Consider the following 55,806-nt stretch of genomic DNA (forward strand, 5'->3'; position numbering starts at 1 on the left):
AGAAAAAGGCCGCATGAAAGAGCAAAGAAACCGGCACCTTTTCGAGACAAGTCCAATCGGGGACCGTGACATGGCTGCGCCGCCCGGGATTGCGGGCGTGGCTGGCCACGCGCTTGCCGCGATGGAAGACTTCCACAGCCGTCTGAGTGATCCGAAGATCGACCAATTGGCGGATCAGGCCAAAGGGGACCGAGTACCAGCACCCGTCCGCCTCTATATGATAGTCTGGCGCGACACGGGCCCGTCTCCAGCGGGCGAAGACATAAGGCTCGGCAGGTAGCGGCAGCAGGTTCGGGCGGTCCAGCGTGGCAAAGAGATCGGCGCGGCTGGCCCCGTAATCGCGCATGATCCGCGTGTTCAGATCGTCGAGCAAGGGCCGGATCGCCGCGTTCAGCTCGGCCAGCGAGAAGAACCGCCGGTTCCGCAACCGTGCGAGTATCCAGCGCTGCGACACCTGCACAGCGACTTCCACCTTCGCCTTATCGCGCGGCTTGCGCACGCGCGCGGGCAGGATCGCCGTGCCATAGTGCTCTGCCATCTCGGCATAGGTCCGGTTCAGCCCGGGATCGTGGCGGTCAGGCTTGATCACAGCGGACTTCAGGTTGTCAGGAACCACCGCCTTGGGCACGCCGCCGAGATAGCGGAACATACGGGTATGCGCGCCGATCCAGTCTTCCAGCCCTTCGGAGGCGACGGCTTCGGCGTAGGTGTAGCTCGAGGCACCCATCGCCGCGACGAACAGCTTCGCGGCATGCACCTCACCGGTATCGGGATCGACGACGTCGACCGTGTCGCCGGCAAAATCCACGAAAACTTTCTCGCCCCCGACATGCGTCTGCCGCATGCCTGGCCGCACGCGCCCCTTCCAGGCGTCGAAATGCGTACAGTACCAAGTATAGCCGAAACCGTCAGGGTGCTGCGCACGGTATTCCTGCCACAGCAGCATTCGGGTCACCCCGCGCCTGCGCAACTCCTTGTCGATCAACGACCAGTCGGGAACAGGCCGGTCCGGGTCCGGCACGGTCGGGGACGCCGGAAACAGCAACAACTCAAGACTGTCGTCGTCCAGGTCATCCGGCAGCGGCCAGCTCAGCCCCGCCTCCCGGGCACGTCTCAAATACGCCCCGACGCTCCCCTTCCCAAGCCCCAGAGAGGTGGCAATCGCCCGCTCGCTCAGCCCTTGGGCAAACTTCAATCGCAATACGTCCCGTATACGGCGCATGGTCAGACGTCCTGTCGGCATTCGGCCCCTCCTGTTGATCAGGAGGGGGAGTATCCTCAGTTCGTCGACCAGTTCTGCCCATGATCCCGCGAAATCACTGCCCGTCATGGCGTGAAATCGGTGCCCGACTTCCCGTGAAACGGGTGCCCACGATCAGATGAAATCAGTGCCCTCGATCACGCGAAACGCGCACCTTGATGCCGGTGCTGTCGATCAGCATGTGCAGTGGCCCCTTGGACCCGCGATAGGGGATGTTGACGGCCAGGGTCTTCTGACGACGGGACAGCGTGCTGAAGTTGGGCGCCGTCCAGTCGAGCCCAACCAGCCGCAGCAGGCTTTCGACGAACCCGGTTGTCTGCCGGAGCGCCATCCCGAACAGCACATTCATCGTCAGGCACGTCTGGATGGCGGCATCACTGTAGCTCTGTTGGCGGCCACGCCTGCCTGTTGGCGCGCCATCCCAGCTCATCTCTTGGTCGAACCAGATCGTCAGCGAGCCCCGGCGCTTGAGCGCTTGGTTATAAGCTGGCCAGTACTTGGTCCTGTAGGTTGGTGGTGTCGGTCTGCTCATGCATCCCAGCTACCACGCTGGATTCACACAATGAACCCCTCACCCGATTTGTGCAACATGTATAACCGCCCCATGCGCAAGAGGGTTTGTGAACTAATTTGGCGCGTCACCGGGTGCTGACATGTATCCGGCCTCAGTTGCGGCCATCTTCATGCCGCGGGCCCGCATGGTGTTCGAAGATCGGATCCAGATCAAAGCCGCGTGCTCGGAGGCACTCTGTTGCACCCTGGTTCTTCCGATCCCGTCTCACGACTATTGCGCCAAGCTGCTCCTTGCCCTCTTACGCTCCGACGTCCTCGCGACTGACGGACGGCTTACGCCGCCGCAGCCGGAGCCTTGTAGACGCCACCCCGAACCATCAAAGCCCAGACGATCCGCGCCATCTTGTTCGCCAGCGCGACCCGCACCAGCATCGGCGGCTTGCGCGTCAACATCCCGCCCAGCCAGGTTCCCGGCCGGGCCGCGGCATGGACATGGCGTTTGATGATGACGCTGTTGGCGCCAATGATCAGGAGGCGCCGCAAAGACCGTTCGCCCATCCTTGTCGTGGCTCCAAGGCGCTGCTTGCCGCCTGTGGAATGCTGACGGGGTGTGAGGCCGAGCCAAGCGGCAAAATCGCGCGCCTTGCGGAACGCCTCGGGGGGCGGAGCCAGGACTGCGATGGCCATGGCAATCAGGGGACCTATCCCCGGGACTGTCATCAGCCGCTGCGCCACCTCATTCTCCTGGGAACACCGGGCGATCTCGGCATCGAGCTTGCCGATCTCCGTCTCAGATGGGCGGGGGTCGCGACCAGCACCTTGAGCGTGGGGATGGCATCGGCAGGCAGACCGCCTTCCGGATCTTCCACAATGGCAATCAGCTTCGACACATTAGCCGCGCCCTGCGGCACGATCTTTCCGAACTCGCCCAAATGCCCGCGCAGGGCATTGATGGCCTGGGTTCTCTGCCGGATCAGCAACTCGCGGATGCGAAAGACCATTGCAGCGCCCTGGGTCTCCTCGCTCTTCACCGGCACGAAGCGCATCGTCGGGCGCTGCGCCGCCTCGCAGATTGCTTCGGCATCGGCCATGTCATTCTTCTGGCGCTTCACGAATGGCTTCACGTAGGCGGGTGGGATCAGCCGCACCTCATGCCCGATCTTTCCGATCTCACGCCCCCAGAAATGGGCGCCGCCAAAGGCTTCCATCGCGACTACGCAGGCCGGAAGCTGTCCGAAGAATGCCAGGACCTGGTCTCTTCTCAGCTTCTTGCGCAGCACCGCCCGGCCCGCAGCGTCGGCCCCGTGGACCTGAAACACATTCTTCGCCAGATCAAGCCCAACCGTGATAATCTCCGACATGACCGTCCTCCTATGTGGATCAATGCAGACCCACCTTGGCACATCGATGCCGTCGGGGGGCGGTCACATCATCAAAAACAATATGATATGAAGGTGTAGTGGCGGAGGGAATGGGCCTGAAAGACAACCTCCTCCAATTTTAATGCATTGATTGTATTATATTTTGTTGAACACGATCTCAGATCGTGCTTGGAAAGCATTGGTTTGGCGCATTCTTATGCCGTCAGGTGTCAGCGGAGGTTGACGTCCACACCGTCCCTGGGGCCCGAATGCGCTCGGCGTTGTCGTCTATGATGAGGGACGATCAGTCTGCCGTTCTGTACGCAAAAATTGATCTGCTGCGCGGTTATGTGCGTAAAGCAAAGAAAATGGCCCGAATAGCAGAAGGTTCGCCCTATCTGCGGCGGCTGGACGACAACTGGCAGCTCACTAATTTCGAGGGACTCCCCATGCTTCAAGTCGCGCTTCTCTATACTGCAACCGCCGCGGTGTTTATCGCTCTGGATGCGATAGGAATCCGGCTTCTCATCCGGCCGGTGTTCGAGCGCAATGTCGGCCATCTTCTTGCCGATCCGCTGCGGCTTGGTCCGGCAGCGCTGTTCTATCTGGGATATATCGCCGGGCTTGTGTGGCTGGTTTCCTGGCCCGCGCTGAAGGGCAACGATCCCCTACAGGCGTTGATCGGAGGCATGGTCATCGGGCTAATGTGTTATGGTACCTATGAGATGACCAATTACGCCACGCTCGCCGACTGGTCGTGGGAGCAGGTCATCATCGATGGATTGTGGGGCATGCTCCTGACCGGATTTTCAGCCTGGATTGGCGTTCTGGCACTTTCGGGGCGATTTAACTGAACGATCAGCCCAAGCGTCGCAACAGGCGCAGCGAGAGCGCATAAGGCAAGGCACGCACCAGCTTCATCACCCAGGTGAAGCGGCGCGGGAAATGGATCTCGAATCCCCGCCGCTGCATCCCGCGCAGCACCGCCTCTGCCGCCTGCTCGGGGGTGATGCTTGCGGGCATGGCAAAGTCGTTTCTTGCTGTCAATCTGGTCTGGACGAAGCCAGGGCAGACCAGCCGCACGTCCACGCGCGGTGCCAGTTCGACCGCAAGCGTTTCGGCCAGGTTGTTCACCGCAGCCTTGGTCGCTGAATAGGGCTGCCCCCCCGGCAGACCGATATAGCCCGCAACCGAGCCGAACAGCACCAACTGTCCACCGTCGCGCAGCAGCGGGGGGCATTGGCGGGCGACCTCGATCATGCCCAGGATATTGACCCGCACCATCGCCTCGGCTTGGGCTGGGTCGATGTCGGCGACGCGACCGGGATCATAAAGCGCGGCGGTGCAGATGATCGCATCGAGCGGCGCCTCAAGCGCAAGCCGCTTCACCACCGCTGCCAGCGTTTCGGGTTGTCCCAGATCCAGCGGCAGGGCCTGCGCACCGCCGCATTCCGTGGCCACCACCCCCAGCGCGTCACCATCGCGGGCGGAAAGGATCAGCTGCGCCCCTTGCCCAGCCAGCGCCCGGGCAAGTGCAGCACCGATCCCGGCGCTGGCACCAATGATCCAGATGCGGCGGCCTGCATGACCCATCCTTCAAATCCGGAAGATCGGCTGCAACAGCCGCGGGATCAGCGCGCGAAAGCGCAGGGGCGCATCGGTTGCCGCCAGGCAGATGCAAGGCTCGCCTGGGCCGGCCACGGGTTGGTGGTCGATCTCGTCATGCGCCACTTCTACGTCGCCGCGATGAAATGCGCCCGCACTGTCGGAAAAGCTGCCTTGCAGCACCAGCGTCAGTTCCTGCCCGCTATGCCCGTGTTCGGGCACGGCCTTGCCCGGCGGGATATACAACAACCGCAGCGAGCCTTCACGATCGGTGGTCAGGATCTGCTGGCGGATGCCACCGCCCAACATGCGCCAGTGCGGCGGCCTTCCGCCCAATTCGTTCATCACAGCCGAGGGAAACGGGCCAGAGGCGCGAGGGGGCGGTTTCGGCGCCGGTGCTTCCAGTGACGCCATCATACGGTCTCGTGCATCGGCGCGCAGGTTTGCACCCTCTGCACCCAGCAAAAACGCACCGCCGATCATGTCTGCCGCCTCGTGGCGGGCGCGGCATTGGTCGCAAAGTGACAGATGCGCAGCCACGACCACGCCGAAGGCATGTGGCAAGGTTCCGGCGCGATACGCGTCAAGCATGTCGTCGGGGATGTGGTGGCGGATGGCGGTCATGGTGCTATCTTCTTCAGCTCGTGCCGGAGGCGTTCAAGGCCAAGGCGGATGCGGGACTTGATGGTGCCAAGCGGCAAGCCCGTCATTTCACTGATACGGCTATGGGGAACGTCGTCGAAATAGGCGGCGCGCAGCGCCTCGACCTGTTCGGGAGCGAGTCGCGCAAGTGCCTCGGCCAGGTGGCGCGCCTCCTGCTGCAGAGCGATGATCTGGTCTGCGTCGGGTTCCTGGCTCTCAAGCTCGGGCATCTCGTCGGGTTGTGCCAGCGGGCGGCGGCGCGCCATGTCGATGCGCCGGTTCCGGGCAATGCCATAGATCCAACCGGCCGCGTCGGCGCGATGCGGGTCAAACTGCCCTGCCTTGTGCCAGACCGCAAGCATCACATCCTGCACCACATCCTCGGCAGTGCCGTCGCGCAGCCCGCCGCGCAGCATCATCGCCTTGATCCTTGGGGCAAAATGGTCAAAGAGCCGTCCGAACGCCGCGCGGTCACGGCTGTCGCGGACAGCGATCAAATCTCGACTCAATTCGGAAAGATCACCCATCGGCTGTTGACTCACAACTGTGGCAACCACGGCACCTCTATCGACCAGTGGCGGTGCCATCGGACTGAGCTTTCTATAAGTGCAAGGCTCGACAGGTGCAAATGCAGTGTTCATGCCATGCAATACGGGTAACAAGGCGTAGCAGATCATTCTTACGGCAATTTTTCGGTTTGATTGATCCAAGGCCAGGTTCCACGCGTAAGCTTGTCAAAGAGTTAGTGGAGTCCAGATGCCTTTTGACATCACCAACGGCGCGCCGCAGCGAATTGCCATCGTCGGCGGGGGCATATCGGGCCTGGCTTGCGCATGGGTTCTGTCGCGCCACCATCATGTTACGTTATACGAAGAAGCGATCCGGTTTGGCGGCCATGCGCGCACGGTTCTTGCCGGCAAGCGGGGCGATCAGCCGGTCGATACCGGGTTCATCGTGTTCAACCATGTCAATTACCCGCATCTGACGGCGATGTTTCGCGACCTTGACGTGCCAATCGCCAAAAGCGACATGAGCTTTGGCGTCTCGCTGGACGCTGGCGGGGTGGAATATGCGCTGCGGTCCGGCAATGCGCTGTTCGGCCAGCGCCGCAATATCGTGGACCCGCGCTTTCACCTGATGATCCGCGACATCCTGCGCTTCAATGCCGGGGCCGAGGCCAAAGTGGCGGCAGCGCCCGAGATGACCATCGCCGCCCTGATCGCGCGGATGCGTCTGGGTGCACGATTTCGCGACCATTACCTTTATCCGTTCTGCGGGGCGATCTGGTCCACGCCCGATCATGACATCGGGGCCTTCCCGGCCCGTGCGATGGTGCGGTTCATGCGCAACCACGGGCTATTGTCGCGCGGCCAGCATCACCCGTGGTGGACGGTGGACGGTGGCTCGATCTCCTATGTCGAGCGCCTGTTGGCGGCGCTGGTGCAGGCCGGAGTCGATCTGCGCCCCGGCACTTCCGTGGGGGCGGTCACGCGCAGCGGCGAGACCGTCACCCTGCGCGCCAAAGGGGCAGAGGCCGAAAGTTTCGATCATGTCATCCTTGCAACCCATGCCGATCAGGCGCTCGCGATGCTGAGTGATGCTGACGGGACCGAACAGGCCGCCCTTTCGGCAATCCGGTTCCAGCCCAACCACGCTGTCCTTCACGCAGACCCATCCGTGATGCCGCGCCGCCGCAGATGTTGGAGTTCATGGGTCAGCCGGGGCGATACCGGGCGAGCGGGTGTGGCCGTCACCTATTGGATGAACAGGCTGCAGAATATCGCGGACGACGATCCGCTGTTTGTCACGCTGAACGCGGGTGACGGGATTGACCCGCGTTTGATCTACGATCAGGTAACCTTCCGTCATCCGGTCTTTGATCTTACGGCGTTGGACGCTCAGGCGCGGATTGCCGCGATGCAGGGCAATCGCAACACCTGGTTTGCTGGAGCATGGCTGCGCAACGGCTTTCACGAAGACGGCTTTGCCAGCGCCATGCGCATCGCGCGGCGGTTGCTGCCTGTGGCGGTGCTGCCATGACCCTCGCCGCGCGGCTTGAGGCGGGTGAGGTGCTGGCGATGCCCGCGCTGGTGACCCATGCCCGGCGCGGAGCCCTGCGCCACACATTCCGTACCCATGCCGATCATCTGCTGCTGGCGCCTGAACATTTTCACCCGCCCCGGCTGATGGGGCATAACAGGTTTGGCCTGATCGCCTTTTACGACTCTGACCACGGCGGCCCGCGTGGCGCGGGCACCGGCGCCCACTGGGCCTGGGCGCAGTTCGGCGCGGCCGGGATCGACCGCCGTCCGGGGCTGGTGCTGGTGCTGCTGACGCAGCCACGTTTCTTGGGCTACTGGTTCAACCCAGTCAGCTTCTGGATGCTGATCCAGGGCGACGCGCTGATCGCCGCGATTGCCGAGGTCAACAACACCTTCGGCCAACGCCACAGTTATCTGCTGGCCCGCCCCGACCTTGCGCCGATTACCGCAGAAACGGAACTGACCGCGCGCAAGGTGTTTCATGTCTCGCCCTTTCAGGACGTGGCGGGGGAGTATCATTTCCGCTTTGCTCTGCACCCCGACCGCATCGCCATCCGCATCGCACAACAGGACGGCGCGGGCGGCATCGACACCGCCATGACAGGGTGCCTGGTGCCGCTGACCACCCTCGGGGTTATTGCAACAAGTTTTCGCCGGCCGGGCGGTGCGCTGCGGGTGATTGCCCAGATCTATTGGCACGCGCTGCGCCTGAAACTCAAAGGCGCTGCCTATCGCCGCGTTCCCACCCCACCCGATCAGGAAATCTGTCGATGAGCCTTGCGACACGCTCCCTCAAGTCCCGCTTTCTTTCCGCCCTTGAAGGGATCGGCGATGGCATCCTGACCCTTACCACGCCCGAGGGCACGCGCCACCGCTTTGGCAGCGCCGGCCCCGAGGCGGACTTGCAGATCCGCGACTGGCGGCTACTTCCGCGTCTGGCGCTTCGCGGCGATGTGGGCTTGGGCGAAGGCTGGATCGCCGGCGAGTGGCACAGCGAGACGCTGGAGGGGACGCTGTCGCTGGCCCTGCGCAACCTTGGCCTTAGGGCCGGTTGGGGAAAGCCGGGGCGGCTTCAGGCCATGCGAATGCGGCTGGTCGACCGGCTGATGCGGTCAAACAGCCTGCGCGGATCGCGGCGCAATATCCGCGCGCATTACGATGTGGGAAACGAGTTCTACCAGTTGTGGCTTGATCCCGGCATGACCTATTCCTCGGCACTGTTTGGTGAAGGCGATGATCTGCCGCGCGCGCAGGCCCGCAAGAACGCGCGCATCCTGGCGCAACTGACACCGGGCGAAAGCCTGCTGGAAATCGGCTGCGGCTGGGGCGGGTTCGCCGAAGCTGCTGCGGATCACGGCCATGACGTGACCGCGATCACGCTGTCGCCCTCGCAAAAGGGCTATGCCGATGCCCGGCTGGATGGCCGCGCCGAGGTGCGGCTTCAGGATTACCGTCAGGTGACGGGCAGCTTTGACAACATCGTGTCGATCGAGATGATCGAGGCAGTGGGAGAACGCTATTGGCCGACATATTTCGCCACCCTCAAGGCGCGGCTGGCACCGGGTGGGCGGGCGGTCTTGCAGGCGATCACCGTGCCGGATGCCGAGTTTTCGGTTTATCGCCGCCGCTCGGATTTCATCCGTCAGCATGTCTTTCCCGGCGGCATGCTGCCCTGTTCCGCCATCATCGTCCATGAGGCCGCAAAGGCCGGGCTGCGCGTCCAAGACAGCCGCGCTTTCGGCCCGGATTATGCCCGCACCTGCCGGATCTGGTGCGAGAGGATGATGCAACAGCGCCCGCGCATCGAGCGGCTTGGCTATGGTGACGCGTTCCTGCGCGGCTGGCAGTTCTATCTGGAGGGCTGCGCCGCTGCCTTTGCCACGGGGCGCTGCGATGTGGTGCAGGTGACGCTTGACCACGCGGATGCGGCGGCTTGAATGACGGCGCCCGGCATCTTCTGGCTGACCCGTGATTTTCGTCTGCATGACAACCCCGCGCTTCAGGCCGCCATTGCCGATGGTCCACTGCTGCCGGTTTTCATCATCGACCGGCTGACCATGACGCAGGGCGCGGCCAGCCGCTGGCGGCTGATGCGCGCGCTGCAATCGCTGGATGCGACACTTCGGCAACGCACCGGCGGCAAGGGCATCACGATCCTGCGCGGCGAGGCGGATGAGATCCTGCCACCGTTGATGAAGCGGCTGGGAGTGCGCAGGCTGCACCAGTCCGACTGGCCCACATCCGAAATGCGGACGCTGCAAGGCCGCATGCGGGCAGCCCTGCGGCCTGCGGGTGCCGAGCTGGTCCTGCATCCGGGCCATCTTCTGGTGCACCCCCGGGCGATCCGAACAGGCAATGGGGGCGCCTATCGGGTCTATTCCCCCTTTGCGCGGGCAGTGCGGCAGCTCGGCCCCGATCGGCCCGCCGCTGACGCGCCGCGGCGGATCACAGCTTGCACCGAGCCGCTTCAGGGGCTTGATCCACTGAAATTGGATCTCGCTCCGGACCTGCACCGTGGCCGCGCCGCCTTGGAGCAGTTTGCCCCGCCTGCGGGCGAAGGCGCCGCGCTTGCCCGGCTGGACGACTTTCTCGACCGAGCCTCTGCCTATCCCGGCGGGCGTGATCGCCCCGATCTCGACGCGACATCCGGCCTCTCCGATCATCTTGCGGTGGGAGAAGTCAGTCCACGCGTGGTCTGGGCTAGAGCCATGCTGAAGGCCGAGGTGTCGCCCGAACACGCAGCCGGCATCGGCAAGTTCCTGTCCGAAGTGATCTGGCGCGACTTTTCCTGGCATCTGCTGATCGAGTTCCCGCAGATGCCGGTTGCCTGCTGCCGCCCCGAATGGGAGGGCTTTCCCTGGCGCAAAGACGCCCCCGAGCTGATCGGCTGGCAGCGGGCGGAAACCGGGGTGGCGCTGGTCGATGCCGGATTGCGCCAGATGTGGTTGACGGGCCGGATGCACAACCGCCTGGACGACGTCCGGTACTGACCCGGGCGATCTTCCCAGCAACAATTTTTTCGACCACCACCCGGCAGCATGGAAAACCAGCACTCGGCCACCCCCGGGATGGGTGGCAAGCCCACAGACGCGCTCAGCGGGCCGTAAGCGGGCGTGTCGGTCGTCGGCGGACTGTGGGGGCGACGGAAAGGGGCGGTAGGCGGCCTGCGGGCCGCTCCGGGCCTCCCAGCCCCTTCCCCCTTGGGTCCCTTCCGGGGGATCGGGTCTCTGCGGGGCCGCCGCCGCGCGAAATCTCAGTATTTTTTCAGAGTTCAAAACGCCACTGGACTAGACTCTCGCAGCCCATCCGCCCGGCTGCGTGAAAGAGGGTAAATGGCTGATCTTGTTTACAAATGGTCCGAAACGCAGGCGCGAGATGCGCGCCGTAAATACGCTGATTTAGTCCGCTCGCAATGCACACAAGCATCCCGAAAAGTAGATCGAACAGATCGCTGCGTCGATGGAGCGGTTTGGCCGGGCATCGAGGTGCTGACGATGGCCGAGCTTCTTTCAACCCCGGATACAACGCCGGATATCTCTGTCAGCTTCAGGGATCTTTCGACTATTCTCTACACCTCTGGCACCACCGGCAGGTCGAAGGGCGTGATGATAGCACATTTGAACGGGACGGTGATCGCGGCAGGCAAGGACAAGCGCGTCTGGGTCGGCAAGCACCCCGACAAGCCCGACGCGATCAAGGCGAAACCCCTGCCCGAGGCCTTCACCGCCGGCTTCTTCACCGCCGACTGAGGCATTGACGCGCCCCACCTTTCGGGGCGCGCGCCCTCCCTTTCAAGGACAAGACCATGACCCGCCTTCTCGACCTGTCCGTTTCCCTGCGCGCCGGTATCCCGTCCGACCCGCCGCATATGCTGCCTCAGATCGACTATTCCGGCCATGACAAGGGGGCCGAGGAATTCATGATGCTCTTCCCCGGCCTGAAGGCCGAGGATCTGCCCGGCGCCGCCGGGGCCGCGATCGAGAAGGTCAGCATGACCACCCATAACGGCACCCATCTGGATGCGCCCTGGCATTTCCACCCGACGATGGACGGCGGCGCGCGCGCGATCACCATCGACGAGGTGCCGCTGGAATGGTGTTTCAGCGACGCGGTGAAGCTGGATTTTCGCGGCAAGCCGGACGGATATGTCTGCACGGCTGACGACGTCCGGTCGGAACTCGACCGCATTGGATACCACCTGAAGCCATTTGACATCGTTCTGATGAACACCGCTGCCGGGGCTGCTTATGGCCAGTCAGATTACCTTGACAAGGGCTGCGGTTTCGGGCGCGAGGCGACCCTTTTCCTGACCGAACAGGGCGTGAAGATCACCGGCACTGACGCCTGGAGTTGGGACGCGCCCTTCCGCTACACCCGCGAGCGTTTCGAGGAAAGCCGCGATGCGTCGATGATATGGGAAGGCCACAAGGCTGGGATGATCCGTGGCTACTGCCATATCGAGAAGCTCGCCAACCTCGATCTGCTTCCCGATCACGGCTTCAAGATCAGCTGCTTCCCCGTGAAAGTCGAAAAAGCTTCCGCCGGCTGGGTCCGTGCGGTCGCACATCTTGACTGACATTGATCGGCCTCACGACGACGGCCGTAAATTCCGCAAAGTCAGAGCGTTATCGGGCCAAGTTGAGCTTTACCCCGCGTGATCAATCCATAGCGGAGCGACCCCATATCCGCCAGGCGACCGCCAAGCTGATCGCCATACCAATCAACCGACGGTCGGCCAATCGCGATAAGGTCAAGTGACCTGCCGCGATCAGTCGCCGATCCGCACCGGCTGGCCGTTCGAAGCCGCCATGGCGTGGATGACCCGCTCGATCTGCAGACCTGCGGCGAAATCCGGGCCGGTCGGGGCGCCGCCGGCAATCGCCTGCACGAGGTCGCGGCATTCGACCACCTTCTGTTCGTTGAAGCCGAAATTATGACCCGGCGCCGGGCAGAAATCGGCAAAATCGGGCTGATCGGGGCCGGTCAGGTGACGGGTGAAGCCGGCATCGCCCGTGCGGTGAAGCCAAAGCTCGTTCATGTTTTCCTGATCGAAGACCAGGCTGCCCTCGGTGCCATGGACTTCCCATTGCAGCCGGCATTTGCGGCCACGCGCCACGCGCGAGGTGGCGAAGGACCCCTGCGCGCCCGAGGCGAAGCGGATCAGCGCCAGGGCGCTGTCTTCGTTCTCGACCGGGCGCGGGCCTTCGGGCGAGGGGCGCTCGGGCACCGCGATCTGGGTCATGGCGGTGACCTCGGCCACCGGACCCATCAGCGCGGTCATCTGACTCACGAGGTGGCAGCCCAGATCGCCCAGGACGCCCAGCCCACCGCCTTCGTGAGTCATCCGCCATGACCAGGGGAGGTTCGGGTCGGCGGAATAGTCTTCGTCATAGACACCCCGGAAGGCCAGAGGTCGACCGATCACGCCATTGGCGACCATATCCCGCGCTGCCTGAAAGGCGGGGCTGCGCAGGTAGTTATAGCCCAGCATGGTGACCTGACCGGGATGCGCGGCGGCCAGATCGGCCATGGATTGCGCATCCTCCAGCGTCAGTGCCATCGGCTTTTCCAGCCAGACATGCTTGCCGACGCGCAAGGCGGCCTCGGCCATGGGGCGGTGCATGCCGTTAGGCGTGGTGATCGAGACCACGTCGACCGCCGGATCGGCAACCGCCGCCTGCCAGTCCTCGCTGCCACGGGCAAAGCCGAATTGCGCGGCGAAATCCCGCGCCTTCTCGGCCGGCATGTCGCAGAGGATTTCCAGCCGTGGATGGGCACCGACGAAGACCGTGGCGACATTGCGCCAGGCCATGGCATGGCATTTGCCCATGAAACCGGTGCCGATCAGCGCGACACCCAGAGGCCGGGTCGGCATGTGATGAGCCATGTCATCTTCCTTCCTGTTACAGCTGCGGTTCTGCATGACCGGCGGGAATGCCCGCCGATCTCTCGATCACTTGCGCATGTCAGCGCCCCGCCACATCCCAGCCGGGGCGGTCGAAGCCGGTCAGTTCCGCCAGCCGGTCGAAATCCGCCGCCGTCGCCGCGATCACGCCGAAGGGCTGGCTGTCCAATGCGGCCTCGTCATAGGAGCCAACCTTGCCGCCGGCGGCCTCGATCAGGGCATAGCCGGCCAGGCAATCCCAAAGCGACATACGCGGCTCGCAATAGCCGACCAGCCGGCCGGCGGCGACGAAGGCCAGCATCAGCGCGCCGGAGCCATAACGGACATGAGAGACCCCCTCGCGGGCGAAATCCTCGTAGAGCTTCGCCAGCCGGGCCGGATCGACGCGGTCGTTGACGCCGACGCCGAGCAGCCCGGTGCTGAGATCGAAGCGCCCCGTGACCCGCACCGCGCGCCCGTTCAGCGTTGCGCCAAGCCCGCGCCCGCCCAGATACATCTCGTCCAGAACCGGCGCATAGATGGCACCCAGAAGCGGCCCTTCGGCATCCATCAGCCCGATGCAGATGCACCAGCCGGGCATCCCGTTCAGGAAGGGCGCGGTGCCGTCGATGGGATCGACCACCCAGGTCAGCCCGGTACTGCCCGCCTGCAACCCGTATTCCTCGCCCAGAAGCGCATCGCCGGGAAATTCGGCCTGCAGGCGGGACCGGATCAGTTCCTCGACCTCGCGATCCGCGACCGAGACCATGTCGGTCAACACGCGCTTGGTCTCGATCTCCAGCTCATCGAGGCGGGCGAAATAGCTCAGCGCCAGTTCCCCCGCCGCCCGGGCCACCTTCTCGATCACGGCCAGGCGGCGGCGGCTTTCGTGTTCATCCAATGTCATGGCAGTCCTTCAGGTAATCAGGGCGACGCCGACGCCGCGGAATTGCAGGCGCACCGGCGCGCCCGGGGGAATGATGACGGTGCCGGTATCGTCGACGACAAACAGGCGCCCGGCGGGGCTGTCGATCTCGTATTCGATGTGATCCCCCAGATAGGCGGCGGTGGCAACCTTGCCTTCCAGCCCGTCCCCCTCGCACTCGACCCGGAACGCACCGGGCCGGACGGCCAGCCTGGCCGCGCCGGGCCGTGCGCCACGCGCCGGCAAGCCGATCTCGGCCCCGCCGACGCGCACCCGCGCCTGCTCGCCCTCGACCGAAAGCACCTCGCATTCGATGACATTGGCTTCGCCGATGAAATCCGCGATGAATTCCGAGGCCGGCGATTCATAGAGATCGCGCGGTGCCCCGTCCTGCGCGATCACCCCGTCCTTCATCACCACGATACGGTCCGAGACCGCCAGCGCCTCGTCCTGATCATGGGTGACATAGACGGCGGTAAAGCCCAGACGCTGCTGCAATTCTCGGATCTCGGTGCGCACCCGGCGCCGCAGCCGGGCGTCGAGGTTGGACAGCGGTTCGTCCAGCAGCAGAACCTGCGGTTCCAGCACGAGCGCGCGGGCCACGGCAACGCGCTGCTGCTGACCGCCGGAAAGTTCGGACGGCAACCGCTCGCCCAGCCCGGCAAGACCGACCAGATCCAGCCCCTTCTCGGCCATCCCCCGCGCCTCGGCCTTGGCGATGCCCTCGGATTCCAGCCCATAGGCGATATTGGCCAGTACGCTCATATGCGGGAACAGCGCATAGCTCTGGAAGACCATGGTCACGTCGCGGCGGTTCGGCGGCAGCCGGGTCACGTCCTGACCGCCGATCATGATCGCGCCCTCGGTCGGGGTTTCCAGCCCGGCCAGCATCCTGAGCGTGGTGGTCTTGCCGCAGCCCGACGGGCCGAGCAGGGTCACCAGCTGCCCCGGCTCGATGCTCAGGTTAAGCTGCGGGATCGCCGTGAAAGAGCCATAGTCCTTGCGTATCGCGCGGAATTCGACCGCGCCTCTTTGCGAATTGGTCAAACCTTTATCTCCTTCGCAGCGGGTGGGGTTGGGCGGCGACGCAGCCGGCGTTCGCCGACCAGAAGCTGGAAGCCGCCGATGACGGTGATCATCACCAGGATCAGGACCGAGGAATAGGCGATGGCCACGCCGTATTGGCCGTTCTCGACCAGTCCGACGATATAGGCCGTGGCCATGTTGTATTTCGCCGAGACCAGGAAGATCACCGCCGAGATCGAGGTGATGGCGCGCACGAAGCTATAGACCAGTGCCGCCATGATCGCCGGGCGCAACAGCGGCAGGATCACCCGCCGCAGGGTGCGACCGGATCCGGCGCCAAGCGTCAGCGAGGCCTCGTCCAGACTGCCGTCGAGCTGGGCCATCGCCGCGACGCTGCCGCGCACGCCGACCGGCATGTTGCGGAAGACGAAGCAGACGATCAGGATCAGCGCCGTGCCGGTCATCTGGATCGGCGGCAGGTTGAAGGCCATGATATAGCTGATGCCGATGACCGTGCCGGGGATGGCAAAGCTCATCATCAGGACGAACTCGAAGACGGTCTTGCCGGGGAAGCTCTGGCGCGAGATCAGCCAGCCTGTCAGCAGACCCACCGCCGCGGTCAGCGGTGCCGCGATCAGCGCGATGGTCATGGTGGTCCAGAAGCTGTTCCAGGCGACGCCGGTCCAGCGGATGCCATCCTCGAAGCTGATCCCGAAGGCGCGGGCATAGTGTTCCAGCGTCAGCGTGTGATCGAGACCCCAGAGCGTCACGAAGCCACCGAAGAGGATCATCGTATAGACGACGATGGTGAACAGGCTCCAGGCCGAGACCACCCCGATCACCGGCCAGGCCACCCGGTTCGGCAATTGCGCATGGCTGCCGCCATCGCCCTTGCCGCCGACGGTGGCGAAGTTGCGCCCGGTCAGCCAGAAACGCTGCGCGATGAAGGCCGAAAGCGTGAAGAACAGCAGGATGGCGGCCAGCACCGCAGCGCGCGAGGGATCGTTCTGCGCCCCGACGACCGAGAAGAAAATCTCGGTCGACAGCACCCCGCCCGAGCCGCCCAGAACCAGCGGGTTGCCGAAATCGGCCATGCTTTCGATGAAGCCGATCAGGAAGGCGTTGGCGAGGCCTGGCGCCATCAGCGGCAGCGAGACCTTGCGGAAGGTCCGCCAGCGTCCGGCGCGCAGGGTCTGGGACGCCTCCTCCATCGAGGGGCTCACGCCCTCGACCACGCCGATCAGCACCAGAAACGAGATCGGCGTGAAGCTGAGCACCTGCGCCACCCAGATCCCGGCCAGCCCGTAAAGCCAGCGGCCAAGTTCGAGCCCGGTCACCGAATTGATGACCTGGGTCAGCGTGCCCTGCCGGCCGAGCAGCATGATCAGCGCCAGACCGACCACGAAGGGCGGGGTGATGATCGGCAGCACCGTCAGCAGGCGCAGGCTTTTCTTGAAGGGAAAGCGGGTGCGGGTGGCAACCAGCGCGAAGGCGAGGCCCAGAAGCGTCGTCGAGGTCGCCGTGCAGATCGCCAGAAACAGCGTCCGCCAGGCGACGCCACAGGATCCGCCGGCCAGACAGCCGAGGCTCCAGATCTTCGGGTCGGCGATATTGTTGCGCACGCCTTCGCTGGTGAAGGAGCCGTCGAAATCCTGAAAGGCGCCGATGAAGATCGACAGGATCGGATAGAAGACGAAGATGGACACCAGCAGAATCAGCAGCGAGATCGAGGTCAGCACAAAGGCATCGCCTTTCAGCGCCCCGCGCTCGGCCGCACCGAAGGAGATCAGGCAGGTGAGGAACAGCGCGACGATCACCGCACCGGCGCCGAAGGCCGGTTGTCCCTGAACCGCGCCGAAGACCGATTCCAGGAGGCCCCAGTTCCAGCCCCGCATACCGATCGCCAGCCCCTCGACAGCCATCCAGGCCAGGCCTGCGGCACCGATCCGCACCATCAGCCGCCCGCGCCCGGCGCCCGAGGGCACACGCAGCCGCAGCCACAGCACCGCCGCCGTCAGCAGCAGGATCGGCCAAAGCTGCCAGTGCCCGATCAGCGCCTGAAAGAAGCCGGGCCAGAAGTCGGGTTTCGAGAAGAGGTCTCCAAGCCAGTCGAAGCTGAAGAAGCCTCCCTTGACCTTGTACCATGGCAGGATCAGCAACGACAGCAACGCGCCGCCCAGAATCCAGTCCAGCCGCCTGTTATCAGCGTTCATCCGCATCCGTCCATCCTTTGAGGAATGAGGTGCCGGGGCGGGCCGTCATCCGCCCCTCCCCGGCCTGGCTCAGCCGATCACTCGGCTGCGCGACCACCGATTTCCGCGTCCCAGCGGGCCAGCAATTCCTTGCGGCGCTCGGACGAGCCGTATTCGGCGAAATCGTAATCGATCAGCTTGATCTGGCTGAGATCCGGGACCTTGTCGGAGATGGTCGCGGCCTTGTTGGACGGGATCTGGTACGAACCCGCTTCCGGCATCAGGTTCTGCGCCTCGGGCGTCAGCACCCAGTCATAGAAGACGCGGGCCTCGTCCGGGTTCGGCGCACCTTCGACGATCGACATCGAGCCGACCTCGTAGCCGGTGCCCTCGCAAGGCGCCACGACCTGAACCGGGAAGCCTTCCGCCGCCTGCGACACCGCGTCATGCATGAAGACGATGCCCAGCCCGGTCTCGCCACGCGCCGCCGCCTTTACCGGGGCCGAGCCCGATTTGGTATACTGGCCGACATTGGCATTCAGCTTGCCGAGATAGTCGAAGGCCTCATCCTCGCCCATCAGCTGCACCAGCGTCGCCAGTGCGGTATAGGCGGTGCCCGAGGAATTCGGATCGGCGATCTGGATTTCGCCCTTCAGACCCGGATCGAGCAGATCGGCCCAGCAGGCCGGGGCCTTCAGGCCCTTCTTCTCGAAGATCTGGGTGTTATAGCCCCAGCCGAGCGCGCCGGTATAGACGCCGACGGTGCGGTTGCCCGAGACAGTGGCCTGTTCCACCGCCCAATCCTGCAATTCGCCCAGCATCGGCGATTCGTATTCGGCGGTCAGCCCGTCCGCCGCAGCCTGCAACTGCGGATCGCCGGTGCCGCCCCACCACAGGTCGGTCTGCGGATTGCGCCCCTCGGCCCGGACCTTGGCATAGGCCTCGCCCGAGGACAGGCGCACCATGTTGACGCTGATATCGGAATGTCCGGCCTCGAAAGCGGAGACCAGCTTTTCGCAGATCACCACATCGGCCGAACAGATCAGATTCAGCTCGGCGGCATAGGCTGCGGCGGCCGGAATGGCCATGGCGGTACTGGCCGCGAGTGCGGCGGTCTTGATGTTCATAACTATCCTCCCTTGACCCGGCATCGCGATATACGATGCAAAGCTGTTCACAATGATTCCGTAAAATTAGACGTTGTGTCAATTGATTTTTTAATGGCATTATATCTTGGTGATGAAAATTACTGTTAAATTTGTGTAAACCTGTGCACATCACACAATCGGTGGATGAGAATCATGACGAAAACCTCAACCAGCGCCAAGGATGTTGCCGAACTTGCCGGCGTATCGCGTGCGGCCGTGTCGCGCTGCTTCACCCCCGGCGCCAGCATTTCGCCCGAGACCCGTGCCCGGATCCTGAAAGCGGCCGATACGCTCGGCTATCAGGTCAACCGCTTGGCCAGCGGGCTGATTCGCAACGAATCCGGCATCGTCGCCCTGATCTCCGCCGAACTGGCGACGCCCTTTCGTTCCAAATTGCTCGCCGCGCTGACCGAGGCGCTGCAAAGGGCCGGAAAGGTGGCCTTGGTGATCAACACCGACGGCTCCAACGACAGCGCGCAGGAGGCGCTGCGCCAGGCCATAAGCTATCGCACCGATGCCGCGATCTTCCTGTCGGGGATGCCGGCGCGATCCCTGGCCGAGACCTGCCAGCGCAACGGCATGCGCCTGGTCCTGATCAGCCGCAACGGCCACCATCCCGGTTCGCTGCTGGTGCGCTCGCAGGATGAGGAGGCCGGGCGGCGGGCGCTGGCAATGCTTCGTGCGGCCGGCTGCGAAAGGCCGGCACTGGCAAGCTCGCTGACCGGCACGCCAAGCCTGCTGGCCCGCGAACGCGGCTTCCGCGAGGCCGCCCGCGAAGCCGGGATCGAGCCTGCCGAGGCTCGTCTGGGCGCAACATCCTATGACACAGGGCTGGAGCTTGGCATGAGTCTTCTGACCCGCCCCGACCGGCCGGACGGAATCTTCTGCACCACCGACCTGATGGCCTGCGGGGTGATGGACGCCGCACGCTGGCGTCTGGGCATCCGCATACCCGACCAGTTGTCGCTGATCGGCTTCGACGACATCCCCCAAGCCGGCTGGGAGGGCTATGACCTGACCACCTTTCAGCAGCCGGTCGAGGACATCGCCAGCCGATCCGTCGAATGGCTGATATCCAAGGAGTCCGGGAGCGAGATCGAGGAACTGATCCTCGAACCCCGCCTGAAATCGCGCAGCTCGGTCAAACGCGGAACGGGCGGCAGCGACCAGACGGCGTCTGCATGAGACCCGGCTGAATAGAGCTCGATCTTACCGCAGCCGGACCAGTCTGCCAGACGGCCTTCTGCAGAACCCAGTGCCACGCGTATCGGCAGGCACGATAGCTCTGTTACGTTTTCGATAAAAATTATCAATTGGATTATGTTCCCAAACTCCATTTTGATACATTAAACTTATCGAACGGAGCAGAAATGTCTGAACGCGGTCTTTACCTTACCTTCCTCGAAGCCAATCAGCGCTCCGAGATCACCATGTATTGGGACGTCGCCCCCAAGACCTGCGCCGCGATCTGGGAGGCCTGTGCCACGCCCTTCCAATGGGATGCGAGCCACGCGATGTTTTCCGGCCCGGAGATCATGACCGGGCTGCCGGAAACCCATCGCAACTTCGACCCGCTCTCGATCCCGCCCGAGAACCAGACCATCCAACCCGAGGCGGGGGAATTGCTGTGGTTCTACCAGCCGAAGAACTTCTTCAAGATCGACCCCTCGGAATTCTGGGAAATCGGCATCTTCTACGCCCATGGCGGCCGGACCTTCGGGCCGACCGGCTGGATTCCCTGCAACTATTTCGGAAAGATCACCAAGGGGCTTGACGAATTCGCAGCCCAATGCGCCCGCATCCGGCGCGAGGGCGTGAAGCGGGTCGAGATCGGTCGCGCCTGATCCCGAAGCCAAAGACAAACAACACAGACCACCAACAGAGAGTGAAACCCATGAAAGCCAAGATCCTGCTCGCCGGCACCTCGGTGCTGTTCGCCGCCCCGCTCTGGGCCGACACGCTGACCATCAATTCCTTCGGGGGCGCCTATGAGGAGGCGCATCGCGCCTGTGTCATCGACCCCTTTACCGCAGCGACCGGGGCCGATGTCAGCATCGTCACCGCCTATTCCGCCGATGCCTTCGCCCAGCTTCGCGCCCAGAAGGACGCGCCGCAATTCGACGTGATCCATTTCTCCGGCGGGCAAGAGATCGTCGGCGCCAAAGAAGGCCTGCTGGCCCCGGTGGATCCGGCCAAGCTGGAAAATATCGACCAGCTTTACGACATCGCCAAGCCGAACCTGGCGGCGGGTGAAGGGCCGGCCTATTCCATTGCCCCGGTTGGCATCCTGGCCAATTCCGAGGCCGCCGAGGCGCCGGTCAGCTGGGCCGCGATGATGAAGGATGCTGATGCCAGCCACATGGTGCTGACCGATATCTCGAACGGTTACGGGATGCTCGGCTTCCTGATGATGAACCAGGTCGCCGGCGGCAGCATGGAGGATATCCAGCCCGGTCTGGACGCGGTGACGGACCTGCTGGAACGCGGCACGGTCATCGTCAGCACCTCGCCCGAGATCCAGCAGGAATTCGCCCAGAACGAGGCCTGGGTCGCGCCCTATGCGGCCGATTACGCCTTTACCCTGCAGCAGGCCGGCCTGCCGATCAGCTTCGTCAACCCCGAGGAAGGGCTGCCGGGCAGCTTCATCACCGCCAGCATCGTGGCCGGGCGCGACAATGGCGATCTCGCGCACAGGTTCCTCGACATCGAAATCTCCAAGGCGGCGCAGGAATGCATGGCGCAGGCGCTGCGCTATACACCCACGAACCGCGAGGCCGAGTTGCCCGAGGACGTGGCCAGCACCATGGTCGTGGGCGAAGAGGCCGTCGCCAAGCTGATCCGCTTCGATCCGACCACGATCGAGGCCAAGCGTTCGGAATGGGTGGACGCCTGGAACCGCACCATCGCACGCTAGGACAGCAGGGCCCGGCATGACCGACAGACGCGAAAACCTTCTGCTGCTCGCGCCGGGCCTCGCATTGCTGGCACTGGCCTTCATCCTGCCCATCTTCCGCATGCTGGCGCTGTCGGTGCAGGGCGAGGATGGGCTGACCGGCGCACATTTCGCCCGCTTCCTAGGCGATCCCTTCTATCTCGGCGTCCTCTGGCGAACGGTCCGCCTGTCGCTGCTGATCACGCTGATCTGTGCCGTGCTGGGCTTTCCCTTCGCCTATATCATGGCTCGCGCCAGACCGCGGCTGCGCACGCTTCTGCTGATCATCGTGATCCTGCCATTGATGACCTCTGTCGTGGTGCGCACCTTCGGCTGGATGGTGATCCTGTCGCGCAATGGCATCCTGCCCGAAATGCTCCGCGATCTCGGCCTTGCCGGGCGCAGCTTTCAGCTGATGCGCACCGAGACCGCCATCGTGCTGGGCATGGTGCAGGTGCTGATGCCCTTCATGGTGCTGTCCATCCTCGGTGTGCTGGCGCGGCTGGATCAGCGGTTGGAGGAAGCGGCGCGGACCATGGGTTGCAGCTTCCTTGGCGCGCTCCGTCATGTCGTGCTGCCCCTGTCCATGCCGGGCATCGCGGTCGGGGCGGTCCTGTGCTTCACGCTTTCGGCCAGCTCTTTCGTGACCCCGAACCTGCTCGGGGGCACGCGGGTGCAGATGCTGGCCGCCTCGATCTATCGCGCGGTGACACAGACGCTGGACTGGAACTTTGCCGCCGCCCAATCGGTGATCCTGCTGGTCGGGATCCTGCTGGTGATGGCCCCTTATATCGTCTCGCAGGGGCGCCGGCATGGTTAGGGAGGTTCCGCTCTGGCTCAAGGTCGCAGCCGGCATCTTTCTTGCGGGAATGACGCTGCTGCTTCTGGGGCCGCTCGTCGTGGTGCTGGGCGTCTCGGTCTCGGAAAGCCAGTTCATCGCCTTTCCGCCGCAGGGCCTTTCGCTGAAATGGTATGCGCAGGTCTTCGGGGACGCGCGTTACCTGGTCTCGTTCCGGCAATCGCTGGTGCTGGCGCTGATCGTGACCGGTCTGGCCAGCCTGTTCGGCGGTGCCTCGGCCATCGCCATCCACCGCCGCGCCATTCCCGGTGCCGGCATTCTGGCCACCATTTTCCTGTCGCCCCTGATCCTGCCCACGATCATCTATGCCGTCGGTATGCTGATGTTCTGGTCGGCAACTTTCGGCGCCGTCAGCTTCCTGACGCTGGTCATCGGCCATACCGTGATCTGCATCCCCTATGTGCTGCGCACGACGCTTGCGGTCCTGTCGGAATCCGATCCCTATCTGGAAGAAGCCGCCCGCACCATGGGCGCGGGCCGGTTGGCGCGGCTATGGTTCGTGGTCCTTCCACAATGTCTGCCGGGCCTCGCGGCGGGAATGTTCTTCGCATTCAATATCTCATTCGACGAGGCGGTGCTGTCGCTGTTCCTGCGCCAGCCGGACCTGACCACGCTGCCGGTGCGCGTCTATGGCCAGCTCGAATTTTCGCCCGACCCCTCGGTCGCGGCGGTGTCCTCGATCATGATCGGGGTGACGGTGCTGCTGCTTCTGCTGGCCGACCGGATCCTCGGCCTCAAACGCTTCTCGGAGGGCTGACATGGCCGACCTGACCCTGACCGGCATCCGCAAATCCTTCGGCAGAACCGAGGTCCTGCACGGCATCGACACAGTGATCGAGAAGGGCAGTTTCGTCAGCTTGCTGGGCGCCTCCGGCTGTGGCAAGTCCACCCTTCTGCGCATCGTCGCCGGGCTGGAGACGGCAAGCGCCGGCCGGGTCGAGATTGCCGGGCAGGATGTGACCGCCCTGCCGCCCGAGGCCCGCGACATCTCGATGATGTTCCAGTCCTATGCCCTGCTGCCGCATCTGAGCGTGGCCGAGAATGTCCGCTTCCCGCTGCGCATGCGCGGCATCGGCAATCGCGAGGAACAGGCCGCCAGGGTCGCCGAGGCGCTGGAAACCGTCCAGCTTTCAGCCTTCGCCAATCGCAAGCCCTCGCAGCTGTCCGGCGGCCAGCAGCAGCGCGTGGCCCTGGCCCGCGCCATCGTCTCGACGCCCAAGGTGCTGCTGCTGGATGAAGCCCTGTCGAATCTCGACGCTCGGCTGCGCGAGGACATGCAGCTTGAACTGATCGAGATCCATCGCAAGCTGGGCCTGACCACGCTTTTCGTGACCCATGACCAGGACGAGGCGCTGTCGCTGTCGGATCGGGTCATCCTTCTGGACGGCGGCCGCGTCGCGCAAGCGGGCTCCCCCGAGGAGATCTATGAGGCGCCGCAAACCGCCTTTGCGGCAGAGTTTCTGGGGGCCGCGAACCTGATCCCTGCAGAAATCGGACCGCGCGGAACGGCAACCCTGCCCGGTGGCCAGCATCTGCCTGTGCCGGAGAACATGCCTGAAGGTCCGGCATTGCTGGCGATCAGGCAGGAGGATCTGGTCCTGTCGGCGGGGGGCAAGGGCATCTCGGCCAGGCTGAAGGCACAGGTCTTCATGGGCTCTCGGACCCGGCATGTGCTGGATCTGGACGGACATAGGCTGCGGGCGCTGTCGCTGGGTCGGCCCGGGCTGGTCGCCGGCGAAACGGTGCGCCTGGCGGTCGATCCCGACCGCATCGCCTGGCTGCCCCCTGCCCCGACAGATCGCCCGGAATGAGCGCCGCCCAGCACCCCGCCCCGCTTGGCGTCGAAAGCGTGCGCGTGGCCGATATGCGCACCTTCGTCACCCTCGCCCAGACCCGGCATTTCGGGCAGGCAGCGCGGGCGCTCGGGGTCTCGCAGCCGGTCGTTTCCTCGCGCATCGCCTCGATCGAGAGCCAGTTGGGATTCGCGATCATCGACCGCTCGGCCCGATCCTTTGCGTTGACCACCGAGGGCCGGATGATCCTCAGCAGCTTCCGCGAAATTCTGTCCAAGCTACAGGAGCTGAACGGCGCCCTGCGCGATGCCGCCAGCGATACGCCCGAGATCATCCGCATCGGCGCCATCGACACCGCCGTCTCAAGCTGGCTGCCGGAACTGATCGACCGGCTGCATATCCGCTTTCCCGGCCTGCGCATCGCACTCACCATCCAGGGCACACAGGAATTGCTGGAAAACGTCTGCGCCGGCACATTGGATCTGGTCTTCGGCCTGGCGCCCGCCATCGGTGCCGATATCGGCACCTGGGCCGCCTGCGAATACGAGATGTCCTGGGTCGGTGCGCCCTCGCGCATCCGGCGTGGACATGTCCACAGTGTCGCCGAACTGGCGCAGGAACCGATCATCGCCTTTCCACCGGGCACGCCGCCGGCCGCGTTGTTGGCGCCCTATTTTCAGGACGAAAAGGCACTGGCGGCGAATTTCATCTCCTGCAACTCGCTCTTTGCCATCCTTGCGCTGGCACGTCGCGGCGATGGCATCGCCGCCGTGCCGACGGTAACCGTGGCACAACAACTGGCTACGGGGGAACTGGTCCAACTCGGCGTCGAGAAGCCGCTCTCGTCCATGCCCCTGATCGCATCGTGGCGCACCGATCGCCACAAGCGCCTGCTCGGTCTCATCAGCACCGAGACCCGCCGCGAAATCGCCAGCTATTGCACGAGAGAAGGCACCGTCTGGCCGTAACCTGCCCGCCGCGATCCGAGATCCGATCCAGTAGCGCAGATCGCCCTTTATCAAGGCAGCCCCAAACCTGGGGCTGCCTTTCCGACCATAACCCGGCGGACAAACCTTGGTGGTCGCAGGCTCATTTTCTCAAAGCTGCGGGGCATCGGTGCCTGGAGGCGCACCGAAACGGAAGCTCGACGCGGTGATTCCGCCCATGAAGTCGTTCTGGTGATAGACGGTCGCGCCCGCCTCATCCTCAGCCGCACCAACCACCGCCATCAGCGGGATCAGGTGATCCTCGCGCGGATGCGCCGCCCGTGCCGCCGGGGCAGTTTCCCAGTCGATCAGCCGGGCGCTGCGCACTTCAATCGGCCCGCGCACCAGCACCTCCTGCAGCCACGCGTCGAAACGCCGGGACGGCTCATGGCCGCTCGTGCCGCGGATCTCGGTCAGGTTGTGATAGCTCAGGCCGCTGCCGATGATCAGGACGCCTTCATCGCGCAACGGTGCCAGCGCCCGACCGAGCGCAAGGTGCCGCGCCGGGTCATAACTTATATCCACCGACAGCTGAACCACGGGGATATCCGCCTCTGGATAGAGCGGCTTCATCAGGCTGAACGTGCCATGATCGAACCCGCGCGTGGGGTCCAGTGTGGCGTCGATCCCGCCTGCGATGAGCAGGCTCTGCACCCGTTTGGCGAGTTCGGGCGATCCGGGCGCGCCATAGGTGATATGGTAGAGATGCTGGGGAAAGCCGGAATAGTCATAGACCATACCCGGTCTTGCCCCCGAAGAGATGGCAAAGCCCCTCTCCTCCCAATGGCCCGAGATGACCAGCACCGCCTTTGGCCTGTCGCCAAGCTCGGCGCGCATCTCAAGCAGCGACGCTTCGAGCTTGTCGAAATGACGGCGGAAGGGACCATCCATATAGGGCCATGGGCCGCCGCCATGGCTCAGGAAGTAGGTTGGAAGTCGAAGATTCATCGCATCGCTCCATTTTGTCGTGCGTCATGCGGAAGAATTTGTTCATTTCGCATGGGTGCATCAATATGCGGATGATTGATAAACCATTTCTCATGAGTTGATGATCTATGGATACCTTGACCAGCCTGCGGGTGTTTTGCGAGATCGCCGAGTTGAAGAGCTTCACCGCCGCCGCAAACCGCCTTGGCCTCTCGCCCGCCATGGCAAGCAAGCATGTCATGCATCTGGAAAGCCGCGTTGGCAGCCGGCTTCTGAACCGGACCAGCCGGAGGGTCAGCCTGACCGAACCGGGCGCGCTTTATCTCGCGCAGGCCCGCAGGATGCTGGACGATCTTGACGAGGTCGAGGCGGCGATCGGCACTGTGACCCGCGCGCCGCGCGGCACCCTGCGGCTGAGCGCCCCGGTCTGGGCGGCGAGCAATGGCTTCGTGGCGTTTCTGAAGGACTATAACCAGCGTTACCCGGATGTGAGCGTTGAGCTGGATCTGAGCGGCAGAACCGTCAATCTGGTCGAGGAGGGGTTCGACCTTGCCTTGCGGGCGAAGGCCCCCGCCAGCCTCGATCCGGGACTGATCGCTCGACCGCTCGCGGAGATCGAGTTTCACCTCATGGCGGCACCAGATTATCTGGACCGCGCCGGGCGACCGCGGGAGATCGCGGAACTGAACGGCCATGCGCTGCTGCGTTATCATAATGGCGCAAATCCGGTCGTGCCTCTGCTCGCCGGCGGCCATGAGGGCGGCGAGAAGATCGCCTTTCGCAATGTGCTGGTCAGCGATAACGAAACGCTTTTGCATCTCGCGGCGCGGCGCGGCATGGGGCTGGTCTTGCTGCCGGGGTTTCTGGCTGAAGACGATCTGAAGGCCGGACGGCTGGAACAGGTTCTGCCCGACGTGCTGGGCCTGAAGACCCGCCTTCACGCCGTCTATCCCAGTCGGAAATACCTTTCGGCAAAGGTCCGGACCTTCATCGACCTGTTGATCGAGCGCGCGCCGCCGCTGTTTCAGGGCTGAGTTGGCCGGCAGCGGGTTGTAGTGGATCGGGTAGAAGCGAAGGCCAATTCCTGTTCAGAACAGCCCCGCCTCCTTGGCGATCACAGCGGCCTGGGCGCGATTGCGTGAGCCCAGTTTACGATAGACCGAAGTGACATGCAGTTTGACCGTCGGCTCCTGCAGGCCCAGGACCCGGGCGATTTCCTTGTTCGACTGCCCCTGGGCCAGAAGGCGCAACACCTCGCGCTCTCGCCGTGACAGCTTCTGGACCAGCGGATGGTAGGTCGCAGGCTCCTCGGCAGATGTCATGAACTCAAGCGGCAGGTATTGTTCGCCCATGGCCATGAAACGGACGGCATTGACAAAGGTTCTGGCCGGCAGAGATTTCGGCAGGAACCCCACCGCGCCCAGATCAAGCGCCTGTTGAACCACCTCGCGCGGCGCAAAGCCCGACATCAGCGCAACTTTCGCGCCGCCTGCTGCGTCCAACACCCGCGACAACCCCTCCAGCCCGTTCATACCCGGCATGCCATAGTCGAGCAAGATGACGTCGGGCGGCCCACCCTCGACAAGTGCGGCAAGGGTCGCTTCGATATCGGCGGTCGTGGTTATCTCAACCTTGTCATGCCTGAACCACAGTTCGAGCGTATCCCGCAACAGATGGTGGTCATCGGCAATCAGAACATGCATCTGGACTTCCTTGATCCGATGGGCTGGCCGGCGCGCGCACCGTCGGACAATGACGCGGGCTTGCGCAGCGGTTCGTCAGGCTTGACCATCGTTTCCCCTTGAATTGAGCAAATATCTGCAACTGAAAAATCACTACGGCGGCGCCACCTTGGCGGTGGTCCGGTTGGCAATCCGGTTAATTGTCAATGCAATGCCGGCTGAACGAGGTACATACCCCTGATAAACCTAAGAAAAGGTAAACCGCGACCCACGAACCGCTGAAATCCACCTTAGGTTGTGCCGCGCTATATCGTGCCCTGACCTGCGGCGCAACCGAGAGTCGCAACGCCACGGCCCTGAGCAAGTCACGAAAACGCGTTCTCAGAGAGGTTAATGCGCCGGCATCCCGGCACAGCCCGTGTCCTGACGTTCGACCTCGATGGTGGCATGGGCGATGCCGAAACGCTCGGCCAGCACATGTTTCGCGCTGACGATGACCTTGGTGAAGTCGACCTCCTCGGCGATGACCAGATGCATCTCGGCCGAGCTGCGCTTTTCGTCGATCTGCCACAGGTGCAGGTGATGGGCCTCGATCACGCCGGGCAGTTCCTCCATCGCGTCCTTCACCTTGCCTGCATCGGTGCCGGGCGGCGCGCCGAGCATGAGGATGCGCAGGACCGGGCGGATATCGGCGGCGACATGGATCAGGATCACCACCGAGATCAGGATGGTCAGGATCGGATCGACCCGCATCCAGCCGAAGGCCCAGACAAGCGCGCCGCCGACGATCACCGCGACCGAAACCCCGGCATCGGTCAGGTTATGCAGCAGCGCCGCGCGCAGGTTCAGGCTGTCCTTCGCGCTGCGCCAGACAAGCGCCGCCGTCGCAAGGTCGATCACCACGGCCAGCCCGGCAAGCGCCATGACCACGCCGCCGGCCACGGCAGGCGGATCGGAAAGGCGCATGATCGCCTCATAGCCGAGCCAGACCGAGATCACGACCAGGCTGGTATAATTCACGAATGCCGCAATGATTTCAGAGCGCTGCCAGCCGAAGCTCATACCTGGCGAGGCCCCACGCCGGGCCAGCCGGCGGGCACCGAAGGCCAGCACGAGCGCCATCGCGTCCGAGAAATTATGCACCCCGTCGGCAATCAGCGCGACGGAATCCGCCCACCAGCCACCAATGATCTGTGCGCCGGTCAGCGCCAGATTGACCAGCACCGCCCAAAGGATCGCGCGGTCGCTGTCCAGCCTGTGATGATGGCTGTGACCGTGGTCATGGTCGTCGTGGTGGTGATCATGTGCCATCAGTGTGCCTCGGCCCAGTTCAAGCCGATGCCGGCATCGACCACCAGCGGCACAGACAGTTTCACGGCGGGTTCCGCCGCCCCTTCCATGACCGCGCGCGCGGCGGCGATCAGGCGGTCGGTGGCGTCTTCCCGCACCTCGAAGACCAGTTCGTCATGGACCTGCAACAGCATCTTCGCCGGCAGGCCGTCGATCGCATCCGGCATTCGGATCATGGCGCGGCGGATGATATCGGCCGCCGCCCCCTGGATCGGCGCATTGATCGCCGCGCGCTTGGCGCCACCCGCCGCCGGGCCGCTGGAATTGATGCCGGGCGTCGGGATACGGCGCCCGAAGATGGTGCGCACATAACCGTCGCGCTTCGCATTCTCGACGGTCTGGTCCATATAGGCGCGGATTTCCGGGAAACGCTGGAAATAGGTGTCGATGAAGGCCTGCGCCTCGGCCCGCGGGATGCGCAGGTTGCGGGCAAGGCCGAAGCCCGAAATGCCGTAGATCACCCCGAAATTGATCGCCTTGGCCTGACGGCGGATCATCGGGTCCATGCCTTCGACCGGCACCCCGAACATCTGGCTGGCGGTCATGGCGTGAATGTCGATGCCGTCGCGAAACGCCTGTTTCAGCGCCGGAATATCGGCGACATGGGCCAGCACGCGCAGTTCGATCTGGCTGTAATCGAGGCTGACCAGCCTGTGACCGGGCGTAGCGATGAAGGCCTCGCGGATGCGGCGGCCTTCATCGGTCCGGATCGGGATGTTCTGCAGGTTCGGATCGGTCGAGGCCAGCCGCCCGGTCTGCGCCCCGGCAATCGCGTATGAGGTATGGACGCGCCCGGTTTCCGCATTCACATGGGTCTGGAGCGCATCGGTATAGGTCGATTTCAGCTTCGACATCTGCCGCCAGTCCAGCACCCGGGCCGGCAGGTCATGGCCTTCGGCGGCGAGGTCTTCCAGCACGTCGGCGCTTGTCGAATAGGCCCCGGTCTTGCCCTGTTTGCCGCCCGCAAGGCCCATCTGGTCGAACAAGATCTCGCCCAGTTGCTTGGGCGAGCCGACATTGAATTTCGATCCGGCGATGTCGTGGATCTCGTCTTCCAGCCCGGCCATTTTCTGGGCGAAGACATTCGACATCCGCGCGAGATGTTCGGTATCGACCTTGATCCCGGCCATTTCCATTTCGGCCAGAACCGGCACCATCGGACGTTCCAGCGTCTCGTAAGCCGTGGTCACCGCATTCACCGGCAATTGCGGGCGCAGCATCTGCCACAGCCGCCAGGTCACCTCGGCATCCTCGCCGGCATAGGGCGTGGCACGGTCGAGCGGCACCTGATCGAAGGTGATCTGCGACTTGCCGGAACCGATCAGATCCTTGATCGGCTGGGTCTTGTGGCCCAGCACGCGTTCGGCCAGCCCGTCCATCCCATGGCTGAACAGGTCCGAGCCCATCGCATAGGACATCAGCATGGTGTCCTCGATCGGGGTCATGCGAATGCCGTGCCGGGCGAGGATCTTCCAGTCGTATTTGATGTTCTGCCCGATCTTCAGGATCGAGGCATCCTCCAGCACCGGCTTCAGCCTGCCAAGCACCAGATCCATCGGCAATTGCCCGTCCAGCTTCGCGCCGGAACTGAACAGGTCGCCCCCGCCCGCGACATGGCCGACCGGGATATAGCAGGCCATCCCGGCCGCCGTGCAAAGCGAGATGCCGACCAGATCCGCGACCATCTCGTCAAGGCCGGTGGTCTCGGTGTCGATGGCGACGGCGCCCGCCTCGCGGATGGCGGCGATCCAGCCATCCAGATCGGCCTCGGTGGTGACAGTCTGGTAGTTGGTGATGTCGATTTCCGGCCAGTCGGGGCCGGTGGCGGCCTGCGACGAGCTGGCTGCGGGCTTGTCGGGAATGGTGGGGGCCTCGGCGCCGAATTTTTCGGCCACGCGATTGGACAGCGTGCGGAACTCCATCCCGGTCAGGAAGCCCAGCAGGGTCTCGGGGTCGGGGTCGGCGATTTCGAGACTGTCGAGGGTGAAATCCAGCGGCGTCTCGCAATCAAGCTGCACCAGCCGCTTCGAGATGCGGATCTGGTCGGCGAAGTCGATCAGGGTCTGGCGGCGCTTGGGCTGCTTGATCTCGCCGGCATTGGCCAGCAGGTTTTCCAGATCGCCATATTCGTTGATCAGCAGCGCCGCCGTCTTGATCCCGATTCCCGGCGCGCCGGGGACGTTGTCGACCGCATCGCCCGCCAGTGCCTGAATATCGACGACGCGGTCCGGGCCGACGCCGAATTTCTCCTCGACCTCGTCGGGGCCGATCTCCTTGCCCTTGATCGGGTCGAGCATGACCACGCCGCCACCGACCAGTTGCATCAGGTCCTTGTCCGAACTGATGATCGTCGCCCGCCCGCCGGCCGCGCGCGCATGGCAGGCCAGCGTGGCGATGATGTCGTCGGCCTCGTAGCTTTCGATCTCGATACAGGCGATGTTGAAGGCCCGCGTGGCCTCCCGCGTCAGCGGGAATTGCGGCCTCAATTCCTCGGGCAAGGGCGGGCGGTTAGCCTTGTAGTCCGGGTAGATGTCGTTGCGGAAGGTCTTGGAGCTGTGATCGAAGATCACCGCGACATGGGTCGGCGCATCGCTGCCCTTGGCATCCTGCACATATTTCCACAGCATGTTGCTGAACCCGGCCACCGCACCGATGGGCAGCCCGTCGGATTTGCGGGTCAGGGGCGGCAGCGCGTGGAAGGCGCGGAAGATGAAGGCCGATCCGTCGATCAGGTGAAGATGGTGGCCCTTGCCGAAGGCGGTGGACATGCGCGGCTCCTTTTGGTCACGCAAGTTCTGCCACAGCAAGCCGCCGGGGCAAAGCCCCGGGCGTCACGTCTCAGTGATCGTCGATGACGTGATCGGGGTCGATGACGAAGCGCTTGTCGCAATAGCCGCAATCGACATAGCCCATGGCCGGAGAGATCTGCAGCCAGACCTTCGGATGGCCGAGGCCGCGCGCCGCATCGCCCGCGCAGGCCACTTTCCAGTGGTGCACGGTCTCGGTTTCCAGCGGCGGATGCTGGTCCGGCACGCTTTGACCGGTCGAGAGGGAGTTCTCAGGGGTGACGATTTCAACTTCTGTCATGGCGGACCTTCTTGTCGGTCGGGGCTGGATCGGGTCTAACCCCAAATAGCCGAGAGCCCCCGCAATAGGCAAGGGACAGCCATGACCAGGACCATGAATGCCATCGAGATCACCGGATTGCGCAAGACCTATCGCGCCTCTGGCAATGCCCCGCCGAAGGAGGCGCTGAAGGGAATCGACCTGACGATTCCGGCGGGCTCGATCTTCGGACTGCTGGGACCGAACGGGGCCGGCAAGTCGACGACGATCAATATCCTTGCCGGGCTGGTCAACAAAAGCGCCGGGCAAGTGGTGATCTGGGGCTTCGATCAGGACGTGAACCCGCGCAATTCGCGCGCCGCCATCGGCGTCATGCCGCAGGAATTGAACATCGACCCCTTCCTGTCGCCCCGCGCCAGCCTTGAGGTGCAGGCCGGGCTTTACGGGGTCCCGAAAGCCGAACGCTGGACCGATGAGTTGTTGGCCCTAGTCGGGCTGACCGAGCAGGCCGAAAGCTATACCCGCAACCTCTCGGGCGGGATGAAGCGCCGGCTGCTGTTGGCCAAGGCGCTTGTCCATCGCCCGCAGGTGCTGGTGCTGGACGAGCCCACGGCGGGCGTCGATATCGGGCTGCGCGAGATGCTGTGGCAGAATGTCCGCCGCCTGAACCAGCAGGGCATGACCATCATCCTGACCACCCATTACCTCGAAGAAGCCGAGGCGATGTGCGACCGCATCGCCATCATCGACCGGGGCGAGGTGCTGATCGAGGATACGACCGCGGCGCTGCTGTCGCGCGCCGATGGCAAGACCCTGGTGATCGAGACCGACGACACCCCCCTGCCCGCCCTGCCCGAAGGCGTGACGCCCGAGCGGCGCGAGAACGGGCGGCTGGCGCTGTCCTATCAGCCCTCGCGCGTGCAGCCCGACGCGATCATCGACGCGCTGCGCGGCGGCGGCGTCCCGATCCGCGACATCGCCACCGAGCAGCCCCGGCTGGAAGATGTCTTCGTGGAACTGACCCGGCACTGAGAGGGGCCGGAAGGCGGCACTAGCCCTTCACCACCGGCTCAACCTCCAGCGCCTTGCACAGCGACTGGAAGCGCGCCAGCGCCACCTCGCCGAACAGCGCCCGGCCGGTCCGGGTCAGCGACAGGCTCAGCGTCTTTTTCTTGGCCGAGAGTTTCAGCGCCCCGGCCTCGGACGGGTCGCGGATCGAGAACATGGCGCCGAAGCGCATCGCCTTGCCCAGCACCTCGGCGGCCTGCAATTCCTCGTCCGAGAGCATCGCGAACAGGGGCGCCATGGGCGAGCCGGCGCGTGAATTGCGATAGCGGTGCAGCAGCGCGACCCCCAGAAAGACCCGTTCGGGATGCGAAAGTGCCGCCATATTGGCGCGGGTGACATTGTCGAAACAGGCCTCGGCCCGGTAATCCGGGTGGGTGCGCCAGGCGGTGTCGTGCAGCAGGCAGGCGGCACGGATCAGCCGGTCGCGCCCGGGCGGGACGCCATCGAACAGCGGCAGCAGGAACTGGTAAAGCTTCTTGCCGAAACCGGGGGCGCGGGCCATCTGCTTTTCGGTGAAGCGCGCCGATTCCAGCAGCGGATCGCGGGCCCGCAGGCTGGCGGACATATGTTCGTAAAGCAGCCCCTCGCGGATTCCATAGGAGGACACGGCCAGTTCCTTCGGCTTGAAGGTCTCGACCAGTTCGCGCAGGACCATGCCGGCCAAAGGCACCAGCTCCATCCGCGAATTCGAGATGCCGACACGGGCGCGCAGGGCCTGCAGGTCGTGCTCGCCGATCCATTTCACCGTCTCGGCCACAGCCTCGGGCGGCATCCGGTATTCGTGCAGCACGGTCATCGGATAGTCGCTGCGTTCCATGTCCAGCCGGGCAATGGCCCGCCATGACCCGCCGACCAGATAGATGCGGTCGTGATCGGTGCCCATCTTCGCGGCCAGTTCGGCCATGATCTTGCGGATATGGGCGCGCAGACCCTTTTCGCCGCCCTTGACCTGTTGCAACCGGAACGGCCCCAAAGGCGAGGTCACGCGCCTGCCGACCTTGCCCTTGCCGTCCAGTTCGGCCAGCTCCATCGAGTTGCCGCCGATATCGCAGACCAGCCCCCTGGCATCGGGCCAGCCCAGAAGCACCCCCTGCGCCGAAAGCCGCGCCTCTTCCTCGCCGTCGATGACATTCAGCTTCAGCCCGGTCTCATGCTCGACCCGGCGGCGGAAGTCGGGACCGTCCTCGGCCTCGCGCACGGCGGCGGTGGCGACGACGGTCATCGGTCGCACACGCAGCCCCTGGGCGATGGTGGCGAAGCGGCGCAGCGCATCGAAGCCGCGCTCGACCCCTTCGGGGTTCAGCTTGCCGGTCGCGGCCATGTCCTTGCCAAGGCCGGCCATGACCTTTTCATTGTAGAAATAGGCGGGCGAGCGTGCCGCCCCGTCGAAGATCACCAGACGGATCGAGTTCGAGCCGACATCGACCACCCCCACCCGGGATAGCGCGCGGGCCGAGGCATCCTCGAACAGCCCTTCGAACGGATCCGGGGTTTTCGCCTTGCCGTTCATCGCATCGCTCCTGATTCCGGTCACGCAGCCGTGATAACCCGGTTCTTCCTTAATCGGCGCTATGGGTCAAGGCCGGGACATCCCCGGCCCCGGCCCGGCCACGGCCCGAAAGTGACGGATTTTCCATGAAGAAACGATGACAGCTGAACAGATCCTCGCGCCCTGCGGGCAGATGCCGCAGATAGCGGCCATCGGGACGCAGGATCCAGCTTTGCGCCTCGTCGGCCATATTGGCGGCCATGATCTGGCTGACGATCTGCGCCTTGACGGTATCGTTCAGGCATTCGACCAGGGTTTCCACGCGCCGGTTCAGGTTGCGCCCCATCCAGTCGGCCGAGCTGATGAAGACCCGGGCCTTGCGCGACGGCAGCCCGAAACCCGCGCCGAAACAGACAATGCGCGAATGTTCGAGGAAGCGCCCGACGATGGATTTCACCCGGATATTGTCCGACAGCCCCGCAATCCCCGGACGCAGCCCGCAGATGCCGCGGATCACCAGATCGATCTTCACCCCGGCCTGGCTGGCGGCGTAAAGCGCGTCGATCACATCGGGTTCGATCAGAGAGTTCAGCTTGGCCCAGATCGTTGCCGGGCGGCCGGCGCGGGCATAATCGGCCTCGCGCCCGATCATCTGGATCAGCCGCTCCTTCAAGCCGATGGGCGAGATCGAGAGGTTCTCCAGCCGCTCGGGCTGGACATAGCCGGACAGGAAATTGAACACCTTGGTGGCATCGCGCCCAAGCGCCGCATCGCAGGTGAACAGCGACAGGTCGGTATAGATCCGCGCCGTGATCGGGTGGTAATTGCCGGTGCCGTAATGGGTATAGGTGACAAGCGCCTCGCCCTCGCGCCGGACCACCGTGCTGATCTTGGCATGGGTCTTGTAGTTCACGAAACCATAGACGACATGGGCGCCCGCGCGTTCCAGCCGCCGCGACTGGCGGATATTCGCGGCCTCGTCGAAACGCGCCTTCAGTTCGACCAGGGCGGTCACCGACTTGCCCGATTCCGCCGCCTCGCACAGCGCATCGACGATCGGGCTGTCGCGACTGGTGCGATAGAGCGTCTGCTTGATCGCCAGCACATTCGGATCGCGCGCCGCCTGCTGCAGGAAGCGGATGACCATGTCGAAGGTCTCGTAAGGATGGTGCAGCAGCATGTCCTTCTGGCGGATCGCCTCGAACATATTGCCGTCATGATCCTGCACACGCTCGGGCACGCGCGGGGTGAAGGCCGGCCATTGCAGGTCGCGGCGGTCGTCCAGCACCAGTTCCTTCAGGTCGGCGACACCGAGCAGGCCCGAAACCTCGACCACCTCGTCGGGGGTGACGTGAAGCTCGTCCATGATGATCCGGCGCAGCGCATCGGGCGCGCCCTCGGTGATCTTCAGCCGGATGACAGAGCCGCGCCGGCGGCGTTTCAGCGCGGTTTCGAATTCGCGGACCAGATCCTCGGCCTCCTCCTCGACCTCCAGATCGCTGTCGCGCAGGACCCGGAACGTGCAGGAGCCGGTATCGCGATAGCCGGGGAACAGGCTGGCGAGATTCATCAGCAGCAGGTCTTCCAGCCGCAGGAAGCGCGAGGTGCCCGGCAGGCGGACAAAGCGCGGCAATTGCGCCGGCACCGGCAGCAGCGCCTGCATCCGCCGCCCGTCGGATTCGCGGGCCAGTTCGAGGGCCAGCGAAAAGCCGGCATTGGGGATGAAGGGAAACGGATGCGCCGGGTCGATGGCCAAAGGCGACAGCACCGGAAACACCTGATCGAGGAAGTAATTGCCAAGATATTCCGCCTCGGACCGGGTCACACGGTCGCGCGACAGGATCACGATCCCCTCGGCCTCAAGGTCCCCGCGCAACCTGTTCCAGACCGCCTGCTGGGCCCCCATCAAGCGGCGCGCATCGGCATTGATCAGCTGCAATTGCTCGGTCGGGGTGCGCCCGTCATGCGAGGGCAGCGCATTGCCCTCGCGCACCAGCTCGCGCAGGCCGGCGACCCGAACGGTATAGAATTCGTCCAGATTGGTGGCCGAGATGGCCAGAAAGCGCAGCCGTTCCAGCAGCGGCACGCGGTCGTTGCGGGCCTCGTCCAGCACCCGCCAGTTGAAGCTGAGCCAGCTGAGCTCGCGGTTGAAGAAACGATCCGGCCCGGTGGGGGTGCCGCCGGGCAGGCTGACGGCGGCGGGAATGGGCTGGTCGAGGAAATTGGACTGGGTCATGCTGGCCTGCTGAAATTCGACATCGGTCGAGAGAACTGCTTATGCGCCCTTCCGATTTTTCATTCAATCGCCGCGACTTCAAGCGTCCCGTGACGGTTCCGGCCGGGGCGGATCGGTCTGTGCCACCCTTTCCAGCAGCGCCGCCGCCAGCGGGCGGGTCAACGGGCGGCGTTCGGCCATGGTCTCGGCATCCAGCGCCGCCACCAGCCGCCGCGCCAGACCAAGATCGCGATCCATGCGCGGCACCAGCCAGTCGATCAGCCCCGAAGGCGCGACCATCTGCCGGTCGGCCAGCAGCTTGACCAGAACGGCAGCGAGCAGGCTTTCATCCGGCGGCTCGATCCGGGTCACGGCCATGGCGCCCATACGGCTGAGCAGATCGGGCAGCGTCAGCCCCCACTGCCCCGGCGCCGTCCGCGCTGTCAGCAGCAGCAGGCAATCGCGCTCGGCGCTCAGGTTCCACAGGTGAAACAGCGCCTGCTGCGCGCCGGGATTGCCGGCCATCCGGTCGGCATCCTCGATCAGCAGGGCACCGCCCTCGCGGGCCAGAAGATCGACGCTGTCGACGCGCAGGCCGCGCGCCGGGACCTGCGCCGCCCCCGTCTCGGCGGCCCAGATCGCCGCCAGATGGGTCTTGCCCGACCCGTCCGGCCCGATCAGCAGCATCCGCCCCTGCGGCCAGCCAGCCGGATCGTCCAGCACCGCCATGGCCAGCGCATTGGCCGGGGCGACAAGAAAATCGTCGCGCCCGAGCGCGGGCGCAAGCGCCAGATCGAGGGTCAGTTGCCGGGCCACGGATCAGCTTGTCTCGGCCGGCCCGGCGACAGCTTCGGTATCGCGGCGAGAGGTCAGCGTGCCTTCGGGCGCGATCTCGACCAGCACCGGCTCTGGCAGGGGCGGCGCCGGCTTCTCGCCGGTGTAAAGCGGGCTTTCGGTATAGCGCTCGGCCGCATAGCGGACCAGCACGCCCAGGGATGCCGCCAGCGGCACGGCGATGATCATGCCGACGAAACCGAAGAGCGCGCCGAAGACCGACAGCGCCAGCAGCAGCCAGACCGGATGCAGCCCGACATGGTTGCCGACGATCTTGGGTTGCAGGTAATTGCCCTCGACCACCTGACCGATGACGAAGATCGCGGCCACGGCGGCGATCCAGATCGGATCGCCCCAGAAGGTGAAGATGGCGACGCCGATGGCGGTCGCGCCGCCGATCAGCGTGCCGACATAGGGGATGATGCCCAGCACCGCAGCCCCCATGCCGATGGCCACCGCATAGGGCAGCCCGACCAGCATCAGCGCCATCGAATAGAAGGTGCCCTGGATCAGCATCACCGTGCCCTGCCCGCGGATGAAGCCCGACAGCGTGTCGTCGATCTGCGCGGCCAGACGGCGGATGGTGGGCGCATGATGACGCGGCAGCAGCGCGTCGATGCGGGCCACCAGATTGTCCCAGTCGAGCAGCAGGTAGAAGGCCACCACCGGCACGATCACGAACAGCGCGATGACGCTGACCACGCCCGAGATCGAACTGAGCACCGAGGTCAGCACCCCGCCGCCCTTCTCTCCGATCAGCGAGGCGACATTCTGAAGGCTGGAATCGAGCGGGCCGCCCTCGGCCAGTATATTCGGGAAGCGCGTCATCAGGAATTGCTGCAACCGCGCCAGCATATCGGGCACCGCATCGACCAGTTGCACCGCCTGCCGGATCACGATGGGCGCGAGAAACAGCAGGAAGGCCACGAAGACCAGCACCGCGCCAAGGGTGATCGTCACCACCGCAAGGCTCCGGCTAAGACCCGCGCGTTCCAGCCGGTCGGCCAGCGGGTCCAGCAGATAGGCCACGCCCGCGCCGATTATGAAGGGCAGAATCGCCTGCCCCAACAGCCAGAGCGCCAGCAACAGCGCCATGCCGGCCGTGCCCCACCAGATCACCTGTGCCTTTGCCGACATCGCCAATCACCCTTTGCCCCGCCGCATTCGCGTCCTATATCGGGGCCATGGTCGATTACGTCAATCTCATGAAACTCTGCGTCGGCGCCGAATCCCCGGAAGATCTGGAGGCGTGGCAGAAGCAGCGCTATGGCGGCGGCCCCAGCCAGCACGTCACCCGGATGTGGCCCAAGCGCGAGGCCGAGCTGCTGGCCGGCGGCTCGATCTACTGGGTGTTCAAGGGCACGATGCTGGCACGCCAGAAGCTGATCGCGCTGGAGGAACGGCTGGGCGATGACGGCATCCGCCGCTGCGCGCTGATCCTCGACCCCGAACTGGTCCGCACCGCCGCCGTGCCCCGGCGCCCCTTCCAGGGCTGGCGCTATCTGAACCGCGACGACGCGCCCCCGGACCTGTCGCGCGCCCGCAGCCATGACGACAGCCTGCCCCCGGCACTGGCGGCGCAGCTGGCCGAAATGGGCCTGCGCTGAAGCCGGGACACCGGGCCCCGCTGATTTCAGGCCTGATTGACCTCTGCCCCCGCATTGACCGGCGCAGGCGTGAATTTCGTACCTGTTCTGGAGCAGTCTGACGACAGCCTGCCGCCCCAGTCATTGGCCAACCTGCCGGCGGCGATGTCCGGGATATACAGCAGATGGTCATCCGTCAGGTTGTATGAGAAATAATCCTCCGACCCGAAGCGGCCACATGCGAAAAGCTCCTCCCGGCCATTGCGGATTTTTCTCATGCCATAGAGCTCGTGCAGAGGAAGGCCGGCAAATTGTGAAACGCCGGCGACCTTGCTCTTCGTTCTGGCGATCTGGTCAGGGGAAAGCGACACGATCTCCTGACGGGTGATGCCGTTTCCACATCCGCCCAGCAAAGCAAGCGCAACCACGGCGGCGACATGAAGTCTTTTCATCCGGGTACCTCGATAGAGATCGTGACGGCTTACATGCAGGTCGGGCCCAGGCCCTCTGCAACGACGGCTTCCCATTCGGGGCCGAGAATTCTTCTCGCGGAAAGCGCGTGCGCAGGCGCGGGCTGATCGCTGCCGAGCATTTGAACGGTGCCGATGCGCTTCGTTTCCGTCTGGTAAGAGATATAGCCGCCCATCGGAACGACGTTGGATCTGGAAACAGATTCGCTATCCAGATAGACAAACCGGTCGCCGCCGCGCTTTATCACTTCGATCGCTGACGCCCGATCCATATATTCCTTATCGCTCATGCCACATGCCGGCGCCGATTTGGCTTCAACGTAGAATGATGTTGTTGTTCTGTCTTCGATCCTGGCAGAGGTGCAGGCGGCAATGGCCAGCGCTGCCAACAAGCCCGAATACATGGAATATCGCATGATATGTCCTATAACTAAATGATATTGTCTTGATTGGTCTCATAAGCGCGCTTCCATGTCGAGACACTGGCGGCGCGACCACCGGGACCTGCCCCGGCAAAGCCGATCACCCGCGATCTGGAAGAGATCGGCGAGGGCGCCTGACCAAAGCCGGATTCGGAAGAATGATGGCGGTCGTCACGCGGATTTCGTTCCGCCTTGGAATATTCCCAGCTATGATGACGCCATGAGCCAGATCACCAATCTCAACCGCTTCCGCAAGCAGAAGGCCCGCGAGGACGCCCGGCGCGAGGCGGATGCGAATGCCACGAAGTTCGGTCGGACCAAGGCGCAAAAGGCGACCGAAAAGGCCGAAGCTGATCGCGCGACAAAACATCTCGACGGGGTCAAGCGTGACGATTGACCTGCCGCCGATGGACGCGCCTGCCAAACGCTCGGTCTCCATAGACGGGCACCGCACCTCGGTCAGCCTGGAGGGTGCGTTCTGGCGCGCGCTCGACCGCATCGCCCGGACGCGCGACACCACCCGTGCGGCGCTGATCGCCGAAATCGACCATGCGCGACCGCCGGATGTGGGCCTGGGCACCGCGTGTCGCCTGTTCGTGCTGGCAGAATCCACGAGGGAAGGCTAAGTCACCCCTGACAATTCAGGAGGCCCCGATGATCCCGCGTTACGCCCGCCCCGAAATGACCGCCATCTGGTCGCCCGAAACCAAGTTCCGCATCTGGTACGAGATCGAGGCCCATGCCTGCGACGCCCAGGCCGAACTGGGCGTCATTCCGAAGGAAAATGCCGCGGCCGTGTGGAAAGCCAGGGATGTGGAGTTCGACGTGGCCCGCATCGACGAGATCGAGGCCGTCACCAAGCATGACGTGATCGCCTTCCTGACCCATCTGGCCGAGCATATCGGCGGCGACGAAGCCCGCTTCGTCCATCAGGGGATGACATCCTCGGACGTGCTCGACACCACGCTGAACGTCCAGCTTGTCCGCGCCGCCGATATCCTGCTGGCCGATATGGACAAGCTTCTGGCCGCGCTGAAACGCCGCGCGCTTGAACACAAGGATACCGTCCGCATCGGCCGCAGCCACGGCATCCATGCCGAGCCGACCACGATGGGCCTGACCTTCGCCCGCTTCTATGCCGAGATGGACCGCAACAGACGCCGCCTCGGAGCCGCACGCGAGGAAGTGGCGACCGGCGCGATTTCCGGCGCGGTCGGGACCTTCGCCAATATCGACCCCCATGTCGAAGACTATGTCTGCGAAAAACTGGGCCTGCGCCCCGAGCCGATCAGCACGCAGGTGATCCCGCGAGACCGCCATGCGATGTTCTTCGCCACGCTCGGCGTCGTCGCATCGAGCATCGAGAATATCGCCATCGAGATCCGCCACATGCAGCGCACCGAGGTGCTGGAGGCCGAGGAATTCTTCTCTCCCGGCCAGAAGGGGTCCTCGGCGATGCCGCACAAGCGCAACCCGGTCCTGACCGAGAACCTGACCGGGCTGGCGCGGCTGGTGCGCATGACGGTGATCCCGGCGATGGAAAACGTGGCACTCTGGCATGAGCGTGACATCAGCCATTCCTCGGTCGAACGCGGCATCGCGCCGGATGCGACGATCACGCTCGATTTCGCGCTGAACCGGCTCGCGGGCGTCGTCGACAAGCTGGTCATCTACCCGGAAAACATGCTCAAGAATATGAACAAGTTTAAGGGTCTGGTGATGTCGCAGCGGGTGCTTCTGGCGCTGACCCAGGCCGGAGTCTCGCGCGAGGATGCCTATCGGCTGGTCCAGCGTAATGCCATGAAAGTCTGGGAAGAAAACAAGGATTTCAAGACCGAGCTTCTGGCCGATGCGGAGGTGACGGCAGCACTGTCGCCTGCCGAGATCGAGGAAAAATTCGACCTCGGCTATCACACCAAGCATGTCGACACGATCTTCAAGCGGGTGTTCGGCCAGGCGGGTTAACCCGACCTTCATCCTGCGCTGCGAGAGTCGCCCATGCGAAACATGCAGGGGGCGACCTTCAATGCCGGAACCATGTCGACGAAAGAAAACGCGCCAGTTGAGGGCGCAATCCAGGACGACAATTGAAGCGCCCCGTCCAGGCCGCCTGCCCGGGGCTTAATCCCATTCGGACTGGCGCGACTTCTCCAGATTGCCGAAGCGGGTGAAGCGGCCCTCGAAGGCCAGTTCGACCGTGCCGATGGGGCCGTGGCGCTGCTTGCCCAGGATCACCTCGGCCTTGCCATGGACCGAGCTCATGATCTCCTGCCACTTGGCCATCTTTTCCAGCTCGTGATCCGCCGGCTTCTCGCGCTCGCGGTAATATTCCTCGCGGAAGACGAACATCACGATATCGGCGTCCTGCTCGATCGAGCCGGATTCGCGCAGGTCCGACAGTTGCGGCCGCTTGTCGTCGCGACTTTCGACCTGGCGCGACAGCTGCGACAGCGCGATCACCGGGATGTTCAACTCCTTGGCGATGGCCTTGAGGCCCTGGGTGATCTCGGAGACCTCGTTGACGCGGCTGTCCTTGGCACTCGCCGCCTTCAGAAGCTGCAAATAGTCGACGATGATCAGGTCCAGCCCATGGGTCCGTTTCAGCTTGCGTGCCCGCGCGGCCAGTTGGTTGATCGGCAGGGCCGGGGTGTCGTCGATATAAAGCGGACAGCTTTGCAGGTCGTTCGCGGCCTGCACGAAGCGGCGGAATTCCTCCTCGGACATGTCGCCAGAGCGGATCTGGTGGCTGCCGACCTCCGACGCCTCGGACAGGATCCGCGCCGCCAGCTGTTCGGCCGACATTTCCAGCGAGAAGAAGCCGACCACGCCGCCTTCCACCGCGCCGGTTGTGCCGTCGGATTTCTCGCCCTGCCGATAGGCTTTGGCGATGTTGAAGGCGATATTGGTCGCCAGCGAGGTCTTCCCCATCGAGGGACGCCCGGCCAGAATGATCAGGTCGGAATTGTTCAGCCCGCCCATCTTGCGGTCAAGGTCGATCAGCCCGGTCGGGATCCCCGACAGCTTGCCGTCGCGCTGAAACGCCGCCGCCGCCGCATCCACGGCACCCGTCACCGCCTTCAGGAAGGACTGGAAGCCGCGCTCGGCCACGCCCTGCTCGCCCAGCTTATACAGCGTCTGCTCGGCGGCCTTGATCTGTTCTTCGGCATCGTCCTCGACCCGGACCGAAGCCGCGCGCGCCGAGATATCCTGCCCGAGCGTGATCAGGTCGCGGCGCAGCGCAAATTCGCGGATCATCTGCGCATAATCCCGCGCCGCATAGGCCGAGATCGCCGCCGCCGCGATCCGCGCCAGATAGGCCGGACCACCCAGATCCTTCAACCCGGCATCGCTGTCCAGAAACGCCTTCAACGTCACCGGGCTGGCAAGTGCGTTCTTGCGGATCCGCTCGGAGGCGATTTCATATATGCGCGCATGGACGGGTTCATAGAAATGTTCCGGTTTCAGCAATTGGCTGATCCGGTCGAAGACATCGTTATTGGTCAGAAGCGCGCCCAGAAGCTGCTGTTCTGCCTCGATCGAGAAGGGAACGCTTTGTTCTTCCGAATCGCCTGGCGTCGGCGCCGGCTGCAACGCCCTAATCTCGTTCATGACCCTGTCCGTGTTCTTCTTATGCGACTGCCTCTATGCCACAATATATGCCGAATCTGAACAAGAGGGCAGGAAAATCTGGTGGGCAACTCTGGGGACAGGCTGTGGAAAACCCGTCCGACCGGCAGCCGCTGAACCCAACGGGTGCCGGCCACGGCTGGCTTAGCGGTTCTTTTCCTGCCAGCCGCGCGGGTCGGTCAGGAAGGCTTCGACCTCGGTCAGGGTGGCGGTATCGAAGGCGTTTTGCGCTTTCGCCTCGGCCAGAACGTCCCACCAGGTGCAAAGATGGTGCAGCTTCACGCCATGATCGGCCAGGCGCTGCGTCGTTTCCGGGAAGATCCCGTAATAGAAGATCACCGCCGTATGCGCGCATTCGGCCCCGGTATCGCGGATCGCATCGACAAAGCTGAGTTTCGAGCCGCCATCGGTGGTCAGATCCTCGACCAGCAGCACCCGGTCGCTTTCGTCCATGCGACCCTCGATCCGGGCGTTGCGGCCATAACCCTTGGGCTTCTTGCGCACATAGCTCATCGGCAGGCCCAGACGCTCGGCGACCATGGCGCCGAAGGGAATGCCGGCGGTTTCGCCACCGGCGACATTGGTGAAGGCCTCGAAGCCCGCGTTGCGCATCGCCGTCGCGGCCAGGAAATCCATCAGCGTGCCGCGCACCCGCGGATAGGAGATGATGCGCCGGCAATCGACATAGGTCGGCCCCTTGAGGCCCGAGGCATAGGTGAAGGGCTCAGCCGCGTTGAAATCCACCGCCTTGATTTCCAGCAGCGCCCTTGCGGTCAGCCGAGCGATCTCCTCGGCGGTGGGGAAGGAAAAGCTCATGCGGGCTCCGTTTGCCAGAACAGGGGGAAGCCGGGGTCGAAGACGGTCACGGTCTCGTCGCCGGCAGCGATCTCAGAGGGGAAGCTGACCGGGCTGTCCTGCCGGGTCAGGCGGATGCGGTCCTCGTTCGCGGGAAGGCGATAGAAGGCCGGGCCGTTCAGCGAGGTGAAGGCCTCCAAGTTGTCCAGCTTGCCGTCTTCCTCGAAAACCTGGGCGAGGATCGCCATGGTATTCGGCGCGGTAAAGCAGCCGGCGCAGCCGCAGGGCTGCAGCTTGGCGCGGTCGGGATGCGGTGCGGAATCGGTGCCGAGGAAGAACGGCCCCGGCCCCGACATGGCCGCACGGCGCAGCGCCAGCCGGTGGGATTCGCGCTTGGCGACCGGCAGGCAATAGTAATGCGGCCGGATACCGCCGGCGAGGATCGCGTTGCGGTTGATGACCAGATGATGGGTGGTGATGGTGGCGCCCATATTGGCGGCATTGGCGCTGACATAATCCACCCCGTCCGAGGTGGTGACATGTTCCATCACCACCCGCAGGCCCGGCGTCGCGCGGCGGACCGGGTCCAGCACGCGGTCGATGAACACAGCCTCGCGGTCGAAAATGTCGATGGCCGGATCGGTGACCTCGCCATGGACGCAAAGCGGCACGCCGGCCTCGGCCATGGCCTCAAGCACCGGGCGGACGCGGTCGAAATCGGTCACGCCGCTGGCCGAATTGGTGGTCGCGCCAGCCGGATAAAGCTTCACCGCCGCGATCAGCCCGGCGGCATGGGCGGCCACGACATCGGCGGGATCGGTGGTCTCGGTCAGGTAGAGCGTCATCAGCGGGCGCAGCGCCGCGCCCTCGGGGATGGCGGCAAGGATGCGGTCGCGATAGGCCCGGGCCTGATCGCCGGTCACCACTGGCGGCACCAGGTTCGGCATGATGATCGCGCGGCCGAAATCGGCCGAATGCGGGGCCACGGCAGCCAGCATCGCGCCATCGCGCAGGTGCAGGTGCCAGTCATCGGGGCGTGTGATCGTGAGTGAATTCATCATGCCCATCGGATTATACTGCCCGGCCGCCCGATGAAAGGCGGGAAGCAGCATTGCGCATAGGGCAACTTGTCATTTGCTCATCGCAAGTGCAGCATGCGCCCCAGCTAGAAAGGTGAATCACGCATGGGTTTTCTGACGAACAACATGGCCGAGGCGACCCGGCTCTGGGCGCAAGTCGCTCAGATCGCTATCGAATCGCAAATGGTCATCGGCCTGCGCATGGCCGGGATGATGGGTTTGCTGCCGCAGCATCGCAATGAACCGCATCGTATGGTCCAGGAAAAACTGGATGCCGCGCAGGAATCGGGTAAGGCGATGTTCCGTGCGGTGACTCGCGGCGCCCCGGCAGAGAAGGTCATGGCGGCGGCGCTGCGGCCCTATGGGCGGCGCACCCGGGCCAATGCGCGCCGGCTGAGCAAATCCTCGACCCGCGCGCTTGGCTGATCGCAGGATCGCCTGACCACACGAAAAACGGCCTCCGGATCGGAGGCCGTTTTCGTTTGTTCTGCGGGATCGGTCAGATCAGCTTGCCCATCGCCACGGCGGTATCCGACATGCGGTTCGAGAAGCCCCATTCGTTGTCGTACCAGGTCAGGATACGGACCATGCGACCGTCCAGAACCTTGGTCTGATCCAGCGCGAAGATCGACGAGCGCGGGTCGTGGTTGAAGTCAATCGAGACATTCGGCTGATCGGTATAGCCCAGAACACCTTTCAGCGGCCCGTCGGCGGCGGCCTTGATGGCGGCGTTGACTTCTTCCGCGGTGGTGTCGCGGCTGGCCTCGAAGGTCAGATCGACGACCGAGACATTCGGCGTGGGCACGCGGATGGCCACGCCGTCCAGCTTGCCGTTCAGTTCCGGCAGCACCAGACCCACGGCCTTGGCAGCCCCGGTCGAGGTCGGGATCATCGACATCGCGGCGGCGCGGGCGCGATACAGGTCCTTGTGCATCGTATCCAGCGTCGGCTGGTCGCCGGTATAGCTGTGGATGGTGGTCATGAAGCCCTTTTCGATGCCGATGGCATCGTTCAGGACCTTGGCCACCGGCGACAGGCAGTTGGTGGTGCAGCTGGCATTCGAGACGATCAGGTCGTCCTTGGTCAGCGTGTCCTGGTTCACCCCGTAGACGATGGTCTTCGAAGCCCCCTTGGACGGGGCCGAGACCAGCACCCGGCTGGCACCGTTTTCCAGATGGACCTTCGCCTTGTCCGCATCGGTGAAGATGCCGGTGCATTCCAGCACCACGTCGACATCGGCCCAGGGCAGCTCGGCCGGGTTGCGGATCGCGGTGACCTTAATCGGGCCGCGACCCACGTCGATGGTGTCGCCGTCGACCGTCACCGTGCCGGGGAACTTGCCGTGGACACTGTCGAAACGGATAAGGTGGGCGTTGGTTTCCACCGGCCCCAGATCGTTGATCGCGATGACCTCGATATCGGTCCGGCCTGATTCCACAATAGCGCGCAGCACGTTGCGCCCGATCCGACCAAACCCGTTGATTGCAACCTTCACAGCCATGATAGACCTCCGCAGACTGGTTTCGCAGCGCTTATGAGGGTTTTTGCCGGCTGTTGCAAACCCCGTTGGGTGCCTCTAACGCCAGAAGCTGAGATATTCGACGAAGTTGACAAACTCGCGCCCGATCAGCACCGGCAGGTTCCAGTGCAGCCAGAACGCGTCAGCGACAAAGATCATAAGGATCAGTACGAAAAGGGTGATCACATTGCCGGTCGTCACAGGCTCGCCTTCCGTCTGGCCGTTAGGTCCTCGCTTCCGTGCTTAGCGCCGCCGACCGGCATCGGCAAGGAAGCAAGGCAGAGTTCCCTAACGCCGCTTTACCGCCCGAAGCTCGGCAGGTTTCCGCCGGAATTGGCGGGTTTTTGCCGCTTCCGCACAGTTCATCAGCAAACCAGTTGAAAATGCATATGCCATCCTGTTTAGGAACAGAGAGCAAAGGCTCCTTCTGCCGGGGGCCATGCCAATCAGCGCTGGAACAAGCGCATTAACAATAACTTATCCGGGGACAGCTGCCTTGCCCATTCGCCTGAACGCTGCGCTTGCGAAGATCCTGCCTGAGAAACGTCTCTTCCTGAAAACCGAAAGCACGACCCGTGTCATTCACCTTCGCCCCACCACTCAACTGGGGCTGATGGGCGGAACGGCTTTGCTGGTTGGCTGGGCGATCGTGTCGGGGGCGCTGCTGGCCTATGACCGAATCGGCGGTGGTATCGACAGCGGATCGGCTTCGGCGGCCTTGGTTCTTGAAAACCGGCTCTCCGCGCTCGCCGAGGAACGCGATGCCCGCACCAGCGAGGCGCAGCAGGCACAGTTGCGATTCGCCGTGGCGCTTGACCAGGTCGCCAAGTACCAGACCGAGCTTCTGGCCACCCAGCAACATAACCGCGAATTGGAAGCGGGCCTGGATGCAATGCAACAGAAGCTGGGGACGGCCATTGCCGCCCTGCCCGCCACCAACGAAGCGAGCGGGCCCGAAAAGGATCTGGCGCTGAGTGCATTGAGCGAAAAACTGCGCCTCACCACCGAGGCCCGCGAGGCCGCTGACGAAGCGGCGCGCCTGGCCCGTGCCGAGGCCGCGACCGCCAAAGCCGAGCGGGAACAGCTGCTCGCCCGCAATGAAGAGATCTTTACCCAGATCGAAGATGCAGCCGTTGCCGCAGCCGTCCCCTACAAGAACATGCTGGCACAGCTGAACCTCGACACCGATTCGCTGCTGGCCTCGGTCGATACGGAATATTCGGGCCAGGGCGGTCCGCTGACCCAGGCCACCGTCTCGACCAGCGGCAATGCCGCGATCTCGGAGACCGAGGCGCGCGGCAAGGAAATCGTCGTCAGTCTCGATCAGGTCAACCGCTATCGGATCGCCAGCAACAAGCTGCCGCTGGACATGCCGGTCAAATCGGCCTTCCGTTACACCTCGGGCTTCGGCGCCCGTTGGGGTCGCGCCCATAAGGGGATCGACCTGGCTGGTCCGGTCGGCACACCGATCCTGGCCACCGGCGACGGCGTGGTGAAATTCGCCGGTCGTCAGAGCGGTTACGGCAATATCATCATCGTCGAGCATGCGCTTGGCACCGAAACCCGCTATGCGCATCTTTCAAAGATCCGTGTTCGGGCCGGTCAGAAGGTATCGCGCGGCGCCCAGATCGGTGATATGGGAAATACTGGACGGTCGACCGGTTCCCATCTTCATTATGAGGTTCGGGTGAACGGCGAAGCCGTAAATCCCATGAGGTTCATCAAGGCAGCTCAGAATGTTTTCTAAATCTCGCGTGACCGAAACGCAAAACCGTACCGCCCCCGGCGCGCCCGCCGAATCGGAGGCTCTGCCCCCGGTCGAGGCCCCCAAGGAACAAACCCCGGTCGCCGCAGCGCCGCAGAAGCGCTCTGCCCCCTCGGTCCTGTCCTCGGATCTGACCATCAAGGGTGATCTTCAGACCGCCGGCGATGTCCAGATCGAAGGCACCATCGAGGGCGATATCCGCGCCCGCCAGTTGACCATCGGCGATACCGCCACGGTTCGCGGCGAGGTGCTGGCCGACGAGGTGATCGTGAATGGCCGCGTCATCGGTCGGCTGCGCGGTATCAAGGTGCGCCTGTCCTCGACCGCGAAGGTCGAAGGCGACATCATCCATAAGACCATCGCCATCGAATCCGGTGCGCATTTCGAAGGCTCGGTCCAGCGTCAGGAAGATCCGCTGGCCCAAGGCGGCACCAAGAAGCTGGCCCCGCCGTCAAGCGATTCGTCAAAGAAAGACGACTGATCGACCAGATCATCGTGGTGAATTCGGGGGCCGATGGCCCCCTTTTTCATGCCCGGCGCGTCATGCCTCCGGCTCATCCGGCATCAACTGGCGATACATGTGCCAACTGGAATGGCCGAGAACCGGCAGCGCGACGAACAGCCCAAGGAACAGCGGCAGGATCCCCAGAAACAGGATCACCGCGATCAGCACGCCCCAGACCGCCAGCACCACCGGATTGGCCGCGACCGCGCGAATCGAGGCAATGATGGCAGAGATGAAATCGACCTCACGATCCATCAGAAGCGGCAGGCCGACCACGGTGAAGCTGAACAGGACGGCGGCAAAGCCCGCGCCGATCAATGTGCCGAACAGCAGCATGGCCAGCCCCCGCCCCTGCATCAGCGCATCCATCGACGAGGTGATGTTGGTCAGTGCCGAGACCCCCATGAACAGCGCAAAGGTGGTATGGGCGACAAAGACCCAGAACATGAACAGCAGCAATATCACCATCGCCATCGAGGGCAGCTGCCGGTCCTTCTGGGAAAAGACCACATTCATCACGTCGCGCCAGATCAACGGCTGACCGGATTCCAGCCGCCGGCTGACCTCGTAAAGCCCGACCGCCGCGAAGGGGGCGATCAGCGGAAAGCCGACGACGAAGGGCATCAGCCACCACTCCTGCCCCGAAAGCGCCGCCACCGCCGCAAGGACCAGCCCGCCGGCAACATAGAACGCCGCGAAGAACAGCCCGTAACCCGGTGCGCGCAGGAAATCCCGCCATCCGGCGCGCAGGCTGGTGCCAATGGCCTCCATGCCGATATGCGCCGGTTCCGGAATCACGTCCGGTTCGCGATGTTCGATTTCCAGGTCGTGGTTGCCTTGCGTCATGCCTGCCCTCCTCTTTTCAGGAAAGCTAGAATGCCAAGCGTGCCGCAATCAACAAAAATGACATCAGCGCTGCAAGTCAAGCTGCGCCAGCAGATCCTCGCGCACCGCCGGAGTCACGAATTTGGACACGTCGCCACCCAGACGGGCAATTTCCTTGACCAGTTTCGAGGCAATGGCCTGCCGGCGGGCATCGGCCATCAGGAAGACGGTCTCGATGCTGGAATCGAGCGCACGGTTCATGCCGACCATCTGGAATTCATATTCGAAATCCGCCACCGCCCGCAGCCCGCGAATGATGACGCTGGCACCGACATCGCGGGCGCAGTCGATCAGCAGGTTCTCGAACGGATGCACGAGGATCTCGCCGCCGGTGCGCCTGACGATGGCATCGCATTCGCGTCGGACCATGGAAACACGCTGCTCCAGATCGAAAAGCGGACCCTTGTCGCGGTTGATCGCGACCCCGATCACCAGCCGGTCGACCAGGGCCATCGCCCTTTCGATGATGTCGATATGCCCGAGCGTGATCGGGTCAAACGTGCCGGGATAGAGCGCTGTCCGCATGGTCTGTCCTCCGAGTCTCCGGCCGCAACCCAACCGATACGCGCGGCGAAATCAAGACGCCAGACGCCCGATCGCGGCTCAGCTGCCCATGATCATGCCGGTCAGCGCATCCTTTTCGGCATTGAGTTCCTTCAACCGCGCAGAGACCGCATCGCCGATCGAGACGAGGCCCAGCATATTGCCGTCCTCATCCACCACCGGAAGGTGACGGAAACGACCCTCGGTCATCCGCTCCAGCACGGCATGAGCATCCTCGCCCGTGCCGCAGGTCGAAACCTTGCGGGTCATCAGCCCGCTGATCGGCGCGGCCAGAACCGAGGCACCCTGCTTGCTGAGTTCGCGGACGATATCGCGCTCGGACAGGATGCCGACCGGCTTCTTGCCGTCATCGCTGACGACAATGGCACCGATCCGCTTTTCGCCAAGCAGCTTGACCGCCTCTTCCACCGTCGCCGAGGACGGGATGGTCACGATATTCGGCGCGGTATCTCCTTTCAGGGAAAGGATCTGATTCACCAGCATGCTGCCCTCCTTGCTTGCATAAGCTCAGTCTGTCGCAACCACGCAAGAGGTCAAGCCCCGCGATTCGCGAAAGCGGCGTTTTCCAGCCGGGCAACTTCGGTGCGCAACCCTTGGGCAATGCGGTCGGCCAGCAGGTTCAGCCGCTCGGAGCGGCGATCATCGGCATGGCGAATCATCCAGAAACTGCGCTTTAGGCTGAAATCCTCGGCCAGCAGGGGCTGGACGCCCGGCGCGAAGGGGATGGCGAAATCATGCACGATCCCGACCCCTGCCCCGGCCCGGATCGCCTGCATCTGAACCGAAACCGAATTCGAGGTCAGCCGCGCCGCTTCCGCCCCGCTGCGTTCCAGCAGTGGGGCCAGATAATCCAGTTCGCGGTCGAAGATCATGTCGGGAATATAGCCGATCAGCCGCTTTCCGGTCAGGTCGGCCAAGCTCGCGGCCTGACCATGCGCGGCCAGATAATCGGCATGGGCGGCCAGATGCAGGTGGTAATCGCATAGCCGCTGCACCACCAGCCGACCGCTTTCCGGGCGGCTGACGGCAATGGCGAAATCGGCCTCGCGTTTCGACAGGTTGAAGACCCGGGGCAGCGCCACGATCTGGATTTCCAGCCCCGGATGGGCATCGCAGATCTGCGCCGCGACCTGCGGCAGCAGGTAATTGGCGCAACCGTCCGGCGCGCCGATGCGCAATTGCCCGGTCAACTCGCCGGCCTGTCCAAGCGCATTGGCCGCGCCGCTCAGCGCCCGCTCGGCGGCTTCGGCATGGGGCAGCAATCGGCTGCCTTCGGTCGTCAGCGCATAGCCCTGCGGCGACTTTACGAAAAGCGGCTGCCCCAGATCCTGTTCCAGCCGCGCGATCCGGCGCCCCACAGTCGAGGGGTCCATCGCCAGCCGCCGCCCGGCCCGCGACAGACCTTCGTCGCGGACCACGGCCAGAAATACCCTGAGATCGTCCCAGTCCACGCGTCACCTTTGCAAAAATGCAAAATCTCTTTGCCGAACTTTCGCTTTTCTGCTGCATTTACGCAAGATATTCTAACCGCGAATTTGCCATGGAGGATAACATGCAAGAGATCGGCCACTGGATCGACGGCAAGGACGTGAAGGGCGGCTCGGGCCGTTATTCGGATATCTACAACCCGGCGACGGGCGAAGTGCAGGCGCGCGTCGCCCTCGCCACCCCTGACGAGCTGAAGGCCGCCGTTGCCAGTGCCGCCAGGGCGCAGGTCGGCTGGGCCGCCACCAACCCGCAGCGTCGGGCGCGGGTGATGATGAAATTCGGCCAGCTCATCAATGACAATATGGACATGCTGGCCGAACTGGTCAGCCGCGAGCATGGCAAGACCCTGCCCGATGCGCGCGGCGACGTGCAGCGCGGGCTGGAAGTGATCGAGGTCTGCATGGGCGCGCCCTCGCTGTTGAAGGGCGAATACATGGACAATGCCGGCCCCGGCATCGACCTTTACGCCATGCGTCAGCCGCTTGGTGTGGTGGCGGGCATCACGCCGTTCAACTTCCCGGCGATGATCCCGCTTTGGAAGATGGGCCCGGCGCTTGCGGCAGGTAATGCGATGATCCTGAAACCGTCCGAGCGCGTGCCCTCGACCTCGCTGGCACTGGCGAAGCTGGCGCAGGAAGCCGGGCTGCCCGATGGCGTGTTGCAGGTGGTCAATGGCGACAAGGAGATCGTGGATGCGATCCTTGACGATCCGACGATTCAGGCGGTGGGCTTCGTCGGCTCGACCCCGATTGCGCAATATATCTATGGCCGGGCGGCGACGAACGGCAAGCGCGCGCAATGTTTCGGCGGCGCGAAAAACCACATGATCATCATGCCCGATGCTGATATTGACAAGGCCGCCGACGCGCTGATCGGCGCGGGCTACGGTGCCGCGGGCGAACGCTGCATGGCGATTTCCGTCGCCGTGCCGGTGGGCGAAGGCACAGCCGATGCGCTGATCGAACGCCTCGTGCCGCGGATCGAGAAGCTGAAGGTCGGCCCCTATACCGCCGGCGACGATGTCGATTTCGGCCCGGTCATCACCAAGGCCGCGCAGGACCGGATCAACCGGCTGATCGCCTCGGGCGTGGATCAGGGCGCCGATCTGGTCGTCGACGGGCGCAGCCTGAAGATCCAGGGCTATGAGAACGGCTTCTTCTGCGGCCCGTCGCTGTTTGACCGCGTCACCCCCGAGATGGAGATCTACCGCGAGGAGATCTTCGGCCCGGTCCTGACCACGGTGCGCCGCAACAACTATGAAGACGCGCTGCAGCTGATCATCGAAAACGACTATGGCAACGGCACCTCGATCTTCACCGCCGATGGCGACACGGCGCGCGATTTCGCTTCCCGCGTGAATGTCGGCATGGTCGGGATCAACTTCCCGATCCCGGTTCCGCTCAGCTATTTCAGCTTCGGCGGCTGGAAGAAATCGGCCTTCGGCGACCTGAACCAGTACGGTCCCGACGCCTTCCGCTTCTACACCAAGACCAAGACCGTGACCGCGCGTTGGTTCTCGGGCATCAAGGACGGGGCCAGCCTGAACTTCAAGGCTCTGGACTAAGCACTTCGCCGGGCGGGACCGTCCCGCCCGGCATATCGACCGGCAGGCGAGACCTGAAACAATCGCGTAAGAATTGCCGGCTAGAGATAGGCTGAAAGACATGAGGGGGAGAGCATGGATTTCGCACTCAGCGAGGAACAGCAGGCGATTTTCGACATGGCGCGCGATTTCGGCGCGGGCGAGATCGCACCATTCGCCGAAGCCTGGGAAAATGACGGCACCATCCCGCGCGAGCTTTGGGGGAAGGTGGCCGAGCTTGGCTTGGGCGGCATCTTCGTATCCGAGGAATATGGCGGCTCGGGACTGTCGCGCCTCGACGGCACGCTGATCTTCGAGGCACTGGCGATGGCCTGCCCCTCGGTCGGCAGCTTCCTATCCATCCACAACATGTGCGGCGGCATGATCGACAAGTTCGGCTCGCCCGAGGCCAAGGCAAGGTTCCTGCCCGGCCTATGCCGCATGGAACAGATCTGGTCCTATTGCCTGACCGAGCCGGGATCGGGATCCGACGCCGCCGCCCTGCGCAGCCGCGCCCAACGCGGCAACGAAGGCTATCGCCTGAACGGCAGCAAGGCCTTCATCTCGGGCGGGGGCTATTCGGATTGCTACCTCAGCATGGCCCGCACCGGCGAGGATGGGCCGAAAGGCATCTCGGCCCTGGTGATCGAGGCCGGAGCGCCCGGCCTCAGCTTCGGCGCGCCGGAACGCAAGATGGGCTGGAAGGCGCAGCCGACCGCGCAGGTCCAGTTCGACGATTGCCTGATCCCGCTCGACAACCTGATCGGAGAGGAAGGGCGCGGCTTTTCCTATGCCATGGCCGGGCTGGATGGCGGGCGGCTGAATATCTCGGCCGGTGCGCTTGGTGCGGCGCAGGCGGCGCTCGACAGGACCGTCGCCTATATGGGCGAGCGGCGGGCCTTCGGCAGAACCCTCGACCAGTTTCAGGCGCTGCAGTTCCGCCTGGCCGAAATGGAAACCGCGCTGCAATCGGCCCGCATCTTCCTGCGTCAGGCGGCATGGAAGCTGGACCGGGGCGACCGCGATGCGACGAAATTCTGCGCTATGGCCAAGCTGCATGTCACCGACCGCGCCTTCGAGGTCGCCAATCAATGCCTGCAACTTCATGGCGGTTACGGCTATCTTGCCGATTACGGGATCGAGAAGATCGTGCGCGACCTGCGCGTGCACCAGATCCTGGAAGGCACGAATGAAATCATGCGGCTGATCGTCAGCCGCGCATTGCTGGAGGAACATGCGTGACGCGGGATCTGTCCATTCGCAAGGAAGGCGTCGCCGGCCGCATCACCTTCACCCGACCGCAGGCGCTGAACGCACTGAGCCACGAGATGGCACTGGCTATCCACGCGGCATTGCGAGGGTGGGAGGATGACAGCGAGGTCAAGCTGGTCGTCATAGATGCCGAGGGCGAGCGCGCCTTTTGCGCCGGCGGCGATATCGCGGCGGTCTATCACGCGGCGAAGGCAGGCGATCATGCCGAGGGGCAGAGCTTCTTCTTCGACGAATACCGCATGAATGCCGAGATCGCGAATTATCCGAAGCCGGTCGTGGCCTTCATGCAGGGCTTCGTCATGGGCGGCGGCGTGGGCGTGGGCGGCCATGCCAGTCACCGCATCGTCGGCGACAGTACCCGCATCGCCATGCCGGAATCCGGGATCGGGCTGATCCCCGATGTGGGCGGAAGCTGGCTTCTGGCCCGTGCGCCGGGCCATCTTGGCG

General features: G+C 64.1%; 55 protein-coding genes and 2 pseudogenes (1 of these 57 only partly in view). 26 read left to right on the forward strand and 31 right to left on the reverse strand.

All coding sequences use genetic code 11. The features are described from left to right. The 3 genes and pseudogenes from istA to Q0330_RS15090 form a co-directional block, all read right to left on the reverse strand. A partial coding sequence (gene istA / locus Q0330_RS15080; RefSeq protein WP_299481172.1) for an IS21 family transposase occupies positions 1-1,243 on the reverse strand: 1,243 nt, incomplete at its 3' end. A gap of 169 nt (positions 1,244-1,412) precedes the next feature. Next, positions 1,413-1,793 (reverse strand): annotated as a pseudogene (locus Q0330_RS15085) (IS5 family transposase); the annotation flags it as partial. A gap of 314 nt (positions 1,794-2,107) precedes the next feature. After that, positions 2,108-3,135, reverse strand: a pseudogene (locus Q0330_RS15090) (IS110 family transposase). Between the two features lie 293 nt (positions 3,136-3,428). Here Q0330_RS15090 and Q0330_RS15095 point away from each other — a divergent pair. Next, positions 3,429-3,989 (forward strand): DUF2177 family protein, encoded by a 561-nt coding sequence (locus Q0330_RS15095; RefSeq protein ID WP_366518337.1) that lies wholly within the window; start codon positions 3,429-3,431, stop codon positions 3,987-3,989. A 4-nt stretch (positions 3,990-3,993) separates the two neighbouring features. Here Q0330_RS15095 and Q0330_RS15100 read toward each other — a convergent pair whose 3' ends face one another. Genes Q0330_RS15100 through Q0330_RS15110 form a run of 3 tightly spaced genes read right to left on the reverse strand, consistent with a single transcriptional unit; the run spans position 3,994 to position 5,909 of the window. After that, the gene (locus Q0330_RS15100) at positions 3,994-4,728 is read right to left on the reverse strand and encodes an SDR family NAD(P)-dependent oxidoreductase (RefSeq protein ID WP_299481174.1); all 735 of its coding nucleotides are present in this window, start codon (positions 4,726-4,728) and stop codon (positions 3,994-3,996) included. Between the two features lie 3 nt (positions 4,729-4,731). Beyond that, entirely contained in the window at positions 4,732-5,364 is a 633-nt protein-coding gene (locus Q0330_RS15105) for a ChrR family anti-sigma-E factor (RefSeq protein ID WP_299481176.1), read from the reverse strand. Beyond that, complete coding sequence (locus Q0330_RS15110) at positions 5,361-5,909, reverse strand: sigma-70 family RNA polymerase sigma factor (RefSeq protein WP_299481178.1); 549 nt, start codon at positions 5,907-5,909, stop codon at positions 5,361-5,363. Before Q0330_RS15110 ends, Q0330_RS15105 begins: the two co-directional genes overlap by 4 nt. A gap of 229 nt (positions 5,910-6,138) precedes the next feature. On the opposite strand from Q0330_RS15110, the gene Q0330_RS15115 reads away from it, so the two are divergent. The 6 genes from Q0330_RS15115 (at position 6,139) to Q0330_RS15140 (ending at position 12,000) form a co-directional block, all read left to right on the forward strand. Continuing rightward, positions 6,139-7,422 carry an FAD-dependent oxidoreductase gene (locus tag Q0330_RS15115; RefSeq protein WP_299481181.1) on the forward strand — a complete coding sequence of 428 codons (1,284 nt, stop codon included), beginning with the start codon at positions 6,139-6,141 and terminating at the stop codon, positions 7,420-7,422. Then, the gene (locus tag Q0330_RS15120; RefSeq protein WP_299481184.1) at positions 7,419-8,198 is read left to right on the forward strand and encodes a DUF1365 domain-containing protein; all 780 of its coding nucleotides are present in this window, start codon (positions 7,419-7,421) and stop codon (positions 8,196-8,198) included. The genes Q0330_RS15115 and Q0330_RS15120 overlap by 4 nt, the downstream gene beginning before the upstream one ends. Then, entirely contained in the window at positions 8,195-9,361 is a 1,167-nt protein-coding gene (locus tag Q0330_RS15125) for a cyclopropane-fatty-acyl-phospholipid synthase family protein (RefSeq protein WP_299481187.1), read from the forward strand. Before Q0330_RS15120 ends, Q0330_RS15125 begins: the two co-directional genes overlap by 4 nt. Further along, positions 9,362-10,414 (forward strand): deoxyribodipyrimidine photo-lyase, encoded by a 1,053-nt coding sequence (locus Q0330_RS15130; RefSeq protein ID WP_299481190.1) that lies wholly within the window; start codon positions 9,362-9,364, stop codon positions 10,412-10,414. A gap of 342 nt (positions 10,415-10,756) precedes the next feature. Beyond that, complete coding sequence (locus Q0330_RS15135; RefSeq protein WP_299481193.1) at positions 10,757-11,173, forward strand: AMP-binding protein; 417 nt, start codon at positions 10,757-10,759, stop codon at positions 11,171-11,173. Positions 11,174-11,229: 56 nt separating this feature from the next. Further along, positions 11,230-12,000: a cyclase family protein gene (locus Q0330_RS15140; RefSeq protein ID WP_299481196.1), complete on the forward strand. Its 771-nt coding sequence runs from the start codon at positions 11,230-11,232 to the stop codon at positions 11,998-12,000. Positions 12,001-12,192: 192 nt separating this feature from the next. Here Q0330_RS15140 and Q0330_RS15145 read toward each other — a convergent pair whose 3' ends face one another. The 5 genes from Q0330_RS15145 to Q0330_RS15165 all read right to left on the reverse strand — a co-directional run bounded on the left by Q0330_RS15145 (position 12,193) and on the right by Q0330_RS15165 (position 18,578). After that, complete coding sequence (locus Q0330_RS15145) at positions 12,193-13,311, reverse strand: Gfo/Idh/MocA family oxidoreductase (protein ID WP_299481199.1); 1,119 nt, start codon at positions 13,309-13,311, stop codon at positions 12,193-12,195. 79 nt (positions 13,312-13,390) lie between these two features. After that, the gene (locus Q0330_RS15150; RefSeq protein WP_299481202.1) at positions 13,391-14,215 is read right to left on the reverse strand and encodes an inositol monophosphatase; all 825 of its coding nucleotides are present in this window, start codon (positions 14,213-14,215) and stop codon (positions 13,391-13,393) included. Positions 14,216-14,224: 9 nt separating this feature from the next. Then, a complete protein-coding gene (locus tag Q0330_RS15155; RefSeq protein ID WP_299481205.1) occupies positions 14,225-15,280 on the reverse strand; it encodes an ABC transporter ATP-binding protein in 1,056 nt (351 codons plus the stop codon). Then, positions 15,277-17,478 carry an iron ABC transporter permease gene (locus Q0330_RS15160; RefSeq protein WP_299481208.1) on the reverse strand — a complete coding sequence of 734 codons (2,202 nt, stop codon included), beginning with the start codon at positions 17,476-17,478 and terminating at the stop codon, positions 15,277-15,279. The genes Q0330_RS15155 and Q0330_RS15160 overlap by 4 nt, the downstream gene beginning before the upstream one ends. Before the next feature lie 71 nt (positions 17,479-17,549). Then, positions 17,550-18,578 carry an ABC transporter substrate-binding protein gene (locus tag Q0330_RS15165; RefSeq protein ID WP_299481211.1) on the reverse strand — a complete coding sequence of 343 codons (1,029 nt, stop codon included), beginning with the start codon at positions 18,576-18,578 and terminating at the stop codon, positions 17,550-17,552. A gap of 174 nt (positions 18,579-18,752) precedes the next feature. Between Q0330_RS15165 and Q0330_RS15170 the strand changes: the two genes are divergently transcribed. The 7 genes from Q0330_RS15170 to Q0330_RS15200 all read left to right on the forward strand — a co-directional run bounded on the left by Q0330_RS15170 (position 18,753) and on the right by Q0330_RS15200 (position 25,151). Then, positions 18,753-19,784: a LacI family DNA-binding transcriptional regulator gene (locus Q0330_RS15170; RefSeq protein WP_299481214.1), complete on the forward strand. Its 1,032-nt coding sequence runs from the start codon at positions 18,753-18,755 to the stop codon at positions 19,782-19,784. 185 nt (positions 19,785-19,969) lie between these two features. Next, positions 19,970-20,443: a DUF3830 family protein gene (locus tag Q0330_RS15175; RefSeq protein WP_299481217.1), complete on the forward strand. Its 474-nt coding sequence runs from the start codon at positions 19,970-19,972 to the stop codon at positions 20,441-20,443. A 50-nt stretch (positions 20,444-20,493) separates the two neighbouring features. Continuing rightward, complete coding sequence (locus tag Q0330_RS15180) at positions 20,494-21,513, forward strand: ABC transporter substrate-binding protein (protein WP_299481220.1); 1,020 nt, start codon at positions 20,494-20,496, stop codon at positions 21,511-21,513. A gap of 16 nt (positions 21,514-21,529) precedes the next feature. Continuing rightward, entirely contained in the window at positions 21,530-22,351 is an 822-nt protein-coding gene (locus Q0330_RS15185; RefSeq protein WP_299481223.1) for an ABC transporter permease, read from the forward strand. Continuing rightward, complete coding sequence (locus Q0330_RS15190) at positions 22,344-23,147, forward strand: ABC transporter permease (protein WP_299481226.1); 804 nt, start codon at positions 22,344-22,346, stop codon at positions 23,145-23,147. The genes Q0330_RS15185 and Q0330_RS15190 overlap by 8 nt, the downstream gene beginning before the upstream one ends. A gap of 1 nt (position 23,148) precedes the next feature. Further along, complete coding sequence (locus Q0330_RS15195) at positions 23,149-24,201, forward strand: ABC transporter ATP-binding protein (RefSeq protein WP_299481229.1); 1,053 nt, start codon at positions 23,149-23,151, stop codon at positions 24,199-24,201. Further along, positions 24,198-25,151, forward strand: a complete 954-nt coding sequence (locus Q0330_RS15200; RefSeq protein ID WP_299481232.1) for a LysR family transcriptional regulator — start codon at positions 24,198-24,200, stop codon at positions 25,149-25,151. Before Q0330_RS15195 ends, Q0330_RS15200 begins: the two co-directional genes overlap by 4 nt. A 129-nt stretch (positions 25,152-25,280) precedes the next feature. Here Q0330_RS15200 and Q0330_RS15205 read toward each other — a convergent pair whose 3' ends face one another. Further along, on the reverse strand, positions 25,281-26,117 hold the full coding sequence (locus Q0330_RS15205) for a class III extradiol ring-cleavage dioxygenase (protein ID WP_299481235.1): 837 nt from the start codon (positions 26,115-26,117) through the stop codon (positions 25,281-25,283). Between the two features lie 107 nt (positions 26,118-26,224). On the opposite strand from Q0330_RS15205, the gene Q0330_RS15210 reads away from it, so the two are divergent. Then, entirely contained in the window at positions 26,225-27,130 is a 906-nt protein-coding gene (locus Q0330_RS15210; RefSeq protein ID WP_299481238.1) for a LysR family transcriptional regulator, read from the forward strand. 54 nt (positions 27,131-27,184) lie between these two features. Here Q0330_RS15210 and Q0330_RS15215 read toward each other — a convergent pair whose 3' ends face one another. From Q0330_RS15215 to Q0330_RS15230, 4 genes are all read right to left on the reverse strand, one after another. Then, the gene (locus tag Q0330_RS15215) at positions 27,185-27,799 is read right to left on the reverse strand and encodes a response regulator transcription factor (RefSeq protein WP_299481241.1); all 615 of its coding nucleotides are present in this window, start codon (positions 27,797-27,799) and stop codon (positions 27,185-27,187) included. A 369-nt stretch (positions 27,800-28,168) separates the two neighbouring features. After that, positions 28,169-29,089 (reverse strand): cation diffusion facilitator family transporter, encoded by a 921-nt coding sequence (locus Q0330_RS15220; RefSeq protein WP_299481244.1) that lies wholly within the window; start codon positions 29,087-29,089, stop codon positions 28,169-28,171. Beyond that, complete coding sequence (polA, locus tag Q0330_RS15225) at positions 29,089-31,896, reverse strand: DNA polymerase I (protein ID WP_299481247.1); 2,808 nt, start codon at positions 31,894-31,896, stop codon at positions 29,089-29,091. The genes Q0330_RS15220 and polA overlap by 1 nt, the downstream gene beginning before the upstream one ends. Before the next feature lie 70 nt (positions 31,897-31,966). Next, the gene (locus tag Q0330_RS15230; RefSeq protein ID WP_299481639.1) at positions 31,967-32,140 is read right to left on the reverse strand and encodes a zinc-finger domain-containing protein; all 174 of its coding nucleotides are present in this window, start codon (positions 32,138-32,140) and stop codon (positions 31,967-31,969) included. Positions 32,141-32,296: 156 nt separating this feature from the next. Here Q0330_RS15230 and Q0330_RS15235 point away from each other — a divergent pair, with 156 nt between their 5' ends. Further along, a complete protein-coding gene (locus Q0330_RS15235) occupies positions 32,297-33,226 on the forward strand; it encodes an ABC transporter ATP-binding protein (protein WP_299481250.1) in 930 nt (309 codons plus the stop codon). A gap of 19 nt (positions 33,227-33,245) precedes the next feature. Here the strand turns inward: Q0330_RS15235 and Q0330_RS15240 are convergent, their stop codons facing one another. From Q0330_RS15240 to Q0330_RS15255, 4 genes are all read right to left on the reverse strand, one after another. Continuing rightward, positions 33,246-34,772: a Ppx/GppA family phosphatase gene (locus Q0330_RS15240; RefSeq protein ID WP_299481253.1), complete on the reverse strand. Its 1,527-nt coding sequence runs from the start codon at positions 34,770-34,772 to the stop codon at positions 33,246-33,248. Between the two features lie 49 nt (positions 34,773-34,821). Next, the gene (locus Q0330_RS15245) at positions 34,822-36,987 is read right to left on the reverse strand and encodes an RNA degradosome polyphosphate kinase (RefSeq protein WP_299481256.1); all 2,166 of its coding nucleotides are present in this window, start codon (positions 36,985-36,987) and stop codon (positions 34,822-34,824) included. 78 nt (positions 36,988-37,065) lie between these two features. Continuing rightward, positions 37,066-37,782: a DnaA/Hda family protein gene (locus Q0330_RS15250; RefSeq protein WP_299481259.1), complete on the reverse strand. Its 717-nt coding sequence runs from the start codon at positions 37,780-37,782 to the stop codon at positions 37,066-37,068. Positions 37,783-37,785: 3 nt separating this feature from the next. Beyond that, positions 37,786-38,937: an AI-2E family transporter gene (locus Q0330_RS15255; RefSeq protein WP_366518338.1), complete on the reverse strand. Its 1,152-nt coding sequence runs from the start codon at positions 38,935-38,937 to the stop codon at positions 37,786-37,788. Positions 38,938-38,984: 47 nt separating this feature from the next. Between Q0330_RS15255 and Q0330_RS15260 the strand changes: the two genes are divergently transcribed. Then, positions 38,985-39,407, forward strand: a complete 423-nt coding sequence (locus Q0330_RS15260; protein ID WP_299481265.1) for a DUF1489 domain-containing protein — start codon at positions 38,985-38,987, stop codon at positions 39,405-39,407. 26 nt (positions 39,408-39,433) lie between these two features. On the opposite strand, the gene Q0330_RS15265 is transcribed toward Q0330_RS15260, so the two are convergent. Both Q0330_RS15265 and Q0330_RS15270 read right to left on the reverse strand, forming a co-directional pair. Beyond that, entirely contained in the window at positions 39,434-39,838 is a 405-nt protein-coding gene (locus tag Q0330_RS15265; RefSeq protein ID WP_299481268.1) for a hypothetical protein, read from the reverse strand. 29 nt (positions 39,839-39,867) lie between these two features. Further along, positions 39,868-40,272, reverse strand: a complete 405-nt coding sequence (locus Q0330_RS15270) for a hypothetical protein (RefSeq protein ID WP_299481271.1) — start codon at positions 40,270-40,272, stop codon at positions 39,868-39,870. Positions 40,273-40,498: 226 nt separating this feature from the next. Here Q0330_RS15270 and Q0330_RS15275 point away from each other — a divergent pair, with 226 nt between their 5' ends. From Q0330_RS15275 to purB, 3 genes are read left to right on the forward strand one after another with little or no spacing between them, the layout of a single operon-like run. Further along, the gene (locus tag Q0330_RS15275; protein WP_299481274.1) at positions 40,499-40,675 is read left to right on the forward strand and encodes a DUF4169 family protein; all 177 of its coding nucleotides are present in this window, start codon (positions 40,499-40,501) and stop codon (positions 40,673-40,675) included. A 10-nt stretch (positions 40,676-40,685) separates the two neighbouring features. Beyond that, positions 40,686-40,904: a ribbon-helix-helix domain-containing protein gene (locus Q0330_RS15280; protein ID WP_299481642.1), complete on the forward strand. Its 219-nt coding sequence runs from the start codon at positions 40,686-40,688 to the stop codon at positions 40,902-40,904. Between the two features lie 28 nt (positions 40,905-40,932). After that, the gene (gene purB, locus Q0330_RS15285) at positions 40,933-42,243 is read left to right on the forward strand and encodes an adenylosuccinate lyase (protein ID WP_299481277.1); all 1,311 of its coding nucleotides are present in this window, start codon (positions 40,933-40,935) and stop codon (positions 42,241-42,243) included. A gap of 156 nt (positions 42,244-42,399) precedes the next feature. Here purB and Q0330_RS15290 read toward each other — a convergent pair whose 3' ends face one another. The 3 genes from Q0330_RS15290 to pyrC all read right to left on the reverse strand — a co-directional run bounded on the left by Q0330_RS15290 (position 42,400) and on the right by pyrC (position 45,761). Next, complete coding sequence (locus tag Q0330_RS15290) at positions 42,400-43,887, reverse strand: replicative DNA helicase (protein ID WP_299481280.1); 1,488 nt, start codon at positions 43,885-43,887, stop codon at positions 42,400-42,402. Between the two features lie 162 nt (positions 43,888-44,049). Beyond that, entirely contained in the window at positions 44,050-44,721 is a 672-nt protein-coding gene (locus Q0330_RS15295) for an orotate phosphoribosyltransferase (RefSeq protein ID WP_299481283.1), read from the reverse strand. Next, positions 44,718-45,761 carry a dihydroorotase gene (pyrC, locus tag Q0330_RS15300; protein ID WP_299481645.1) on the reverse strand — a complete coding sequence of 348 codons (1,044 nt, stop codon included), beginning with the start codon at positions 45,759-45,761 and terminating at the stop codon, positions 44,718-44,720. Before pyrC ends, Q0330_RS15295 begins: the two co-directional genes overlap by 4 nt. A 123-nt stretch (positions 45,762-45,884) precedes the next feature. On the opposite strand from pyrC, the gene Q0330_RS15305 reads away from it, so the two are divergent. Continuing rightward, a complete protein-coding gene (locus Q0330_RS15305) occupies positions 45,885-46,205 on the forward strand; it encodes an antibiotic ABC transporter (protein ID WP_299481286.1) in 321 nt (106 codons plus the stop codon). A 73-nt stretch (positions 46,206-46,278) separates the two neighbouring features. On the opposite strand, the gene gap is transcribed toward Q0330_RS15305, so the two are convergent. Together gap and Q0330_RS15315 are read right to left on the reverse strand one after the other, a co-directional pair. Continuing rightward, a complete protein-coding gene (gene gap / locus Q0330_RS15310; protein ID WP_299481289.1) occupies positions 46,279-47,280 on the reverse strand; it encodes a type I glyceraldehyde-3-phosphate dehydrogenase in 1,002 nt (333 codons plus the stop codon). 75 nt (positions 47,281-47,355) lie between these two features. Next, positions 47,356-47,499, reverse strand: a complete 144-nt coding sequence (locus Q0330_RS15315; protein ID WP_299481292.1) for a hypothetical protein — start codon at positions 47,497-47,499, stop codon at positions 47,356-47,358. A gap of 295 nt (positions 47,500-47,794) precedes the next feature. Between Q0330_RS15315 and Q0330_RS15320 the strand changes: the two genes are divergently transcribed. Next, complete coding sequence (locus Q0330_RS15320) at positions 47,795-49,045, forward strand: DUF5930 domain-containing protein (RefSeq protein ID WP_299481295.1); 1,251 nt, start codon at positions 47,795-47,797, stop codon at positions 49,043-49,045. Next, a complete protein-coding gene (locus Q0330_RS15325) occupies positions 49,035-49,544 on the forward strand; it encodes a polymer-forming cytoskeletal protein (RefSeq protein WP_299481298.1) in 510 nt (169 codons plus the stop codon). Before Q0330_RS15320 ends, Q0330_RS15325 begins: the two co-directional genes overlap by 11 nt. Before the next feature lie 60 nt (positions 49,545-49,604). Here Q0330_RS15325 and Q0330_RS15330 read toward each other — a convergent pair whose 3' ends face one another. The 4 genes from Q0330_RS15330 to Q0330_RS15345 form a co-directional block, all read right to left on the reverse strand. Next, a complete protein-coding gene (locus Q0330_RS15330) occupies positions 49,605-50,414 on the reverse strand; it encodes a DUF2189 domain-containing protein (RefSeq protein WP_299481301.1) in 810 nt (269 codons plus the stop codon). A 63-nt stretch (positions 50,415-50,477) separates the two neighbouring features. After that, positions 50,478-50,978, reverse strand: coding sequence for a pantetheine-phosphate adenylyltransferase (gene coaD / locus Q0330_RS15335; RefSeq protein WP_299481304.1), 501 nt, complete (start codon positions 50,976-50,978; stop codon positions 50,478-50,480). Positions 50,979-51,056: 78 nt separating this feature from the next. Continuing rightward, positions 51,057-51,500 carry a CBS domain-containing protein gene (locus Q0330_RS15340; protein WP_299481307.1) on the reverse strand — a complete coding sequence of 148 codons (444 nt, stop codon included), beginning with the start codon at positions 51,498-51,500 and terminating at the stop codon, positions 51,057-51,059. Between the two features lie 50 nt (positions 51,501-51,550). Next, positions 51,551-52,468, reverse strand: a complete 918-nt coding sequence (locus tag Q0330_RS15345) for a LysR family transcriptional regulator (RefSeq protein WP_299481310.1) — start codon at positions 52,466-52,468, stop codon at positions 51,551-51,553. 101 nt (positions 52,469-52,569) lie between these two features. On the opposite strand from Q0330_RS15345, the gene Q0330_RS15350 reads away from it, so the two are divergent. The 3 genes from Q0330_RS15350 to Q0330_RS15360 all read left to right on the forward strand — a co-directional run. Continuing rightward, the gene (locus Q0330_RS15350) at positions 52,570-54,069 is read left to right on the forward strand and encodes a CoA-acylating methylmalonate-semialdehyde dehydrogenase (RefSeq protein WP_299481313.1); all 1,500 of its coding nucleotides are present in this window, start codon (positions 52,570-52,572) and stop codon (positions 54,067-54,069) included. 114 nt (positions 54,070-54,183) lie between these two features. Beyond that, positions 54,184-55,329, forward strand: a complete 1,146-nt coding sequence (locus Q0330_RS15355; RefSeq protein WP_299481316.1) for an acyl-CoA dehydrogenase family protein — start codon at positions 54,184-54,186, stop codon at positions 55,327-55,329. Next, a protein-coding gene (locus Q0330_RS15360) for an enoyl-CoA hydratase/isomerase family protein (RefSeq protein WP_299481319.1) crosses the window boundary here: on the forward strand, positions 55,326-55,806 show its start. Its footprint extends 524 nt past the window's final position; 481 of the gene's 1,005 nt are visible here — the first part of the coding sequence; the start codon lies at positions 55,326-55,328; its stop codon lies beyond the right edge, outside the window. The genes Q0330_RS15355 and Q0330_RS15360 overlap by 4 nt, the downstream gene beginning before the upstream one ends.

Source organism: uncultured Paracoccus sp., from assembly GCF_937873615.1.
Classification (GTDB): Bacteria; Pseudomonadota; Alphaproteobacteria; order Rhodobacterales; family Rhodobacteraceae; genus Paracoccus.

Excerpts from the sequence above, each read along its gene's own strand:
- Q0330_RS15245 (WP_299481256.1), bottom strand. The coding sequence starts at position 36,987 with ATGACCCAGTCCAATTTCCTCGACCAGCCCATTCCCGCCGCCGTCAGC.
- Q0330_RS15150 (WP_299481202.1), bottom strand. The coding sequence starts at position 14,215 with ATGACATTGGATGAACACGAAAGCCGCCGCCGCCTGGCCGTGATCGAG.
- Q0330_RS15130 (WP_299481190.1), top strand. The coding sequence starts at position 9,362 with ATGACGGCGCCCGGCATCTTCTGGCTGACCCGTGATTTTCGTCTGCAT.
- Q0330_RS15165 (WP_299481211.1), bottom strand. The coding sequence starts at position 18,578 with ATGAACATCAAGACCGCCGCACTCGCGGCCAGTACCGCCATGGCCATT.
- polA (WP_299481247.1), bottom strand. The coding sequence starts at position 31,896 with ATGTCCACCGCCTTCGGCAAGGGCCACCATCTTCACCTGATCGACGGA.
- Q0330_RS15095 (WP_366518337.1), top strand. The coding sequence starts at position 3,429 with ATGAGGGACGATCAGTCTGCCGTTCTGTACGCAAAAATTGATCTGCTG.
- Q0330_RS15105 (WP_299481176.1), bottom strand. The coding sequence starts at position 5,364 with ATGACCGCCATCCGCCACCACATCCCCGACGACATGCTTGACGCGTAT.
- Q0330_RS15160 (WP_299481208.1), bottom strand. The coding sequence starts at position 17,478 with ATGCGGATGAACGCTGATAACAGGCGGCTGGACTGGATTCTGGGCGGC.
- Q0330_RS15290 (WP_299481280.1), bottom strand. The coding sequence starts at position 43,887 with ATGAACGAGATTAGGGCGTTGCAGCCGGCGCCGACGCCAGGCGATTCG.
- Q0330_RS15305 (WP_299481286.1), top strand. The coding sequence starts at position 45,885 with ATGGGTTTTCTGACGAACAACATGGCCGAGGCGACCCGGCTCTGGGCG.
- coaD (WP_299481304.1), bottom strand. The coding sequence starts at position 50,978 with ATGCGGACAGCGCTCTATCCCGGCACGTTTGACCCGATCACGCTCGGG.
- Q0330_RS15220 (WP_299481244.1), bottom strand. The coding sequence starts at position 29,089 with ATGGCACATGATCACCACCACGACGACCATGACCACGGTCACAGCCAT.
- Q0330_RS15140 (WP_299481196.1), top strand. The coding sequence starts at position 11,230 with ATGACCCGCCTTCTCGACCTGTCCGTTTCCCTGCGCGCCGGTATCCCG.
- Q0330_RS15170 (WP_299481214.1), top strand. The coding sequence starts at position 18,753 with ATGACGAAAACCTCAACCAGCGCCAAGGATGTTGCCGAACTTGCCGGC.
- Q0330_RS15240 (WP_299481253.1), bottom strand. The coding sequence starts at position 34,772 with ATGAACGGCAAGGCGAAAACCCCGGATCCGTTCGAAGGGCTGTTCGAG.
- Q0330_RS15120 (WP_299481184.1), top strand. The coding sequence starts at position 7,419 with ATGACCCTCGCCGCGCGGCTTGAGGCGGGTGAGGTGCTGGCGATGCCC.
- Q0330_RS15255 (WP_366518338.1), bottom strand. The coding sequence starts at position 38,937 with ATGTCGGCAAAGGCACAGGTGATCTGGTGGGGCACGGCCGGCATGGCG.
- Q0330_RS15280 (WP_299481642.1), top strand. The coding sequence starts at position 40,686 with ATGGACGCGCCTGCCAAACGCTCGGTCTCCATAGACGGGCACCGCACC.
- Q0330_RS15330 (WP_299481301.1), bottom strand. The coding sequence starts at position 50,414 with ATGACGCAAGGCAACCACGACCTGGAAATCGAACATCGCGAACCGGAC.
- Q0330_RS15135 (WP_299481193.1), top strand. The coding sequence starts at position 10,757 with ATGGCTGATCTTGTTTACAAATGGTCCGAAACGCAGGCGCGAGATGCG.
- Q0330_RS15340 (WP_299481307.1), bottom strand. The coding sequence starts at position 51,500 with ATGCTGGTGAATCAGATCCTTTCCCTGAAAGGAGATACCGCGCCGAAT.
- Q0330_RS15125 (WP_299481187.1), top strand. The coding sequence starts at position 8,195 with ATGAGCCTTGCGACACGCTCCCTCAAGTCCCGCTTTCTTTCCGCCCTT.
- Q0330_RS15205 (WP_299481235.1), bottom strand. The coding sequence starts at position 26,117 with ATGAATCTTCGACTTCCAACCTACTTCCTGAGCCATGGCGGCGGCCCA.
- Q0330_RS15100 (WP_299481174.1), bottom strand. The coding sequence starts at position 4,728 with ATGGGTCATGCAGGCCGCCGCATCTGGATCATTGGTGCCAGCGCCGGG.
- pyrC (WP_299481645.1), bottom strand. The coding sequence starts at position 45,761 with ATGATGAATTCACTCACGATCACACGCCCCGATGACTGGCACCTGCAC.
- Q0330_RS15190 (WP_299481226.1), top strand. The coding sequence starts at position 22,344 with ATGGTTAGGGAGGTTCCGCTCTGGCTCAAGGTCGCAGCCGGCATCTTT.
- Q0330_RS15215 (WP_299481241.1), bottom strand. The coding sequence starts at position 27,799 with ATGCATGTTCTGATTGCCGATGACCACCATCTGTTGCGGGATACGCTC.
- Q0330_RS15210 (WP_299481238.1), top strand. The coding sequence starts at position 26,225 with ATGGATACCTTGACCAGCCTGCGGGTGTTTTGCGAGATCGCCGAGTTG.
- Q0330_RS15265 (WP_299481268.1), bottom strand. The coding sequence starts at position 39,838 with ATGAAAAGACTTCATGTCGCCGCCGTGGTTGCGCTTGCTTTGCTGGGC.
- Q0330_RS15295 (WP_299481283.1), bottom strand. The coding sequence starts at position 44,721 with ATGAGCTTTTCCTTCCCCACCGCCGAGGAGATCGCTCGGCTGACCGCA.
- purB (WP_299481277.1), top strand. The coding sequence starts at position 40,933 with ATGATCCCGCGTTACGCCCGCCCCGAAATGACCGCCATCTGGTCGCCC.
- Q0330_RS15180 (WP_299481220.1), top strand. The coding sequence starts at position 20,494 with ATGAAAGCCAAGATCCTGCTCGCCGGCACCTCGGTGCTGTTCGCCGCC.
- Q0330_RS15325 (WP_299481298.1), top strand. The coding sequence starts at position 49,035 with ATGTTTTCTAAATCTCGCGTGACCGAAACGCAAAACCGTACCGCCCCC.
- Q0330_RS15260 (WP_299481265.1), top strand. The coding sequence starts at position 38,985 with ATGGTCGATTACGTCAATCTCATGAAACTCTGCGTCGGCGCCGAATCC.
- Q0330_RS15195 (WP_299481229.1), top strand. The coding sequence starts at position 23,149 with ATGGCCGACCTGACCCTGACCGGCATCCGCAAATCCTTCGGCAGAACC.
- Q0330_RS15350 (WP_299481313.1), top strand. The coding sequence starts at position 52,570 with ATGCAAGAGATCGGCCACTGGATCGACGGCAAGGACGTGAAGGGCGGC.
- Q0330_RS15115 (WP_299481181.1), top strand. The coding sequence starts at position 6,139 with ATGCCTTTTGACATCACCAACGGCGCGCCGCAGCGAATTGCCATCGTC.
- Q0330_RS15175 (WP_299481217.1), top strand. The coding sequence starts at position 19,970 with ATGTCTGAACGCGGTCTTTACCTTACCTTCCTCGAAGCCAATCAGCGC.
- Q0330_RS15200 (WP_299481232.1), top strand. The coding sequence starts at position 24,198 with ATGAGCGCCGCCCAGCACCCCGCCCCGCTTGGCGTCGAAAGCGTGCGC.
- Q0330_RS15355 (WP_299481316.1), top strand. The coding sequence starts at position 54,184 with ATGGATTTCGCACTCAGCGAGGAACAGCAGGCGATTTTCGACATGGCG.
- gap (WP_299481289.1), bottom strand. The coding sequence starts at position 47,280 with ATGGCTGTGAAGGTTGCAATCAACGGGTTTGGTCGGATCGGGCGCAAC.
- Q0330_RS15275 (WP_299481274.1), top strand. The coding sequence starts at position 40,499 with ATGAGCCAGATCACCAATCTCAACCGCTTCCGCAAGCAGAAGGCCCGC.
- Q0330_RS15145 (WP_299481199.1), bottom strand. The coding sequence starts at position 13,311 with ATGGCTCATCACATGCCGACCCGGCCTCTGGGTGTCGCGCTGATCGGC.
- Q0330_RS15270 (WP_299481271.1), bottom strand. The coding sequence starts at position 40,272 with ATGCGATATTCCATGTATTCGGGCTTGTTGGCAGCGCTGGCCATTGCC.
- Q0330_RS15185 (WP_299481223.1), top strand. The coding sequence starts at position 21,530 with ATGACCGACAGACGCGAAAACCTTCTGCTGCTCGCGCCGGGCCTCGCA.
- Q0330_RS15110 (WP_299481178.1), bottom strand. The coding sequence starts at position 5,909 with ATGGGTGATCTTTCCGAATTGAGTCGAGATTTGATCGCTGTCCGCGAC.
- Q0330_RS15235 (WP_299481250.1), top strand. The coding sequence starts at position 32,297 with ATGACCAGGACCATGAATGCCATCGAGATCACCGGATTGCGCAAGACC.